At 31.2% G+C, this 57,671-nt stretch carries 51 protein-coding genes and 1 pseudogene (1 of these 52 only partly in view); 12 read left to right on the top strand and 40 right to left on the bottom strand.

Annotated features, from left to right (window positions below):
* Positions 1-176: 176 nt before the first annotated feature.
* The 17 genes and pseudogenes from COL3_RS02600 to COL3_RS02520 form a co-directional block, all read right to left on the bottom strand.
* Positions 177-1,694 (bottom strand): nitrogenase component 1, encoded by a 1,518-nt coding sequence (locus COL3_RS02600; RefSeq protein WP_008423443.1) that lies wholly within the window; start codon positions 1,692-1,694, stop codon positions 177-179.
* 16 nt (positions 1,695-1,710) lie between these two features.
* The gene (locus tag COL3_RS02595; RefSeq protein WP_008423441.1) at positions 1,711-3,045 is read right to left on the bottom strand and encodes a nitrogenase component 1; all 1,335 of its coding nucleotides are present in this window, start codon (positions 3,043-3,045) and stop codon (positions 1,711-1,713) included.
* 25 nt (positions 3,046-3,070) lie between these two features.
* Positions 3,071-4,009 (bottom strand): cysteine synthase A, encoded by a 939-nt coding sequence (cysK, locus tag COL3_RS02590; RefSeq protein WP_008423438.1) that lies wholly within the window; start codon positions 4,007-4,009, stop codon positions 3,071-3,073.
* A gap of 68 nt (positions 4,010-4,077) precedes the next feature.
* Positions 4,078-5,271, bottom strand: a complete 1,194-nt coding sequence (locus tag COL3_RS02585; protein WP_035283338.1) for a MalY/PatB family protein — start codon at positions 5,269-5,271, stop codon at positions 4,078-4,080.
* 69 nt (positions 5,272-5,340) lie between these two features.
* A complete protein-coding gene (locus tag COL3_RS02580; protein WP_008423436.1) occupies positions 5,341-6,666 on the bottom strand; it encodes a nitrogenase component 1 in 1,326 nt (441 codons plus the stop codon).
* Between the two features lie 3 nt (positions 6,667-6,669).
* Complete coding sequence (locus COL3_RS02575; RefSeq protein WP_008423433.1) at positions 6,670-8,133, bottom strand: nitrogenase component 1; 1,464 nt, start codon at positions 8,131-8,133, stop codon at positions 6,670-6,672.
* A gap of 274 nt (positions 8,134-8,407) precedes the next feature.
* Positions 8,408-9,433 (bottom strand): U32 family peptidase, encoded by a 1,026-nt coding sequence (locus COL3_RS02570; RefSeq protein WP_008423431.1) that lies wholly within the window; start codon positions 9,431-9,433, stop codon positions 8,408-8,410.
* A 55-nt stretch (positions 9,434-9,488) separates the two neighbouring features.
* The gene (locus COL3_RS02565; RefSeq protein WP_008423429.1) at positions 9,489-10,829 is read right to left on the bottom strand and encodes a hypothetical protein; all 1,341 of its coding nucleotides are present in this window, start codon (positions 10,827-10,829) and stop codon (positions 9,489-9,491) included.
* 112 nt (positions 10,830-10,941) lie between these two features.
* Positions 10,942-11,811 (bottom strand): hypothetical protein, encoded by an 870-nt coding sequence (locus COL3_RS02560; RefSeq protein WP_008423427.1) that lies wholly within the window; start codon positions 11,809-11,811, stop codon positions 10,942-10,944.
* Entirely contained in the window at positions 11,804-11,983 is a 180-nt protein-coding gene (locus COL3_RS02555; protein ID WP_008423426.1) for a hypothetical protein, read from the bottom strand. Before COL3_RS02555 ends, COL3_RS02560 begins: the two co-directional genes overlap by 8 nt.
* Entirely contained in the window at positions 11,980-12,585 is a 606-nt protein-coding gene (locus COL3_RS02550; RefSeq protein ID WP_008423424.1) for a TetR/AcrR family transcriptional regulator, read from the bottom strand. Before COL3_RS02550 ends, COL3_RS02555 begins: the two co-directional genes overlap by 4 nt.
* 238 nt (positions 12,586-12,823) lie before the next feature.
* The gene (locus COL3_RS02545; RefSeq protein ID WP_008423422.1) at positions 12,824-13,618 is read right to left on the bottom strand and encodes an ABC transporter permease subunit; all 795 of its coding nucleotides are present in this window, start codon (positions 13,616-13,618) and stop codon (positions 12,824-12,826) included.
* A gap of 18 nt (positions 13,619-13,636) precedes the next feature.
* Positions 13,637-14,554, bottom strand: coding sequence for an ABC transporter ATP-binding protein (locus COL3_RS02540; RefSeq protein WP_008423420.1), 918 nt, complete (start codon positions 14,552-14,554; stop codon positions 13,637-13,639).
* A pseudogene (locus tag COL3_RS02535) lies at positions 14,526-15,670 on the bottom strand (helix-turn-helix transcriptional regulator). Before COL3_RS02535 ends, COL3_RS02540 begins: the two are co-directional and overlap by 29 nt.
* Before the next feature lie 203 nt (positions 15,671-15,873).
* Entirely contained in the window at positions 15,874-16,926 is a 1,053-nt protein-coding gene (locus tag COL3_RS02530; RefSeq protein WP_008423416.1) for an acyltransferase family protein, read from the bottom strand.
* 126 nt (positions 16,927-17,052) lie between these two features.
* Entirely contained in the window at positions 17,053-17,475 is a 423-nt protein-coding gene (locus COL3_RS02525; protein ID WP_008423414.1) for a helix-turn-helix transcriptional regulator, read from the bottom strand.
* Between the two features lie 214 nt (positions 17,476-17,689).
* Entirely contained in the window at positions 17,690-19,141 is a 1,452-nt protein-coding gene (locus tag COL3_RS02520; RefSeq protein ID WP_008423412.1) for an MFS transporter, read from the bottom strand.
* Positions 19,142-19,323: 182 nt separating this feature from the next.
* On the opposite strand from COL3_RS02520, the gene COL3_RS02515 reads away from it, so the two are divergent.
* A complete protein-coding gene (locus COL3_RS02515) occupies positions 19,324-20,196 on the top strand; it encodes a LysR family transcriptional regulator (RefSeq protein WP_008423410.1) in 873 nt (290 codons plus the stop codon).
* Between the two features lie 109 nt (positions 20,197-20,305).
* On the opposite strand, the gene COL3_RS02510 is transcribed toward COL3_RS02515, so the two are convergent.
* The 3 genes from COL3_RS02510 to COL3_RS02500 form a co-directional block, all read right to left on the bottom strand.
* Positions 20,306-20,791 (bottom strand): DUF2087 domain-containing protein, encoded by a 486-nt coding sequence (locus tag COL3_RS02510; RefSeq protein WP_008423407.1) that lies wholly within the window; start codon positions 20,789-20,791, stop codon positions 20,306-20,308.
* Positions 20,792-20,803: 12 nt separating this feature from the next.
* On the bottom strand, positions 20,804-21,565 hold the full coding sequence (locus tag COL3_RS02505) for a DUF2087 domain-containing protein (RefSeq protein ID WP_008423405.1): 762 nt from the start codon (positions 21,563-21,565) through the stop codon (positions 20,804-20,806).
* A gap of 238 nt (positions 21,566-21,803) precedes the next feature.
* A complete protein-coding gene (locus COL3_RS02500; RefSeq protein WP_008423403.1) occupies positions 21,804-22,337 on the bottom strand; it encodes a glutathione peroxidase in 534 nt (177 codons plus the stop codon).
* A 698-nt stretch (positions 22,338-23,035) separates the two neighbouring features.
* On the opposite strand from COL3_RS02500, the gene COL3_RS02490 reads away from it, so the two are divergent.
* Positions 23,036-24,430: a DUF4317 domain-containing protein gene (locus COL3_RS02490; RefSeq protein ID WP_008423399.1), complete on the top strand. Its 1,395-nt coding sequence runs from the start codon at positions 23,036-23,038 to the stop codon at positions 24,428-24,430.
* A 149-nt stretch (positions 24,431-24,579) separates the two neighbouring features.
* Here COL3_RS02490 and ppsA read toward each other — a convergent pair whose 3' ends face one another.
* The gene (gene ppsA, locus COL3_RS02485; RefSeq protein WP_008423396.1) at positions 24,580-27,192 is read right to left on the bottom strand and encodes a phosphoenolpyruvate synthase; all 2,613 of its coding nucleotides are present in this window, start codon (positions 27,190-27,192) and stop codon (positions 24,580-24,582) included.
* Positions 27,193-27,422: 230 nt separating this feature from the next.
* Between ppsA and thpR the strand changes: the two genes are divergently transcribed.
* Entirely contained in the window at positions 27,423-27,965 is a 543-nt protein-coding gene (gene thpR / locus COL3_RS02480) for an RNA 2',3'-cyclic phosphodiesterase (RefSeq protein ID WP_008423394.1), read from the top strand.
* A gap of 223 nt (positions 27,966-28,188) precedes the next feature.
* Here thpR and COL3_RS02475 read toward each other — a convergent pair whose 3' ends face one another.
* The 10 genes from COL3_RS02475 to COL3_RS02430 all read right to left on the bottom strand — a co-directional run bounded on the left by COL3_RS02475 (position 28,189) and on the right by COL3_RS02430 (position 38,186).
* Positions 28,189-28,563, bottom strand: coding sequence for a DUF956 family protein (locus tag COL3_RS02475; protein ID WP_008423391.1), 375 nt, complete (start codon positions 28,561-28,563; stop codon positions 28,189-28,191).
* 199 nt (positions 28,564-28,762) lie between these two features.
* Positions 28,763-29,674: a PTS system mannose/fructose/sorbose family transporter subunit IID gene (locus COL3_RS02470; RefSeq protein ID WP_008423389.1), complete on the bottom strand. Its 912-nt coding sequence runs from the start codon at positions 29,672-29,674 to the stop codon at positions 28,763-28,765.
* Positions 29,675-29,693: 19 nt separating this feature from the next.
* Entirely contained in the window at positions 29,694-30,500 is an 807-nt protein-coding gene (locus COL3_RS02465) for a PTS mannose/fructose/sorbose transporter subunit IIC (RefSeq protein WP_008423388.1), read from the bottom strand.
* 35 nt (positions 30,501-30,535) lie between these two features.
* Positions 30,536-31,510 carry a mannose/fructose/sorbose PTS transporter subunit IIA gene (locus tag COL3_RS02460; protein ID WP_008423386.1) on the bottom strand — a complete coding sequence of 325 codons (975 nt, stop codon included), beginning with the start codon at positions 31,508-31,510 and terminating at the stop codon, positions 30,536-30,538.
* A gap of 651 nt (positions 31,511-32,161) precedes the next feature.
* Complete coding sequence (locus COL3_RS02455) at positions 32,162-33,442, bottom strand: M20 family metallo-hydrolase (protein WP_008423385.1); 1,281 nt, start codon at positions 33,440-33,442, stop codon at positions 32,162-32,164.
* Between the two features lie 15 nt (positions 33,443-33,457).
* Complete coding sequence (locus tag COL3_RS02450) at positions 33,458-34,399, bottom strand: 2-hydroxyacid dehydrogenase (RefSeq protein ID WP_008423383.1); 942 nt, start codon at positions 34,397-34,399, stop codon at positions 33,458-33,460.
* A gap of 91 nt (positions 34,400-34,490) precedes the next feature.
* Positions 34,491-35,255 (bottom strand): (S)-ureidoglycine aminohydrolase, encoded by a 765-nt coding sequence (allE, locus tag COL3_RS02445; RefSeq protein ID WP_008423380.1) that lies wholly within the window; start codon positions 35,253-35,255, stop codon positions 34,491-34,493.
* 23 nt (positions 35,256-35,278) lie between these two features.
* Positions 35,279-36,499, bottom strand: coding sequence for a M20 family metallo-hydrolase (locus tag COL3_RS02440; protein WP_242982088.1), 1,221 nt, complete (start codon positions 36,497-36,499; stop codon positions 35,279-35,281).
* A gap of 15 nt (positions 36,500-36,514) precedes the next feature.
* A complete protein-coding gene (locus COL3_RS02435) occupies positions 36,515-37,411 on the bottom strand; it encodes an ABC transporter permease (protein ID WP_008423377.1) in 897 nt (298 codons plus the stop codon).
* A gap of 16 nt (positions 37,412-37,427) precedes the next feature.
* Positions 37,428-38,186: an ABC transporter ATP-binding protein gene (locus COL3_RS02430; protein WP_008423375.1), complete on the bottom strand. Its 759-nt coding sequence runs from the start codon at positions 38,184-38,186 to the stop codon at positions 37,428-37,430.
* Between the two features lie 309 nt (positions 38,187-38,495).
* On the opposite strand from COL3_RS02430, the gene COL3_RS02425 reads away from it, so the two are divergent.
* The 5 genes from COL3_RS02425 (at position 38,496) to allB (COL3_RS02405) (ending at position 45,593) form a co-directional block, all read left to right on the top strand.
* Complete coding sequence (locus COL3_RS02425) at positions 38,496-40,124, top strand: PucR family transcriptional regulator (RefSeq protein ID WP_008423372.1); 1,629 nt, start codon at positions 38,496-38,498, stop codon at positions 40,122-40,124.
* A gap of 248 nt (positions 40,125-40,372) precedes the next feature.
* Positions 40,373-41,425 (top strand): ABC transporter substrate-binding protein, encoded by a 1,053-nt coding sequence (locus COL3_RS02420; RefSeq protein WP_008423370.1) that lies wholly within the window; start codon positions 40,373-40,375, stop codon positions 41,423-41,425.
* Positions 41,426-41,506: 81 nt separating this feature from the next.
* On the top strand, positions 41,507-42,919 hold the full coding sequence (allB, locus tag COL3_RS02415) for an allantoinase AllB (protein WP_008423367.1): 1,413 nt from the start codon (positions 41,507-41,509) through the stop codon (positions 42,917-42,919).
* A 137-nt stretch (positions 42,920-43,056) separates the two neighbouring features.
* A complete protein-coding gene (locus COL3_RS02410) occupies positions 43,057-44,136 on the top strand; it encodes an ABC transporter substrate-binding protein (RefSeq protein WP_008423366.1) in 1,080 nt (359 codons plus the stop codon).
* A gap of 89 nt (positions 44,137-44,225) precedes the next feature.
* Positions 44,226-45,593 carry an allantoinase AllB gene (allB, locus tag COL3_RS02405; RefSeq protein WP_008423363.1) on the top strand — a complete coding sequence of 456 codons (1,368 nt, stop codon included), beginning with the start codon at positions 44,226-44,228 and terminating at the stop codon, positions 45,591-45,593.
* A gap of 80 nt (positions 45,594-45,673) precedes the next feature.
* Here allB (COL3_RS02405) and COL3_RS02400 read toward each other — a convergent pair whose 3' ends face one another.
* The 3 genes from COL3_RS02400 to COL3_RS02390 form a co-directional block, all read right to left on the bottom strand.
* Positions 45,674-46,441 carry a hypothetical protein gene (locus COL3_RS02400; protein ID WP_008423361.1) on the bottom strand — a complete coding sequence of 256 codons (768 nt, stop codon included), beginning with the start codon at positions 46,439-46,441 and terminating at the stop codon, positions 45,674-45,676.
* A 107-nt stretch (positions 46,442-46,548) separates the two neighbouring features.
* Positions 46,549-47,211 (bottom strand): response regulator transcription factor, encoded by a 663-nt coding sequence (locus COL3_RS02395; protein WP_008423359.1) that lies wholly within the window; start codon positions 47,209-47,211, stop codon positions 46,549-46,551.
* Complete coding sequence (locus COL3_RS02390; RefSeq protein ID WP_008423357.1) at positions 47,204-48,484, bottom strand: histidine kinase; 1,281 nt, start codon at positions 48,482-48,484, stop codon at positions 47,204-47,206. Before COL3_RS02390 ends, COL3_RS02395 begins: the two co-directional genes overlap by 8 nt.
* 307 nt (positions 48,485-48,791) lie before the next feature.
* On the opposite strand from COL3_RS02390, the gene COL3_RS02385 reads away from it, so the two are divergent.
* From COL3_RS02385 to COL3_RS02375, 3 genes are all read left to right on the top strand, one after another.
* On the top strand, positions 48,792-49,448 hold the full coding sequence (locus tag COL3_RS02385) for a TetR/AcrR family transcriptional regulator (RefSeq protein WP_008423354.1): 657 nt from the start codon (positions 48,792-48,794) through the stop codon (positions 49,446-49,448).
* A 14-nt stretch (positions 49,449-49,462) separates the two neighbouring features.
* Positions 49,463-49,867, top strand: a complete 405-nt coding sequence (locus tag COL3_RS02380) for an FMN-binding protein (protein WP_008423352.1) — start codon at positions 49,463-49,465, stop codon at positions 49,865-49,867.
* A 93-nt stretch (positions 49,868-49,960) separates the two neighbouring features.
* On the top strand, positions 49,961-50,935 hold the full coding sequence (locus tag COL3_RS02375; RefSeq protein ID WP_008423350.1) for an FAD:protein FMN transferase: 975 nt from the start codon (positions 49,961-49,963) through the stop codon (positions 50,933-50,935).
* Between the two features lie 700 nt (positions 50,936-51,635).
* Here COL3_RS02375 and COL3_RS02365 read toward each other — a convergent pair.
* Complete coding sequence (locus COL3_RS02365; protein ID WP_008423347.1) at positions 51,636-52,562, bottom strand: YafY family protein; 927 nt, start codon at positions 52,560-52,562, stop codon at positions 51,636-51,638.
* Between the two features lie 108 nt (positions 52,563-52,670).
* On the opposite strand from COL3_RS02365, the gene COL3_RS02360 reads away from it, so the two are divergent.
* Positions 52,671-53,153: a GyrI-like domain-containing protein gene (locus COL3_RS02360; protein WP_008423345.1), complete on the top strand. Its 483-nt coding sequence runs from the start codon at positions 52,671-52,673 to the stop codon at positions 53,151-53,153.
* 457 nt (positions 53,154-53,610) lie between these two features.
* Here the strand turns inward: COL3_RS02360 and COL3_RS02355 are convergent, their stop codons facing one another.
* The 5 genes from COL3_RS02355 to ascF all read right to left on the bottom strand — a co-directional run.
* Positions 53,611-54,171: a flavodoxin family protein gene (locus COL3_RS02355; RefSeq protein ID WP_008423343.1), complete on the bottom strand. Its 561-nt coding sequence runs from the start codon at positions 54,169-54,171 to the stop codon at positions 53,611-53,613.
* 183 nt (positions 54,172-54,354) lie between these two features.
* Entirely contained in the window at positions 54,355-54,924 is a 570-nt protein-coding gene (locus COL3_RS02350; protein WP_008423340.1) for a TetR/AcrR family transcriptional regulator, read from the bottom strand.
* Between the two features lie 414 nt (positions 54,925-55,338).
* The gene (locus tag COL3_RS02345; protein WP_008423338.1) at positions 55,339-55,851 is read right to left on the bottom strand and encodes a PTS glucose transporter subunit IIA; all 513 of its coding nucleotides are present in this window, start codon (positions 55,849-55,851) and stop codon (positions 55,339-55,341) included.
* A 223-nt stretch (positions 55,852-56,074) separates the two neighbouring features.
* Positions 56,075-57,499, bottom strand: a complete 1,425-nt coding sequence (gene ascB, locus COL3_RS02340) for a 6-phospho-beta-glucosidase (protein ID WP_008423337.1) — start codon at positions 57,497-57,499, stop codon at positions 56,075-56,077.
* Positions 57,492-57,671, bottom strand: the final stretch of a protein-coding gene (gene ascF, locus COL3_RS02335; RefSeq protein ID WP_008423335.1) for a PTS cellobiose/arbutin/salicin transporter subunit IIBC. 1,248 nt of this gene lie beyond the right edge of the window; the window shows 180 of its 1,428 coding nt (coding positions 1,249-1,428); the start codon falls outside the window, past its right edge — the gene reads right to left on this strand; it ends in the stop codon at positions 57,492-57,494. Before ascF ends, ascB begins: the two co-directional genes overlap by 8 nt.

The raw sequence follows: 57,671 nt of genomic DNA, 5'->3' as shown, positions 1-57,671 counted from the left end.
TATATTATATGAGAATATTCCATTTCGTTCATTAATAAAACCTGCAAATACCTAATTTAAGATTTTTGCAGGTTTAGTTATGACTTTAAAGTATGTCCCTTGAAATATACAGTATCATAATAATTCTAAAATATAAAACGCTTTCTACGCTTAATTCCAAAACAAACTATTTATATTTATTCCTTTATATAGCTAAATGCATCCCTTTCATACCATGAATCCTTATAAGGCAATTTTACCTTTTGGGATAACCGTTTCGAAAAAGATGGATTCTCTAGATTAAAGGCTATATTTTTTACAAATGCAAATTCTCCTGTATATCCCAGAAATGGTCTTGCTGGAGAAAATAGGTTTACAGATGGATATCCTAATTTTGCAATCCATCCATGCTTTCCTACATGATCAATAATGATATCTGGATTATATTTTTTCACTTGATTCGCCAGTTCAAAGATCTGTGTACTTACAGCAATTGGCGTATCTGCTAACTCTTCTGCTACTCTATCATATATAGGCTGTGCACCAGTATCATAGTGATATGCCCTTATTGCAAGTATCTCTAACCCCAAATCTTTGAGTAAAAGGGCTTCCTCTCCAATACGTACAACCCCTCCACCTAGCAGAGTTCTTTTCCCTTTCAATCTTGGAAGAAATGGTTCAATTGCTTCTTTTAATCGTGTTTCCTCCATATCGCATAAGCGATCAGCCTCTTCTTGTTTACCAAAAAAAGCTGCAATAGAAGTTAACCACTTTCTAGTAGATTTTCTTCCTATAGGCATTCCTTGTATAATATACGGAATATTATATTTTTCCTCTAAATATTTTAATATATAGTCATCATGTACGTTACACATACTAACATTTAAGGCCGCCTCTGAAACAAAGCGAAACTCATCCTTTGAACAATATTCTGTAAAGATTTGTACTTTTAAATCTAATGCATTTAATAGACGAACAATCTCTTTTTCATCATCTGCATTAATTGAGGTAGCATTAAATAAATTAACAGTTCTGCTCTTCTGATGCTTTTTCTTCGCAAAGCCTATTTCATAATTAGGATTATCTTTATCAACAGGATAAAAATCTTTATATGGCTCTGGTTCAAACCTTATATGACGAATTAATGAATGATAAAATGAATCATATGCAGATGCAACAACACGAGATTTAAAGCCTGGACAGTGTATCGCAGTAATATCTGAAGCAATCTCTTTCCTTACTCGGTTTACAATATCCTCAACATCATCTCCAATAATACTTGGAGCACAAGTAGAAACTACAAAAATAATTTCTGGCCTAAATTCACGGTCTGCATATTTTATTGTTTCCCTTAAACTATTTTCCCCTCCATATATAACATCCGTTTTTTGCATATTAGTAGATAACCATATAAGGGAATTTGGATTTTTTCCACGTTTTGCACGCCCTGCTTTTATTGCTGATGATATATTAGGCAGCTGTACCCCGCACCCAATTGGTCCATGTAGAATAATTACAGCATTTTCTATAGTGGCGGCCATCATAAGCGATAATGCCATTTGACAAGCATTTGCCTGCCAAAAGCTTCTATTCTTTTTAGAAATACATCCATTTCCTGCACATTCTGATAAATCACACCCATAACCATTAAAGCTATCTCCAATAGTAAGACGTTGATCTCTTACAGGTGGCTCATTTTGTTCATAATATCCCATAATTATAATTCTCCTCCTATCTTCCTGCTACCAGCGAACCTATTATATCCTCAAATAAATGCAATCCTCCACGATACCCTGCATATCCCTTGTCGATTATAACTCTGTCATAGACTGGATAGCTTACACTTAACTTATTTGCTTTTTTCTTATCTGCAAATTCTTTTTCCAGGGTACTTCCTAATATATATAATGGCGTATACGAATCAAAGAAAAATTCACCTTGATGTTGTGGATGATTCCTAGTTATTATTTTTACTATACCGCCTGCATCTGTCTCAAAAATCAATTTTCCTAATATATCTTTGTTTTTAAAGCTAACTCCTAATTCTTCTTTACCATTTTTATCTAAAATATCTGTAATAATAGTCTCGCAAATAATCCAACCAAGTTCTTTTTGGAGGAAAGCCGCATATGGAATTGCACAATTTGCATTTGAAACAACTGATGCATAAAATTTAAATTCTCCATCCGCAATAGTATCTGCTAAACGTTCCAAATATCTATAGTAAATAAGATTTTCGTGTTCAATAACCTGTTCAACTATTTCTTTATTTAAACTTAATTCCTTTGCAATTAATCGTAAAAACTCATCTGTGGCTTCAGCTCCAATCGGAAGCTCAGTTACATAATAGGGTGTTCCATGCTTTTCCTTAAATTTCTCTGCAAATTTTATTCCATGTACTTTAGAAAGAATTATGTTTAATCCAGCTTCTGAAGCCGATATTATATTTTCAAAACTTTGATCTGGAGTAAAAAATGTGTTTACCTTTAAACCTATTGATTCCAATAATCTTTTTATTTCTTCTAACTCCCCTCGAAAAAATGGATCAAAAAGTGGTACAACTCCAAAAACATTTACAACTTTATTATCTTTCTCCTTTTTTATAGGAATATATTGATTGAAAATCCCATCTAATAAAATTTCATATCCTTCATAAGCATCTCCTTCAAAACTTGCTGTATTAATATGAATAATCGGCTTATTCTCATCTTGAAATTCAACAATAACTCTTTGAATATCATCTCCGATTATTTCAGTCATACAACCAGTTGCAACAACAAAAAGCTTTGCTTCAATTAGTTCAAACGCTGATTCGATTTCTTCCTTCAAACGTTTTTCTCCACCAAAAACCACTTCATTTTCACCGATATTGCTAACTGGCACACTTGCACCACTACAATAACTTGAGCCACAATTCCCAGCTGAAAATCCTGTGGCGCCACTTAAATTTCCTGGACAACCAGCAGCAGTATGTGCGATTGGTACAACCTCTGATAAAGCACTAATTGCTGCCAAAGCTCCTCCAAGAGCACAGGTTGTCCTTGGCTTTTCAATATAAAATGACATTTTTCTTCCCCCTCTGCATTTATCTCTATTTATTATATTGATACAAATTAGTAGACAAATAACGTTCACCTGTATCTGGTAGCAATGTTACAATTATTTTCCCTTTATTTTCTGAGCGCTTTGCTACTTGTCTGGCTGCAAAAGCTGCCGCACCTGATGAAATGCCCACTAATAGACCTTCATTTCGTCCAAGTTCTCGGGAGGTATCAATAGCTTCATCGTTACGTACTTTATAAATCTCATCAACTATTTCATCATTATAAACTTTTGGTATAAATCCTGCTCCTATACCCTGTATTTTATGACTTCCTGCAATACCTCCTGATAGCACTGGCGAATCATAGGGTTCCACTGCAATGATCTGAATACCGGGTTTCTTTTCTTTTAAGGCAGAACCAACTCCTGTCACTGTGCCACCAGTTCCAACTCCTGCAATAAAAATATCTACATTTCCATTTGTGTCTTCCCAAATTTCATTAGCCGTTGTTTCTTTATGTATTGCTGGATTTGCTTCATTTTCAAACTGCTGCAATATAACACTATTGGGAATAAGCGCATGTAGTTCTTCAGCCTTACGAATAGAGCCTTTCATCCCATCTGCTCCAGGCGTCAAAATTATCTGTGCTCCAAGAGCAGATACAAGGGTACGTCTTTCTAAGCTCATTGTATCTGGCATTACAATTATTACTTTATATCCTCGTGTTGCAGCAACAAATGCAATACCAACACCAGTATTTCCACTACTAGGTTCAATAATAGTTGTGCCTGGCTTTAAATTTCCTTTTTCTTCGGCATTCAAAATCATAGCATATGCAATTCTGTCTTTTACACTCCCTGCTGGATTAAAATATTCTAATTTAAAATAAATATCTGCAAGAATTTCTTCTGCATTAATAAACTTATTGGGTTTCAAAAGTGGCGTTTTGCCTATTAATTCTGTAAGACTTTGAGCTGCTTTAATCATTTAGATTCCTCACTTCTATAAATTATTATTTAAATGTATAAGTCCTTTATTTACTATTTATCTACTTTTTATATTTTTATTTCATCTTCATGCCTTAATTTTCTGATTGCCTGTTCAATCTGCGAGAACGCTTTTTCAAGTGTTGCACGTGGACAGGCAATATTTATTCTGAGGAAACCTTCGGCACTAGATGCTCCATTTAATAATACATGTGCCTCATTGGCAAGATATTCTTCTAATTCTTTCCCACTAAATCCTAACTTACGACAATCCAACCATAAAAGATAAGTACCCTCTGGCTTAATAACCTCTATTTCTGGCAGCCTTTCACGAAAGAAGTTTATAGAATACTCAATGTTTTCAGAAAGATATTTCAGCAAAGCATGAAGCCATTCTTCACCACTTAAATACGCTGCCTGACAGGCAAGTACTTCAATAATCCCCACACCATGATGCCCACACTTAGAAATCGCCTCTTTAACTTTATCGCGCAGTTTTATGTTTGTAATAAATATATTTGAAATCGGTAACCCCGCAATATTAAAGGTTTTTGTTGGCGCTGTACAAGTAACCGTAATATTCTTAAATTCAGGTTTCAGATTTGCGAAAACAAGATGCTTGTGAGGCGCATAAACAAAGTCTTGATGAATTTCATCTGAGATTACAAATACACCATGTTTTAAGCAAATATCCCCAATTCTTATTAACTCCTCTTCAGTCCAAACCCTTCCTACTGGATTATATGGATTGCAAAGAATAAACAGCTTTACATTATTCCGCACAATCTGATCTTCAAAATCATCAAAATCAATCCTATATTTGCCGTCCTCTAAAACTAAAATATTTTTAATTACGTTTCTATTTGTCTCTTCAATTACTTTTTTAAACATATTATAAGACGGGTATTGAATCAGTATAGCATCATCTTTATTTGTAAGCGCAGTTAATGTGATAGAAATCGCGCTGAGAACTCCCTGCATTATCACAAGCCATTCAGGTTCTACTTTCCAGCCATGCTGATTATCCATCCAATTACTTACTGCTCTAAAGTAATCGTCACCCGTATAGGAATAACCAAAAATACCGTGGTTTACTCTTTTTATAATTGCTTCTTGAACACAAGGAGGAGAGCGAAAATCCATGTCAGCAATCCACAGAGGAATCATGTTATTATGATCTAATTTTCCAAAACGATTAGGGAAATCGTATTTAATCGATTTGGTGTTTTTCCGATCAATAATCTCATCAAAATTATATTTCATACACATATGCACCTCCATTTTTCATATTCCTTTGTCATTATTTTGTTTTAAACTTCATCTGTAGTTTAGTTATACACGAAAGCCACAATTGGAGAGTTCCGTATAATAATCTGCAAACAATTTAAGTGCTCCTTCATAACCAAAATAGTTTTTTGTTCCTATTAATACATCTCCATATGGCGCAGAAATGGGCAAAAATGCAAATTTATTTCTCTTTGCAAATGCAATATCCCATTCAGATCCAAAAACAACGGCACGATATACCTCTTTTCCATTTTCTATTTCATCAGCAGCAAGTCCACCATCATCAGTAAAGGTTATATCAAAATCTCTTTTTTCCAGTTCCAATTCATCAAAAAAATTTCTTACTAACTCTTGATGTTCTTTTGGCACATCATCTACTATATAAATCTTTTTTGGTATTAATCCCAAATCATTAACAAAATATTTAGTAATAGCCAGTGCAGCTGATGCGCTTGATATAACAAAAAATTCCTTCGGTAAAAACTTACATCCATATATCCAAGCTATATGTCGTGAAATATAATAGTAATATCTGTCTTCTTCTTCTTTAATGTATTTTTCTACTACATCTCTACTTAGATTCGCATAATCTGCAACAGTTCGTATAAATTTACTAATCTCGCTTGGCCCAATTGGAACATTAGGGTAATGTAAAAATGGCGTGTTAAATCTCTTTTCTAATTCTTGTACAATATCTAAATCCACCCAAGGAGATAATAATAAATTAAATTCAGCTTCTGGAATCCGATTAACTTCTTTCAAGCCCTTATTCCTTCCATAAATTATATTGGGTTCTAACCCTATAATTTTTAATAATTTTTCGATTTCCTCTAAGGTCCCCTGCCACATTGGATCATAATATGGTACGATTCCCCATACATTTACCTGTTTAGAATTAATTTTACTAGCTGGTTTTAAATATTGTGTTATTATTGCATTCAATATCTGACTATGACCGTACAGGTTATTTCCTTTAAATCCTGGAAGTTTTGCATAAAGTATTGGCATATCCTGCTCATAGAAACTCTTTGCAACTTCTTCGATATCATCCCCAACTATTTCTGACGTACACCCATCAACTACAATAAGCATTTCTGAATTTATATAATCAATTGATTTTTCTATTAATTTTCTTAATTTTTTACTTCCTCCGAAAATAACCTCTGATTCACAAAAATCTGTGCATGGAAGGATTGTTTCTTGAAATGGGTAAGTATTTTGCCCTCCATTAGTCCTTCCGAGTACTGCTCCTGCCTGCTGTTGGCACCCAGGACCACAATGAAGCACTGGCAATACCTTGTTTATTGCTAATGCAGTATATATTCCACCTAATGCGCAAGCCACTCTTTGCTGTTCTGAACAATCACTCATAATCTATACCTCCTCATAAAATGAAAATGGCTTAAGTTTTTCGTATTTTTCTGTAAAAGGTGATTTATATTTAGCACCAAGTTTTCGTACAAAATTAGTATTTTTTAATTCATTTACAATTCTTTCACCAAAAATAACTAATCCTCTATACCCCATTGCTGGTATTCCTATACTTACTTCAAGCGCCGGCACGCCTGTCCTCACTGCCCATGGACTGGCACCATGTGCTCTTGAAACTATAAAATCCGGCTTAAGTTGTTTTAATATTAGGTAGGTTTCCATTTCTTGAGCATCATTTATACTTGTTGGTATATCATCCCATCCAAATTCTTTAGTATCAGCTACAGCTGCAATATCCTCATCTGTCTCATTATCTAACTTAGGATCATAATGATATGCAACTGCATGTAATATTTCTACACCAAGCTCTTGTAGTATTCTCACATATTCATATGAAAAACTTGCACCAAGAGCTATAAATGCTTTTTTACCTTTTAATTGATTACGTATAGCTTCCAATCTTTCTCTATACTTTTCACGTTCTTCTGCGATTACCTCTTCTGCAATCTCTTCTTTTCCAATGTATTTAGCTAAATCTCTATAAAATCGTTCAAATCCAATTCCTCCATAAGGAAGATGTGATTGAAAATACTTTACTCCGAATCTCTGTTCTAGCGCACCTGCAAGATAACTTGATTGAGAGCCACATTGTCCCCAAGTTGCAATGGATTTTGAAGCTTTTTTAAAATCCTCAATGGTAGATGCACCTGTTAAATAAACTACTTCTAACCCTAAGCGTTCAAAAAAGGGATTAATCTCTTCTTTCCCTATTTGCATGAACCCTATATAATTTATGGTATTAGCTTTTTCTTCTGGTTCAACTAATAATGTTCTAGCAACTGCATGACAATACGCATCAAATCCTGATGCCCAAATTTTAGACTTTATTCCCTCCGCTGCTGCAAATCCTACTGGAATATCAAGTTCGTTTTTCATCTCCTGTACTACGCTGTAAACATCTTCTCCTATAATTGCTGAAGTACAACTAGTTACTACAAAAATTTCCTCTGGATGATGCCTTTTATATGCTGAACGAATAGTATTTCTCAGTTTATCTAGAGCCCCAAATATTGTATCCGATTCTTTTAAATTAGTTGAAACAACTGTGAGGTTTTTTCCATTTAGATCTTTTTTAGCTTTTTCTCTTGATACACTAAAATTAATCATTCCAGCCGAGCATCCTGCCGGAGCATGATCTACTACCACAGCTCCAGCAATTCCTCCTAATTGATTTAATGCATGGGTATGGCTGCAACTGCTTACTGTTGAGAAACAACGTTTTTTATTTTTTAAGCATCCTTCACATCCTTTAGATATTAGATCATTAATTTTTCCATTATAACCTGTAATAGATCCCAATCGACTTTCTCTACTTTGTGATTCTGAAGTTTCCAAATTAACCGCCATATTATCTTCTTCCTATCTTGATTAATTTTTATTAAAATTTTATTTTATGTTTCATAATCTGCACTTTAATGCATTCTTAGTTGGTTACCAAAAAATCAAAATAAAAAGGCTATAAGAAATACCCGCAATTTAGGTATCATCCTATAACCTTTAGTTATCTAATCAGCTATTACATATTTTAAAATTATATAATCAACAGTTTCTAATTCCACGTATAATTATATGAATACTATACTTTATTTTGTATTATTTATATCACTATTAGTATCATTTGTCAATAATTTTTGTTTTTCTTTAGATAATAGCATTGTCCGCTGCATCTTCCATTAAACAGCTTATTCTTTACTTCTTTTTCATAAGTCTCACTATCTCCAAAATCATCTAACATACATATGGCTTTTTTTAAGTTTTGTACATCCTTTTCCATATTCTCAATGGAATTCCCTCTTCCAACTACTTTTAAATGCGTTACACCAGCTTTTTTTAGTTCCTTTAAAGAACATAATCCGCAGCCTGTCCTCCCAAGGACATATGCACCCTCCTCAGAATTTTCTATATCATATTGATTTTCCATACAAAATTCCTCGATAATATCTGTATCCTTATAGTAAAACTCAAGTCTCCTATCAACTTCTTCAAAGCTATTTGTATCTTCACTCACTTTTGATAAACTATACGGCATTTTACATAAATGTATCATTTCATCGCAATGTAAAGAAGAACAAAAAGCCCCTGTATAATGGCATTTCTCATTCAATATAAATGCTTCATACTCTAAGTTCTTAACTTTATTATTATTTATACAAGATTCAATATCTCTAATTGTATTTTTTCTATGAAATATGTAACGGGATATATCTAGTTTATTGAAAAAATCAATGGAAAGACGATTTAATTCAGCACACTCTCCACTTAAATGTATAGAACATTTTATATTCTTTTCTTTTAAATATAATATAAGTGCAATGTCTGCTATAATAAAATCATTAAAGCCAATATTTATCAAATCTATTATTATCTTAGCTATTATTTCATATTGTTCTTCAAGGTAATATAAATAATTGAAGGTTATACTTACTGGCACTTTATATACTTCAACCATTTTTTTAAGTATCTTCATATCCTCAAAAGATCCTATCTGGATGTTGTAGTAAAGTACTTCTCTTCTGTTTAAAGGAAATAAACTGCCATATTTTTTATTCCATTCATAAGGAACATATCCGCAAAATACTTCATCTGCTCCTGCTTTAACTAGTGCTATATAATCATCAATACATCCAAGTCCAGCCACTATCTTCATTATATTTTCCTCCTAGGTGCATAAAATAATAAATAGGTATGCTTATCTATATCCTTCAAATAAAATTTAAAACTATTCTATCTATTCCGCTATTTATGTAATTCTCTAGTTCTTTTGAATTTTTAAGCAGAGTATCATCAAAAGAAAATAAAGAGTTATATCTTCCAACCATTTTTAAATGCTTTGGATAAGAAAACACATAATCCACGCAATACTTTGGGCAGTTTACAACAAGCTTCTGATTTCCTCTATCCATGGTTGTACACATTGCATGTAATGGACAATATTGTGATGTATTTGTTTGATAAAAGGGAATATGCATACTATGGCACCCCTCTGCAATTGAAATCTTATATCCACAATTTTCATACTCATATCTTTCTATTTTACATTCTTTCAGAAACCTATTGAAAATTGAACTATTAAGAATGTTTTCCGCTGCAAGTTTCTTATTTTCCATAAATCCTTTTTTATAAATGTATCTTGAATCCTTTTTTCTCTTATTTAATAATAATCCTAGCGAGAGCTTAAAATAATCTGCTTCATCCTCAACCAATTTTAGCATTCCAAAATCATTTACTACGATTTCTATTGATCTATTATTTTTACGACACCAACTATATACTTTATGAAGAACATCTTTTGTTTTTTCTATATAATCATCTCTCATATACGTAAAACATAATGTTATTCCAAGTTCCTCTTCTTTAGCCTTTTGCATCATGTTCATTAATAGTTCCACTTCAGGAAATAAATTATGACAAAATTCATTTCCTATATAAATGCGTTTAATATCTTTTTGAAACAACTTATGATTATCTACAAAATTCTCTTTTAAATAGTTCTTCTTAAAAACTTTAATATGATTGTGGATATATTTTTTATATAGTTCACCATTATCTAAAACAATAGCTAATTCTATAGAGTCCATAATCTTCTCATTCCAGCCTGAATAATTTAATCCTGACATCCAATCCTTCTTTTGCTCCAAATAATATTTATAAAATTCATAATCTAATTCTGCTGGGTATCCAACCATTTCCTTTGAAAACTCGTTCTCATCACCAAAAGCTTTCAATGTAATATAATTTGAATAGTTTTTAAAAATAGTTCTTACATTATATAAATACTCTTGATTTTTAATATAAAAAACGTATGTTAAACTAAAATCATCTTTTATCTTTTCTATGATGCTATAATCTTCTATTATTACTTCTTCGTATCTAAATTCATCAAATATATAAAATACTACTTTTATACAATGTATCTTTTCTATTTCTTCAGCCATGCGCACAGTTAACTTTTCAGGAGATATTTTTAAAATACGCACTTCTCTACCATCTAATAAACAACTTACGAGTCCAGCTGGCAGCAATTCAACTTCTTCTTTTTCCAAAATAATACCTCCTTAACATGGACTTTCATAATAAACATCTGTTTCTTTCCACATCAATTATACTTCTTAATCATATCAACTGGCACTACTCCTATTTCAAGAAAATTTAGTATTAATCTACAATTTCACTTGATATAGTACTTCTAGTTTCATTTTTCCTCGCTAATAAATTTTCTAAACTTGCTGAAAAATAATAACTTAAAATAACCCATACTATATCACCTATAATTTTCATGATAGTATCCATTAGAGACATATTAAATGCTAGTCGCATATTAAAAACAAATGGCATAAAAATAAGATACATGCCCCAGTTAAGACCAAATATTATAATTCCAAATTTTATTGCACCTTTTAATATTGATGATGACTTAGTTACTTTTCTTAAAAGCAAGTAGCTAATACCAATACATGTGCCCATTAATAATGTCCAAAAAAATGTATACAAAGGCATTTTGTTGTATCCAGATGTGATAATGTTAGTACAATAAAGCAAATACCTTCCAATTAGAAAAACAATAGGAAATATTAGAAGCGGCATAAACAAATTCCCTCTACTATCATCTTTTTTCGAATCAGTTCTAGCTATAAATCTTCCTAAAAGCAATCCAATTACTAATATTGGTATAAAATCACAAATGCCCATAAATAATTCAAACTTCGGGGTCGTTCCCCAGAGAGTAGGGCCCTCTAACATTCCCCATAACCAAAGCATCCCTATTGCTGTGCCATATTTTAAACCTTTTGTTACCCTTGTTCCTGAAATCTTATCTTTATATCTATGAAAAACATATACAAGTACGCCAAATGTAATTAAGAAATATATTACAGCTGTTAACTCAAATCCTAAAGTTTTTGTTAAAAAGCTTCCTGTTATCTTATTAGGTGTATTCCCGTCACTCGGGTTCATCATATGAACAAATATATCAAATATACTCCCCAAAATAACTATAAGAATATATCTTACTTTTTGATTACCCATTAATCAAACCTCCACTCCTCATATAAGAAATTAGTTTTATACAAGTATACACTCCAAATGAAGTATCTACACCTTGTATTGCTCCGAATACTCCATGCAATGTCAAATCAATAGCAGCACATAGGGTAACAATAATAGCTATCTTCCACCAATCCTTTACCAAAGCTTTCATAGATTATCCACTTCCTGTATTAATAATTTATATAAGCGTTTAAGATTTAAAAGTATTTTCGTTTTTACTTTCTCTGCACTATCTTCAAATCCCCGATGGCTGATCCACTTGCATATTTCACCATTTAAATATCCAAATAATATATCACTAATCTCTTCTGCTCTTTTCTTATTAATTCTATTACTACACGCCTTCAAAATTTTTTCATTAAATTTTTCACCAGCATTCTTTATCACCTCAAATACTTCACTAGAAGGTTCTCCTTTTATATTATCTAACCATATAAGCCTATACCAACTTGCATGTTGAAATGAAAAGTCAATCATATTTGCTAATAATAAATATAGTTTTTCTTCTAAATCGTCTGTTTTATCTAAATTAGAATCTGAATATTCAACCATATTACTTATAGCTTGTCCTAGAGACTCCCAAAAAATTTCATCTAAGCTATTAAAATAGTTATACAAGTTTGTATGATTGCATCCAATTCTTTTAGCAATTCCTCGTAAATTTACATCTCTCATGCCATCATTTTCTTCAATTAATACTAATGTTGTTTCAATTATAAGTTCCTTACTTATATTCTTTTTGTTTGTTTGCATTTTATCACCTCATTATATAACCAATGGTTATAACCACTGGTTATATATTACCATCACAATAATTAATTGTCAATATTATCCTAAAACTCATTATTACTACATATTTTCCTTATATATCACTTGGCTCTTTATGAAAAAATTCCTCTCCTAAATTATTAAAACCATAACTGAGTTATGGTTTTACCTTATCTATATTCAAATTTTGTATACTTAGTTGCGTTTTATTTAGTAGAGATATTTAAATGAGTTTCTCTGGAATAAAGTTGGAGGAAATCCTCTTTATCAAAATATAATCCAGTATCAAAAGAATGCCGCCTGCTATAAACATTACAAAATTACTGAGCAAAAGCACACCTGTCATTTGACCTATTAATACAAGAATCACCGGAAGTACAAGAAGACCACTTACCTGCTGTGCTTCTTGAAAAGTTTCTGACTTTGCTGATACCATTACAGTAAATATTAACGATAATAAATTTATAGCAGGTGAAATCCAAAGTATAATTATAAGCCATTCTATATTTGGTAAAATAAATTCTCCAAAATGCATAAAGCCGCCTATATTACATATGATTCCAAAAACTATAAATGAAATCAAAGTTATCATGTAAGATGGTAGAAAAACGCCTAGAATCTTGGCTCTGAGTAATTGCTCCATAGATATTGGTGTATAAAGGAGAGATTCTAGGGTTTTATGTTCCTTCTCTCCCACAAAACTGCTGGCCCCAATAACTCCTGAACACATTATAGGAATTATAAGAAAATATGATGGAAACATATAATTTATCATAACTTTTATTAAAAGCTGAGGTGGCGTATATAATGCATATTCAGATGGTAATTTTTTAATAAGGGGAGCAATCTTTGTCATCATACTAGAATCATTTCCAACAAAGTTAGCACCTATAAAAAGTGCAAGCGGCATGATTACAATCAAAATAATTGGTACTATAGTCATAGGTAAAATAACACGTTTGGAACTTGTTATTTCATTTATATCTTTATATATCAATGCTTTTTCGCTTCTATTCATATTCTAACCACTCCAGACTTATAATATTATATCATTAGATGTACCTTTTATATATTTAAAGTACAATTGTTCCAAAGACCATTTCTCCTGCATTGCCTCATAAATTTCCCCGCCACTTTTCAGTATATTTTGTATTAGATAATTTACCTCTTTATCTCCTAAAATAGATTTAATATATATATCATTACCTTCATGGATAAATCCAAATTTCTCTGAAATATTCTTTCCTCTAATTTTCAAGTAAAGAGTGGCATTTTTCCTTGAAGCCAACTCATCAAAGGTACCTAAACCAAGAATACTTCCATTATTTATAAAGCCGTATTGAGTACAGATATCCTCAGCATATTTTAATTGATGAGTACAAAGAAAGATTGTAACCTCGTTTTCTTCTGCAAGTTCTTTTATAAGTCTTGTAACATTAAGTGCATTCTCTGGATCTAAACCTGAAGTTGGTTCATCAAGGAATAATACTTTAGGATTGTGAACCAATGCCAATCCTAGGGATACTCTCTTCCTCATTCCTGTACTGAAAGATTTCACCTTCTTATTCTTTACCTCTAATAAATCCAATCTTTTTAAGATAAAGTCAGCACGTTCATTAAGCAAATTTTCTTCAATTCCATGCATTTTCCCAAAGAATATTAGATTCTGCTTTGCAGTAAGATTCTCATAACAAGAGGAACTTTCAGTCATAACTCCACATAGCCTATGGATCTCAAGATTATTTTTCCCCACAGGTATCCCTAAAATTTCAGCATAACCTGATGTTGCTGAAAGAACCCCATTAAGAATCCTAACTGTAGTGGTCTTCCCTGAACCATTAGGGCCAAGAAACCCAAATATCTCACCTTTTGGAATACTAAGACTTATATTGTTTAAAGCATTAATCTGACCATCATAAGATTTTTTAAGATTTTCTACATTTATTGCATTCATTTTCTTCGCCTAACTTTCCTTTCAATTTTTTAACAAGCAAGATATATCTTTCGTCATCTTCTAATGATTTAAATGCATGATTTTCAGCAATAGCACTGACAAGGTTTTTCTTAATTGTTATCTCATCTACTGGAGTATTTCCTCCAATACAATTGTTTTCCTCAAGCCATTTATCCACTTTAGTAAAATATTCATTTCCTTTAAATCTCAATGGAAATTTTATATTACAAACTGTGTTTACATATTTCTTTAATGCATCTATTGCTTTTTCTTTCTTTTCGTGAATCAAATATCCTTGTGCAGCAACAATATGAATTCCAAAAACATCATTGGTACAAATCTCACTAAGCTGAAAACAATCAATTATCTGAATTCCCTGGGAATAAATCTTTTCAAACGAAGCTGGCTCCATCATATTTAAATAAAGATAATTGTTTAGCAGGGTTAATATGTTTATTACCTTATTGTAAAGTAGTATTTGATTCACTTCATTTGCCTTGGCATTCTCCCCTTGCATCTGATATGCATCAATCAATATAACATCCTCACCACTATATGGTGATAATTTATTATCTAATAATCGAATAACTTCCTCGCTATTTCCAAGTGCCATCTCTGCCAATGCTTCCATAGTATTTGCATTTTTGATGTCAGAAATGCTGTCTGATTCCTCTTTTATTCTTTTACTCAGTAATATACATTGCTGAAGAATTTCTTTTCTCATTGCATTATCTTTTTCCAAGATTGAGTAGTTTAATAACAATTGAATCATAGAAAGCAAAAAAGGAAAGCAGGAATAATATTTTTTTATTAATTCTTTACACTGATTAACTACTTCATCAAATGGCTTTACGGCAAATTCATGTGAAAGTGTATTATAAACTTTTTTAATATCTTCCTTTGTAAGCTGTGGGGAATACCCCAATAATTCATCCACCGAAATATTAAAAAAGTTGCAAGCTCAGGAAGAAGTAAAATATCAGGAAAACTTACTCCTGACTCCCATTTTGAAACAGATGCTTTAGAAACTCCAATGTAATCTGCGAGCTGTTCTTGGGTTATTCCTTTCTCTTTTCTCTTCTTAATAATGCATTTACCTATATTTAATTCTTTCATACCTATCACCTACCTCTAATAATAGTTTATGCGTTGATCTACTCCACGTAAATGGATTCCTAGTTGATATTAGTAGAAAAAGTTAACCATCAAGAAACTTAATTTTAAAATTAAAGCCCTGCTTCTTTTAATTAAGCAAGGCTATTATTATAAATCCCATATATATGCTGAACAATTAATTACTTATACTTAAGCTTTTTATATTATTTTCTTCTTATGCCAAATAAAAATCTGATTCCAGGAATTCTATAAACTACTTCAGATATAATAGTTGTTACCGCAAACGACAATATTAATACAAGTATATAATTAAGAATTATCGGAAGTTTTAAATAAGTGACTATATAGTAAGCAATAATATTCATAGGCAGATAGTGAAATATATAGATCAAGAAACTTCTGCTACTTATATATTTTGTAAATCTATTAGAGTAGTTAAAATAGGCTTTAAAGTTCCCAATAACTGCAAGCATCATGATCCATCCATAAAGAAATACAAGATAATTATTTATTACTGTTAAATCAGAAAAATTCTTTCCCCAAAATCTCTGAATTTCAATAATAAATAATATAGCGGCAGCTACTAATAAGATAACATTATGCTTTTCTAATTCTTCTTGCACTTTATCATGAGAAAACACAAAATACCCTAATAAAAATAGAATTATAAATAATCCATTACGAAATGTATACATAAAATTAAAAATCTGTGCAAATCCAAGACATGGTATATATAAGAAAAGTAAAATCCATATATTGGCTTTGCCGCCTAGTATCAATAATTTATCTCTTCTATCTAAAGATTTTACAAGGAGAAAAATCATTGATATTATAAACATTTCTATTAAAAACCATAGCGGGCCCATTCCGCTTGCCATTAAAATTAATCCTATAATTACTTTAGGCAGTGAAGCGATTCCTGACCATCCATTTACATTAAAAGTAAATATTCCTACAAAAGGTGCAATTATCAGCATGCTGATTAAGAATGGTATAAGAAGCTTATTAACACGTTCTATTAGAAACTGTTTATTGGTACGCTTATTTAAAGAATATCTTGCACTCATTCCTCCAATTAAAAACATACATGGCATAAACCATGGATACACAAAGTAAGCAAAAACATCTAATACTGGAATTCCTGGTGCATTAAAGTTTACCAAAACTCCTGTACTATTAAAAATGCAAACTACATGATGTATTACTACTAGAATAATAATTACCCATCTTATATTATCAATGTAATGTTCTCTCATTTTTATCCTCCATTATCTAATAAATTTGATTGTCTATCAGTGCCTACGATAATTAACCAAGTTATAAAGTAATGGATAATAACAAATTCATAATTATAATGTTCAATATTAAATGTAACTTTAAATTTAGTCACTTAATTTTGAGCATTCTGAAAGAAATTTCATAAACTCATTTTCACACATGAGAGCGAGTCCACCTTCCAATTCATCTCCCAACATAAGCAGACTGTCTCCAGCCTTAATGCTAAATATCTGTCGTGCTTTTTCTGGAATAACAACACACCCGTTTTCATCAACTTTTACAATTCCAAAGATGTGCTTTCCCCTTGGAGGGATGCCCGTGCTATTTTTTTCATCAGAATAATTCACTAGATTATCTAAAGTTACATCATATAATTCTGCCAAAGCTGCACAACTATTAATATCTGGTGTACTTTCTCCATTTTCCCATTTTGCTACAGTTTGACGTGATACATTTATTTCTTCGGCTACCTGCTCCTGAGAAAGCTTAAATCTTTTTCTCAATACTTTTAAATTTGTTTTAAGCATTCCTTTATATCTCCTCTCAATTTTATCTCTTTAATATTTATAATACCACCAATCATAATTAACATAAATTGTTATAGTTTCTTAACATTTTGATATCATTATAAAAAAACGCAAAATCCAATGTACGGATTTTGCTAGTTCCATGTTGAGGCGATAGCAGCCTTTAAAATTTATTAACCATTGAAAAAGATAGTTAGTAATGTATGATTGTAAGTTATACAATGTCCACCCTTTCCCCAACATTATTTTTCTTTTTTGAATATAAAAGAATTAAACTTAGTATTAGTGCAACTGCAAAGAAAATAGTAAAAAATCTAAAACTAGAATCTATTGAACTAACTAAATTACCATTTATACTTAAATTATTTAAACTTCCTATTCCTACAATTGCCTTAGAAACTATATCTGAAGGTATAATTACTTCTATTGTTAATATTGCTAATGTCTGACTTAAAGCTTTACCAATATTCATAATTGTATAATGCATTCCCGATGCTGCTCCGGTTTGCTCCCTAGGCACTGCTGATAATACAGTTTTCGCCAACGATGGCCAGGCTATGCTATTAGCTGTTGATAATAATATTAATGGTATAATTACAGATGAAATTGATAATTCTTCACCAAGATTTCCAAGCATGAATATCCCTACAATGAGAAATATAATTCCAAATGAAAGAGTTTTTAAAGCTCCAATATAATCTACAAGTTTCCCTGCAAACGGACCAAGCACAAGCTGTGGCACAGATAATGAAATCATTAATAGACCTGATATAGTAGGAGTTAAATGAAGTACACTTTGCAAATATATGCTTAATAATAAAGGTAATGAAAAATATGCAATACAGTAACATAAAGTAATTCCAAGTCCAATTGAATAATTTCTATATGAAAGCAAATTGAAGTTGAACAATGGATTATCTACATGTAATTCTGTAATTATAAATGCAACCCATAGTATAACTGCGATTATTGATAATCCTAAAGTTTTATACGATAACCATCCAAATGATTGTCCTTCTGAAAGTACTATCATTGTTGATATCAATCCTAAGCTAAATGTTAATATACCAATCCAGTCATTTTTTTGTTTACTATTAAGATTTGTCTCCTCCATTACTAAAGCAGCTCCAATTATACAAATAAGCACAAAAGGTATTGTTATGAGAAATATTGAACGCCATCCAAACTGGGTAATTAAAGCACCGCCAACTACAGGTCCTACTATTGCTCCAATAACCCATGAAGTAGCATTAATGCTTAAAGCTAGCCCAAGCTGGCTGCTAGGAAATGTCTTAACTATAGTTGGAGTTGCAGTTGCCATAGCTAAAGCAGCACCTGCTCCTTGAACTAGCCTATATATATTTAAAGTTAATCCTGAACCTGCAATTCCACAAAGTATTGTACCAAATGCAAAAATTATAAGTCCTAACATGAAAATACGCTTTACTCCCACTGTATCCGCCCACTTTCCAGCAGGTAATATCAACACTGTACTCGCAATAATATAGCCTGTAATTATCCATAATCCAGATGTTACCGAAATATTTAATCCTTCCATTATCTTAGGCAAACCTATTATCACTATAGTTGAATCCAAATTAGTAATAAATGAAACTAATGTAACAACAAATAAGATGCTCCATTTGTGTGATTTAAAATTTTTCATATATTCTCCTTCTATATAAATGGAATAAATTTTCGATTACAAATAAAACTTTATATAGTTTATCCCATCGAAGCCACTTAATTTTATTTTCTACGTATAGTTTACACGAGGTTATATATCATGTAAAATGATTATATTAGATATAAACATTCGTTTTTATTGATATATATTGAGGTGCATAAATGGAAAGTAATGAATTAAGAATTTTCAGAGCTGTTGCTCAAACAGGCAGTATAACAAAGGCGGCTCAAACCTTAGGCTATGTTCAGTCCAATGTCTCGGCTAGAATTCAGCAATTGGAATATGATCTAAAGACACAATTATTTTATAGGCAGCGTGGTATGATATTAACTCCTGCAGGTGAAAAATTATTAGCTTATGCTGAGAAAATCATTTATTTACTAGATGAAGCCGATAAGGCGATAAATGATTCCAGTGATCCTTCTGGAAGCTTATCAATTGGCGCTGTTCATACAGTATCAGCTATCCGTCTGCCTGAAATCTTAGCACAATACCATAGAGCTTATCCAAAGGTTGATTTATCTCTAATAACAAGTCAATCCGATGAACTTATTTATAAGATAAAGCACTTCCAGCTAGATGGTGCTTTTGTCAAAACGCCTTCTCTTAGTGATGAAAATATTGTTAGTGAACTTGTATTTGAAGAAACTTTAGTACTCATTTCAAATCCTAAATACGCTAAAACGGAAGATTTATATTCCAAGCCCTTCTTAATGAGTACCATAGGATGCCCTAATAGAACACAACTTGAAAACTGGCTTAAATCTAAAGGAATTTATAATATTCGATATATGGAATTTAATAATTTGAATTCTATTATTGAAGGTGTTATTGCTGATCTCGGTGCATCTTTTGTTCCTAAATCCACTATTAAAGACTATGAGGATAAGGGACTTCTTAAATCATTTCCAGTACCTGAGAAATATAATACTACAAGAACATTTTTTATAAGGCGAAAGGCTTCTTTAATGACTAGCTCTCTTTCAAAGTTTATAGAAATGATTGAGCTAAACACATCATATAAGAGGGTTTAAAATCCCAGTTAGTAAAAAATAACCCACGAAATTAGATTTTCGTGGGCATTATTGTGTAGGCAAAACAAACTTTTAAAACCTACTATTATGCGTTTCTTTTATATGCTTATTAAATAGGTATGTTTTCATTTTCAAGTATTTGATGAATTTTATACTCATTCTCTGGATTATTCATACCGTTATCTTCAATGTTTTTTAAAATAAATTCCCCTTTATCAGTTAAGATATGATAGCGGATTGAACTCATGCCATTTTTGATTTTAATAATATTCAATATTGCACCAATATTATTGTTTTCTACTATCAATTTAGAAATCATAAGTTCTTCTTCTAAGCTATCATATTTTCTCCAGTATTTAGATCCATTCCTTGTACGTGATAACAACTTACTATCTACTAACCCTCTTCTTATTAAAAAATAATCCCCAAATGTGTGATAATTGTCAATTATATTGTTAACTTCTTTTTCAGTATAAAAACGATCGTATTCAAATTTACTTGCAATATATTCCAAAGCCTTAAATTTCAATTCGCGCTTTGAAGGCCAACTTTTTAATTTACCTGTACTATCGATAAAATTATTGATATTGCTCATATTTACACCTCCTTACCCTTTTAACCAATATTCTTTACAATCTTTTGTTCTTTCCATAAAGCCATATTGAATTAAATACCTTCTTATGGTTGCAATATCATCGTAAACTTGTTTTAATATTTCATTTACTTCTTTTTCAGAATATCTCTTATCTAACTCAAATAAAGTTGATATCTTCCTAAGCACGACTATTTTTCTTTTCTCTTTTGTAGGGAAAGATTTTAAATGTAATTCCCCTGATGAAACAAAGTATGTTTTGATTATTTGATCTTGTTCTAAATTTGTAACTTCATACCTTTCATCAACCATTGTTGCACCGTTGTGTAATTTAACAAACTCTTCTTTTGTGTCCCTCTCTAAGGATTTCTCAACTAATTCAAAAATAGCTAGATAAGCCTTTGCTTGTTTAGCTTTTTCTCTAAACATAAATCTTTGATGACGTATTGTAGCAGATGATAATCCATTTTTTTTAGCAATTTCATTATCAGTTAATCCGATGCAAAGATCGTTTAACAAACTCTTTTGATTATCTGTAATTCCTATATACTTTTTATCAAATCCTAATAGAATTTCAAGCATAGAACCATGTTTTTCTTTAACATGAAAAATCACTGCTTTTTGGGCTTCAAAAAATCTTCCATTAAACGGATAGACTTCACCTACTTCAAATATCTCCCCACAAATTAGACATTTATATATTCCTTTATCTAAGCTAAACGTATATCCATTTTTCATATCCTCAAAGTCAGCTTCTAAAATCAGTTTTTCATTCACACCAACAACACCCTTTATTTGTTTATCTATTATATAAACATATTAGCAAAACGTTTATAAAAAGTCAACAATCTAATCCATACATGGTTTAATTCTCCATTATAAAACGACAAGCGATGCTATACGTAACAATAAAAAATACGACCACCTGTAATTTCAATTTAAGCTGTATACAGATGATCGTAGTTTTTATGTTATATTAGATACTTAATTATTAAAATCTATATTATATGCTGGTTTACTTAAGTAATTCTTCAATCTTTTCTGAAATTTTCTCTGGTTCATATGTTGGAGCAAATCTCTCAACAACGTTACCTTCTTTATCTATAAGAAATTTAGTAAAATTCCATTTAATCTCGTCACCAGCAGTAGTAAATCCTTTTTCTTTAAGAAAGTTATATAGACCTTCCGATGCTTCATCTTCTACAGCCTTTGGTTCCTGTTCTCTTAAATATTTATATAGCTCGCTTGCATTTTCTCCATTTACATCAATTTTTGAGAATGTCTTAAAAGTTGTATTATATTTTAGTTGACAAAAGTTTACTATTTCTTCATCACTTCCTGGTGCTTGTTCAAAAAACTGATTACATGGAAAATCTAGTATTTCAAATCCTTTGTCTTTATATTTTTCATATATCTTTTGTAAGCCTTCATATTGTGGTGTATATCCACATCCAGTTGCAGTATTAACTATTAATAATACTTTCCCTTTATAATTTTCCAATGAAACTTCATTTCCGTTTACCTCTTTAACTTTAAAATCATAAATCATTTTAATCGCTCCTTTTATTTAATAATTCTTTTATATCATTTTTTATCTTTTCTGGCTTTTTTTATAGGCGTATATCGTTTTATAACCTTTCCCTCTTGATCTATAAGAAATTTAGTTAAATTCCATTTAATTGTCTTACTTTATATTCTTCCATCTTAATTTCTTTTCCATTCATCTTTATTGCACCATAATCATACAATTTCATACTTATATATCCTATTCAATTTAAATTAAGCAATCTATAATTTTTACAAATTTAATTTTACTCAATTAATATCCTTAAAAAACTTGCTTAAACAATATTTTATTAACCAAATAGTCTAAGCACTTCAATTACTAATTCTTATACGTTATATTTATTCATAGTCGTCATTTTAAATTTTGCAAAATTAAATTTTATAAAACCATTTTCTATACTAAGTATATTTTTATTTTTCTATTTTGTCAATAGCATATAAAATACTTTTTTCTTCAAAGGATTACTTTAATTATTATTACTGTCATTGAGATTTCTTTCTCCTTCCAATTAAATACATTTACTACTTGCAGAACTATAAGTTGAACACTATACTATATTAGGTAGCATATCCTTTATTATGTACTGTAGCACATTCAAAAACGAAAAAATTCATGGTAAATTTGGACATGTTATTTTTCTAATGTGCTTAACTAAAATCCATTAAATGAGAGGGCTGTTTATGAACAAGAAAGAGATATTAGAATTAAAAAGACGATTAAAAAAGGACGAGTGTACATTTACCAGAATGTGTGGCTGCTATGTAGATGGCCAGAAAAATATTGTTTTAAAAATTAAAGAAACTTTTTTGAACCTAGAAGAAGATGTCTTCTTTAAATATCTAGAGATTGCTAATAAAACATTATCAGGAACAGTTGGAAATAACCTTCTAGAACTTAACTTTCCTCTTGATGAAGAAAATGTAGGCGGCAGACAACTTTCTCTATTGGAACTAAAGAAAAGCAGATTAAAAGATGATGCTTTACTTGATGATTTCTATAAATTAATTATTGACAGTTACGACTATACGGGTAATTTTCTGATACTTATTTTTCACGATGCTTATGATGTAATGACAAAAACTACAGATAATCTGAAATTAGACGAATCGGAAGAAGTATATGAATATCTATTATGTGCAATATGTCCAGTATCACTTTCAAAACCAGGCCTTGGATACATTGAAGATGAAAATAGAATTGGAGCACGTATTAGAGATTGGGTAGTTGGCCCCCCTGATCTAGGATTTGTATTTCCAGCTTTTACAGACCGTAGTACTGATATTCATTCTATTATGTACTATACAAAGGATGCAAAAGATCCTCATCCAGAATTTATGGAAGAAGCTTTAGGCTGTAGTTCAAAGCAAACAGCTACTGAGCAGAAAGAAGCCTTCCATACTATTATTCATAAAGCCGTTGGCGGTGATGATGAAAAATCTGAGCACTTCTTCATGGAAATTCAAGAAACACTTAATAATATAGTAGATGACCATAAAACTGTTAATGGAAAAAACGCTGAACCTATAGTTTTGACTAACGATAATATTCAAGATATTCTAATTGAAAGCGGCATTCCTGAAGAAATACTCACAAAAATCGAGAAATCTTATACAAGAGAATTTGGTGATACACCTCCAGTAGTAGAGAATTTAATAGATAAAAAAGCCCTGGCAGCAAATGAACAAAGAAAAAAGGAAGAACGCCTTGAAAAGAAAGTAAAAATATTAGAAGAGAGACTTGAAAAAACTAAACAAGAAGCTGCATTAGATTTAGAAAAGGAAACAGCTTTGAACTCAGATGTTGATATTACGTTAGAAGTAGATTCTGAAGCTATATTAGAAACTGAGACTAATATCATGTTAGAAGCAGATATTAATGCTAGTTTAGAACAAGTTTCTGACCATGAAATAGAAGCTAGTGATGATACTACTCCAAGCTATGATATTGTGCTTCAAGTAAAACCTCAGAAAGTAGCTCAAATAAAATCTCAAATAATTGACGGGAAAAAGTGCATTATTATTCCTGTGGATGATGATGAACAAGCTAAAGTAAATGGTGTTAATGCCTTGCTTTAATTTATTATGAAACATATCCTTCCATTATTTTCACTAAGAATTTGATTACAAAAAGCTAATATCTATAATTATTATGGATATTAGCTTTTTATTAATCTAATAAATTCTCAATACTTTATTTCTCCTGTTCCATAAATATTTACTAAAATTTATACGATTTCTACATATCCTTCTGTTCCATTCACACGAATTAGCTGCCCATCTTTTATCAGTTTGGTAGCATTTTCTACTCCGACAACTGCTGGTAATCCATATTCACGTGCGATAACTGCTCCATGAGTCATGAGTCCTCCAACTTCGGTGACTAAGCCTTTTGCGGATACAAACAATGGTGTCCAGCTAGGGTCAGTAAAAGAGGTTACTAATATATCACCATCCTCTAGATCAGCATCTTCCATATTTAAAATGACACGTGCTCTTCCTTCTATAACTCCAGAAGAAACAGGTAAACCTGCAATAGCACCAGCCGGAAGATTTTCTCGTTTGTATTTACCTGTAATTATTTCACCATCGGAGGTCATAACACGTGGTGGTGTTAATTTTTCATTTAATATGTGCTCGTCTTTTCGCTTCCCTATAATATCATAATCAAGTTTATTGGTGCGTACTACTTCGCGAAGTTCTTCTAACGTAAGGTAGTAAATATCTTCTTTTTCATGAATAACGCCATCTTGTACGAGTCGTTCCGCTTCTTTCATTAAAGCTTTCTTATAAACAAAATAGCGGCAAATCATGCCGTATTTTGGGTATTCACGGTAACCTATAAAATTCCTGATCAAGTCGATATTTCGCTTTGTTTCTTTGGCTTTTTGTTCACCATCCGGTAACTCTCTCAAGCGACTTAATAATTCTTGTTCTTTATTCAAAGCTTCCTGTCGTCCCTGCTCAAATTTCCTTTTACCAGCATTAGGCTCAAAGTTCTTGATATTGCTTAAAATCATAGGGACAAGTGTAATTGGTTTTTCGCTGAAGCGAGTTCTAGTAATATCGATTTCTCCGCTGCATCGCATTCCAAATTTCCTAAGATAAGACAATATTGCATCCCGAGTTTCCTTTCCACCATGAAACTTAATCACTTCATCTAAAAAGTTATCATCCTTTACATGTTGCAAAAAATCAACTATTTCCGGATAAGGACGTATCACATCTGCCACATCCATTAGTTCTAGGCCCATTTCCGAAGTAATATTGTTAGGTACAGATTGAGAAATTATATCAGCTGCATTTTTTTCCCCTAGCCAATCGTTCATCTTTTCGTTGATCCAAAGTGAAGCATTTATTGCAGCCATAAATGCAGATGTACTTTGCGGATCAAATAAAATCCTCTTTAACTCATTTGTATCTTCTAGAATAAAATCAATTAAAGCTACTCCTGATGACCTTTGGATTTTTTGTTTTAACTCCTCTATGGATGATTGACTCTTCTTAATCAGCTCTGAAACGATTTTCGGATCCAATTCCTTTTGTGGCTCTGAAATTGCAGCGGATATACTTTTATTGCTTTTAAGGTCACTGTGTTCCTCTTTATCATTTGGTAAACATTTTATGAAATCTCGATCTATTATTGTCATAATTGCATCTTCTGTAAGCGGTTCGAGTTGTCTCATATTATTTAATAAGGTTTTTCTGCCATCTGACGAAGCCAGCATTGGTGCCACATCAACAAATAACCTTCCACCAGCTTTAAACCATCGGCCAAAAGATATTAACTCCTTTAAAGACATTCCGAGTGGCTTCAAAGGATCGGTCATCATTTGTTGATGCCCTACAGATAAATAGACATGTTTTTCTCCATCATTCGCTTCGGGGACTGGATATAAAGTAGTGATTGGTCGGCTCTGAACAATATAAAATGCATCATCAACCAAACACCATTCTATGTCTTGTGGACATCCAAAATGCTCTTCAATCTTTCTGCCCATATGCGTAAGTCTCAAAATCTGTTCATCCGTCAATACTTGCCTATTTTGCATTTCATTCTCAATCTCCAACTCTTTGGTACCACCATCTTTTAAAGCATAGATCCCTAGCTTCTTAGTGGATATTTTCTTATCTACAATTTTATCATTGCGTACTCTATAATTATCAGCATTCACTAATCCAGAAACCAAGGCCTCTCCTAGCCCGAAACTTGCATCAATGGATACCACTTTTCTATTACAAGTAACAGGATCAGCAGTGAACAAAATTCCTGCCGCCTTAGGGAATACCATCTTCTGAACAACCACGGAAAGGTGAACTTTATTGTGGTCAAATCCGTTTTGAATACGATAAATTACTGCTCTCTCTGTAAACAGTGATGCCAAGCACTTTCTGATATGATTTAAGATTGATTCCTTTCCAATAATATTTAAATACGTATCCTGCTGACCTGCAAAAGAAGCTGTCGGCAAGTCCTCTGCAGTTGCACTAGAACGTACAGCATAGGAATCTTTTTCACCAAGTTTGGATATGAATCCAGTAATCTCTTCGCTAATTGCTTCAGGTATAGTTATCCCTTCAATGACCTTGCGAATCTTACTGCTAAGTTCTCTGATTTTTTCTATGTCTTCTACCCTAAAATGCGATAATTCATCTAATAAACCTTTAAGTTCTTCATTATTTCCAGTTATCTTTTTATATGCTTCTGTGGTAACGCAAAAACCTTCTGGTACTAGAATTTCAGTAAGAATAGATAATTCCCCCAAATTAGCACCCTTTCCTCCAACCATGGAAATCCTTGTTTTATTAATTTCCTGAAAGCTAAGCACATATGAATTCATAAATATTCCCCTTCCTCTTTTTTAGATACGAATGACGCAATTCTCTACGAAGTGATTCTGTTCCTATGATACACACAATGAGCACAAATTATAAGCCTGTTATTTAAAAATTTCATATGATATAATAAAGTTGAGGGAAGTAATATACCCCTCTAATAATCCGTTCTAACACTAACGGCAAAGAGGTTAAAATTAATACAAAATGATTCCACAGATAAGGAAGAGAGAACTTGCGAGTATATATTGCTATAGATTTTGAAGATGACATTAAGGATTATTTTGATAAAATAACATCATATATAAAAAATTATTGTATTGAAGGCAGTTTTACAGAAAAAAATAACTTTCATTTAACAATTCGGTTCATAGGAGAAGCTGATGATCTTCAGATCTCCAAATTAAAGGAAGTGCTAGATAGAGCAGTTTTAAAGATAAGTCCTTTTGAATTATTAGTAAATAACTTAGGTATTTTTAAAAGAAAAAAGACAAATATTTTATGGATTGGAATAGAAGAAAATGCTATTCTTTATGAACTTTATAATGAACTTTCCTCGCTATTAAAAGAATGGAAGATACCATTTTATGATAAACTTTTTATGCCCCATATTACTTTAGGGCGAAGGGTGTTATTTTATGAGCATGTTAAAGATTTAAATAACTCAATTCAATTTAAAAGAATTACTATTCCAGTAAAAGCAATTACCTTAATGGCTAGTAAAGAAGTGAATGGAAAACTAAGCGGTGTACCGATTTATCAAGTTAACCTAAAATAATTATGCTAATGAGCCTGTGAAAAAATCAATAAATAAATATTTTTCTTCATTACTATCTCCTTTGTATCAAAAAATTACAAGTACAAAAAGGAACTTACTACAGAAAAGAGCAAGTTCCTTAGTTTTTTGTTTAATAAAAAATTAGATTAATTGTGCTGAATTGCAATCTAGAAGCTCCACCTGAAAAGTTTCACTTTATACACATTATAACATTTTTTGTTGATTAACTCTTCTTAAATATCGACTTCACTGCTCGTTTCACCACATCAAAAAAACTTAACGAATAGACCATACGATTTGGATCAACATAATTTCTAACTGTACGAAGTACTTTTTTTGCTTCTTTAGAAGAAAAAGTATATGTACCATTTTTCTTCGTCCTGATTGCATATCGTGGAATCCACTTTCCTTTAAACAATACGGATGCAATGACATAGTCAACTTCTTCCCAAGGAATTTGAATAAATTTACGATAATCACGAGAATTATAGAACTCAAAACCTTTGTCGCCAATCATAATCTTACCATAATCTGCAACCCCCGTAAAAGCTGTTGCATCAATTGCTAGATCCACCTTTGTATTGAGTGATTCAACCATCTAATCTACCTCTTTTCTAATTATACACATATTTATTTTTATTATATATTTTACATATAATTATATCAATTATTCAAAAGTCCATTAAAAATAATACATATTTTATTAGTATCATAAAAATTGTTTTTTTCACTTTACTTTAACTACTTTACATGTTAACAAAAGCCCAGGCTAAAAGCCTAGGCTAAGTAAGAAAATGTTACATTAAACCGATTAAGTGGAAAACAATACCGATTGCGAATAACCCAAGAATTATGATAATTGGAGATACTTTCTTCTTAAGCAACCACATGCAAAGAAGTGTAATTAATAATCCCATAAATCCAGGAATTAATGAATCTAAGTTGTTTTGTAATGTTGTAACCTTAGTATCAGTTAATGACATACCAGATGCTTGTTGTAATAGAGCTTGCTTAATACCTTCTGCTCCTTGAGGAAGTTTGCTCCAATCTATGAAGGCACCATCACTTAACTTAACAGATGATACTACTGGTGCAAATTTAACAGATACCCATCTGTTAACCAATGATCCTAAGATGAACATACCAAGGATTGATGCTCCTTTTGTAATATCTTGTAACATACTACCTGATAAATCATCACTAATACGAGATCCTGCTTTGTAACCAAATTCTTGTGTATACCACATGAATCCCATACGGATGATATTCCAAGCCAAGAAGAAGATAATTGGTCCTAGGATGTTACCAGCTAGAGCAAGTGAAGCAGCTAATGCTCCTAAAATTGGTCTTACAGTAAACCAGAAAACTGGATCTCCAATACCAGCTAAAGGACCCATCATACCAATTTTAACACCTTGAATAGTTACATCATCGATTGGTGCACCATTTGCACGTTCTTCTTCTAAAGCTAATGTTACACCGATAACTGGTGAAGCAACATATGGATGAGTGTTAAAGAACTCTAAGTGACGTTCTAGAGCTGCTGCTCTATCTTCTTTAGTCTTATATAATTTTTTGATTGCTGGAATCATTGCATATGCCCAACCACCATTTTGCATTCTTTCATAGTTCCAAGAACCTTGAAGGAAAAATGAACGGAACCAAACAGAAATACGGTCTCTTTTTGATAATTTTAATTCTTTTGACATTTTCGTTTCCTCTCCCTTCTTAGTATCTATCAATTAGATCCCCTAAAGGATCACCAGTATTTGAACTTCCACCATTGCCTGAACCACCTTGTTTGCTAAGTGCTAAGTAAGCAAGGGCTATAGCTACACCTATTGCACCAAGTCCGATAAGTGTGATTTGTGAAACAGTTGCTAATACAAAACCAATTGCAAAGAATGGCCATACTTCTTTTGTAGCCATCATGTTGATTACCATTGCGTAACCAACAGCTACTACCATTCCACCACCAATTGCTAAACCACCTGTTAACCAAGCAGGCATAGCAGCAAGTAATGCACCAATTGGACCAGCACCGATTGCTAATACTAAACCTGCTGGGATCGCAATACGTACACCTTGTAAACAAATAGCAGCGATTTGCCACATTTCAATAGCTCTGATATTTCCTTCTTTAGCAGCAGCGTCCATAAAATGTACAAACGCTGTAGCAATAGTACGGCAGATAATTGTTAATAATAATCCTGCAACAGCTAGAGGAACAGCAATAGCGATTGCTGAAGCAACTCCTGCTTCACCTTGACCTCCAAGAACTAAAATGATTGCAGATGCAACAGCTGCAAGCGCTGCATCAGGTGCTACAGCAGCACCGATATTTGCCCAACCTAAGGCAATCATTTGAAGAGTACCACCTAAGATTAAGCATGGTAATAAATTACCTGTAACTAAGCCGATTAACGTACAAGCAATTATCGGTTGATGAAATTGGAATTCATCTAAGATACCTTCTACACCAGCTAGAAATGCTATTAAAATGACTAATATAACTTGAACTATATTTAAAGTCATGGTTATTAATCCTCCTTTTTCTCTAAATAATTAGATTATTTTAATTTCTTTAATTCCTCTTGTGCCTTTTTAAGTATTTCGTCCATATTTGCTTTTGAATCATTTGGTACTTTACGCACATCAAAAGTAAGTCCAGCTTGTTTAAGCTTATTGAATATATTAATATCTTCTTGATTGAAAGCAAGCACTTTGCTTGGTTGAACCTTACCTAAAGAGTGAGCCATTGAACCAACATTGATTGTCTTTAGTGGTATTCCGCCTTCTACAGCTCTAAGTACATCTTTTGGATTTTCAAAAAGAAGCATTGCACGTTGCCCTCCAAAATGCTTGTCATCTTTTGCAAGTTTAATCATATGATCAACTGGAACAACATGAGCCTTAACCCCCGGAGGAGCAGCTTGTGTGATCAAATTCTTACGAAGTTTATCTCTAGCTACATCATCTGACACTACAATAATTCTTGTAGGATTTACAGTTTTTGTCCAAGCAGTTGCTACTTGACCATGAAGTAAACGAGAGTCAATACGAGCTAAAACGTATTCGAATGATCCAGGTGCACCAGCATTAGATTGCCCTGCTCCCGCTCCTGAAGTTTTACCAGTTGCTGGTTCTAATGCTTCGGGCTTAACTTTAACTCCTTCTTTACCTGCATTTAAGATATAAGTTGCAATTTCATGTGCAGATTCCATTGAAAGACGTGCACCATAAGCTTCAATCAGCATTGGCAAATTCAAACCAGCTACGATTGCCCATTTATCTTTGTGTTCCTCAAATAGCATATTCGCTTGGTTGAATGGTGTACCGCCCCAAAGATCAACTAAGAATAAAACCTCATCTTGGTTGTCAAAGGATGCGATTGCTTCTTTCATTTTTGCTCTAAGATCATCAGGTCCTTCGCTAGGCATCAACGTAACAGCTTTTACATTTTCTTGTTCTCCGAAAATCATTTTACCAGATTGCATGATACCTGTAGCAAATTCTCCGTGACTAGCAAGAATAATTCCTACCATTTTTATACCTCCTATTTTTTATTTGTTACAAAAACAAAAGGCATAAGCATTCGGAAATAAAACAAAATAATATATGTTCAGATTTCATCACACTACTTGTACACTAAATTAAATCATAAAAAATATGATAATACCTTATAAAACGGTACAATACACGTGACATAACAAACAAATATTAAATTATTCTATTTACCTATGCTTATGCCTGATCGAATCAGTAACATGCTAGATATTATTATTTTATTGTAATCTACTTAAGGACTCTCACTTGATGCCCTCACTTGACTACGTTTTCATGATAACACTTTTTTTTTCATTATGCAATACTTTTTTTAAATTATTTTAACAAAATAATTTATATGCTAAAATTATGCCTACTTTGTAGGAAACTGTAAGTATAAATAATATTTCATCTTTATCGGCTACAAAGATATTAGATATATTTAATCCTACAATAAACTACTTGACAGAATATTCAAATTAAAAGCATTACATAAATAACAGCTTATAGTATGTAATCAATTATATAATTGTAATATTTCAAATCTATAAAATGAAAAAGCCCACGACTTATTCCTATCGTGGGTTTCATGGTGGAGATGAAGCACGACTCTTAAAATCCACCATAAATTTCATAGCATTCAAAATTTATTAAGATATGGAGTTTAAATTATTTACACATAATTCTTCTTTATTTGATAATTCTAGTAAGGATTTTGCTAATACCTCAACACCTAAAGCAATATCATTATAGTCTGTCCACTCATCTGGGCTATGACTAATTCCATTTTTGCTTGGTACAAATATCATAGCTACAGGTGCAAATTCTCCTACAAACATCGAATCGTGATAAGCGCCACTTATCATCATATCATAAGAAATATTTTTTTCTTCACAACTTTCTCTTAATATACTGACAATAGTTTGATCACATTTCATTGGCATATCATTATTCTCTTTGATCAAATTAACTTGAACACCTCTTTTTTCTTTAATTTTCTTAATTTCTTTCTTTAAATCCTCTATTAGCTCCATTTTTGTTTCAAATTCACAATCACGAATATCAATAGAAAATTTAACTTTGCCTGGAATTACATTTACTGCATTCGGTATTACTTCTACTCGTCCAACAGTTGCTGTATTATATTCACTATTACATTTAAGTGCAAGTTTTTCCAAAATCAAAGCAATTTCACAGCTTGCTGCATATGCATCTCTTCTATCTTCCATTGAAGTTCCGCCAGCATGTGATTGACAGCCTATTACTTCTACAGAATAATTTGTAGGTGCGCAGATTGTCTTAACTATGCCAACTGGCAGTCCCTTTTTTTCAAGTTTATTATTTTGTTCAATGTGCAATTCTATTGCACCAAAGACTTGCCCTTTTTTTACGTGTATATCTTTGAATCTATCAAGATCATAACCTAAGTCTTTCAAAATCGACTCTAAAGTTTTTCCATTTTCATCTTTTAACTTCTTTGTATCTTCTAATGTTAGATGTCCAGCCATTGCACGGCTGCCCAAACAACATAATCCAAATCTTGTAGGCTCTTCTGAAGTATATACAACAACTTCGATATTTCTATTAAATTTAATACCTGAATCCTTAATAAGTCTAAGGGCTTCCATACCACCTACAACACCAGCCATTCCATCAAACATACCTGCATTAAGTACAGTATCTATATGTGATCCAGTCCAAACTGGTGGAAGATTTGGTTTACTTCCTACTAATGTTCCAAATATATTTCCTATACTATCTTCTCTTACAATAAGTCCCAATTTCTTCATTTCACTTTTAACGTATTCTCTAGCTGCTATCTCACATTCTGTGAAAAGCACTCTTGTTGTACCAAACTCTGGAGTAGAATTATAGGTATTAATTTTCTCTAACCAATTCTGTATATTTTCTGCATTTGCTTTCTTTAGCATAACTTTCACCTACACTTACATTACATTTTGTGGAGTACCTCTTAACCATTTTTCAATATTGTCAAAAACAATGATAGCTCTCTTTTCAAAAGCTTCTGCTGTAGCAAAAGCAACATGAGGAGTTACTATTAAGTTCTTTGCTCCAAACAATACATGATCTACTGGTATCGGTGGTTCAACCTCAAATACATCTACTCCGGCACCTGCTATTTTTCCACTGTTTAGCGCTTCAGCAAGAGCTGCACTGTCTACAACAGGCCCCCTTGCTGTATTAATTAAAATTGCATTTTCTTTCATTAATGATAGTTTCTCACTATTTATTAATCCTTTAGTACTTTCATTTAGTGGAACGTGAAGTGATACTATATCACAAGTAGCCATTAATGTATCTAATTCTACAAATTTAATTCCTTCAACCTCTTTTTTGGTTCTGCTATAAACATATACTTCGCATCCAAAAGCCTTAGCAATTTCTGCAGTTCTCATGCCTATTGCTCCTGCCCCTACTACTCCGAACTTCTTTCCTGCTAATTCAAAACCAACAAGCCCATTTTTTGTTCCGCCTTTTCTTGTCACAGTATTACAAGGTATGATATTTCTATACAGAGAAATTACCATACCAAATACTAAGTCAGCAACAGCAACAGTTGAATATCCCGCACAATTACATACCATAATATCTCTTTCTTTACAGTAATCCATATCAACATGATCTACTCCCGTAAATGCAACACAAATCATTTTTAAATTTGAGCAGTTTTCTATTACTTCTTTTTTATATGGAAGATTAGAGAGTACTACAGCATCAGCATCCTTGCTTCTATCTATTAATGTTTCAGTATCCTCTACTCTTGTATCATAATATATTATGTCTACTTCATATCCCAAAGTATCCTTAGCCATCCCCAACAATTTGTCCTTATTTACACCTAATGGTTCTAATATTACTAATTTCATTTTTCATTCTCCTTTATTTATATATATATTTATTTATATCAATTTATCTTTGAAGCTTAGCATTATTTTACATTCATATATAGATATCCAATTACAAGGATACATCCCTATTACAGTCCTTTGAATAAATATAAGCAAAATTTTCTGTTCCAACTCCATAAGCGCATTGTGGGACATATGGACCAAACCACATGAAATCTTCTTTCTTTATTCCCATCCATGTATCATCCATTAGATACATTCCTTCTCCACTTAATATATATGCACCATGTTCTTGTACATGAGTTTCTACAAATGGATGACATCCACCTGGTTCAAAGCATAAAATGTGCATATTCATGTCAAATCCAAGATCTGTTGGAAGTAAATCTTTTATGAATACATTTGCCATATCATCATAAATTCTATATTCAATATCATTTACATTTCCCACAACAACTCTAGCTTCTAAGTCTTCATATTTAATATATACTTGCTTATACAAAAGTATTTTTGAAACTTCTGTTCCAATATTTTTAAAGCTCATTCCCATGCCTTCTGGTGAAAAAGCATATCCACCATCATCTAGTACATGTTTTTCATTACATATAGTAACTTCTACGCTTCCATTTACAACATAAATGAAGCTTTCAATTTTTTCTTCCTTTGCAAAAGTTGCTGTTGTGCCTCCTCCCACTTGTGCATCTATAATATATTGTACAAAACTTGCACCCATTTTAGGTGAAGCAACAATGCTCACTTTGCAATCCTTAATATTAGGTATTACGTTATTTACTAGTCCTTCTTTTGGTATTACAGCCCATAAACCTGGTTTAACTACTGCTCTTGTTGATAATAAATCTTTAGGATATCCCATCTCTATCTCTCCTTCATTTCTATTTATATATTAACTATTGCATCTAGTGCTACCAAAGTAGCTTTAGCCAAATGCTCATAGCTAGTAAATTCTTCACTACAATGACTTCTCCCATCTTTACTTGGTACAAATATCATAGCTGTATCTATAAACTCTGCCATAGGTAAGCTATCATGTCCTGCTCCACTGTTTATATGTTCATATAAAAAATTTCTTTTTATGCAGCTTTCTTCGATTTTTTCTTTTAATCCTTCATTCATATCTACAGGATTTACACACAATGTATTTGTAATTGAATATTTTGAATTATACTTACTCGTAATATTTTCAATCTGTTCTTTTATTTTTTCATATATAGAATTAACTGTTTCCTGCTTTGTGCTTCTTATATCTATACTAAATGTCACATTTTCTGCTATTGTATTGATTTCATTTGGGAAAACATTCATACTTCCCACTGTTGCAACTGCATTTTCATATGTTCTTGCAATATCTCCAATATTTGATATAACTTTTGCAGCAACTTCTACTGTATCTATTCTCATATCCATTGGAGTTGTACCTGCATGATCCGCTCTTCCTTGTATAGTCACCATATATCTTTGCATTCCAACAATGGTATCAACTATTCCAATATCTTTTTCATGTTTCTCAAGAACTGGCCCTTGCTCAATATGAATCTCTAAAAAAGCTTTGATATCATCTAAATTTCTTTTTGCTTTATATATTGCTTCTGGATTTAAACCATACTCTTTCATTGCATCATATATGCTTATATTATATGCATCCTTAAATTCTTCTAAATCTGAAACCTTAAGCTGACCAAGCATAGCTTTACTTGAAAAAAAGCCTGATTTAAATCTAGCACCTTCCTCATCATTGGTACCAATTATTTCAATTGAATACTTAGATGAAAAATCTTTTTCTTTAAGCAACCTTGCTACCTCCAATCCACAAACAACTCCAGCAATACCATCAAATTCTCCTCCATATTTTACACTGTCATAATGTGAACCTATAATAATAGTTCTTTTTTCTTTTCCTTCAAATCTTCCAATAATGGCTCCTGATTCATCTATTCTTGTCTTCAAACCAATTTTCTTCATTTCATCTTCTAAATAATGAACTGCCATCTTTGCTTCCTTTGTAAAGGGAAATCGCGTGACCCCATTGCCACATGTAGATGTGAATTCCCTTAAAGTTTTTAAATGTTTTTCTATATTTATTGCAATTTCATTTATCATAATCATCACTTTCCTTTAAGATTCTACAGCACTTGTTATTCCGTCCTTTTTCCACTTAAATAAAATATTCTCTAAAACAGTAAGCACACAAAAGAAGAGGGTGTATAAAATACCGATTAATATCGCTGCTAAAAACATATCGGCCATTTTAAACCAATTTTTTGCATCTACAATTATATATCCTAGCCCTGAAGATGCTCCCATCATTTCTGCTACTACCAATGAAGAAAATCCTAGACCAAGACAAGCTTTCATACCTGTAAAGATATTAGGCATAGCTGAATTTAATATTACTTTTGTAAATACTTGAACTCTTGATGCCCCCAAACTGACAGCTGATCTAATAAGAAGTGGATCTGTATTCTTTATTCCATCAATAACATATGGCAACATTGCTATAAATGTTGTATATGTAATTAATGTTATTTTTGAACCTTCTCCAATTCCAAACCAAATTAAAAACATTGGTAAAAATGCAAGAACTGGTATTGGTCCAAACATATTGACAATAGGCATTACCAAATTATCAATCCATTTAAAATTTGCAATTAAAGAGCCTCCAATAACAGCTATAATAGTTCCAATCATAAATCCGCCAAGCATTCTATATAAACTTATCCCTATATGCTTAAACAAAATTCCTTTTTGAAAATAGTCATATCCTGTCTGAATAATTAAAGTCGGTGATGGTAAGAAAACCGGATTAAACCATCCTTGGTAAACATTAATTCTACTAACCATCTCCCATATAATAAAGAATATAACTAATGAAAGTATCTTATACCATTTATTTCTCTTTTCCCTTATTGCTTGTTCAGTTTTTCTAGATATACGTGGAACATTAACTTCTGCTTCTATTTTCTCATTTATATCTTTTAATATTACTTCAGGCTTCATTTCATATACCTCCATTTTTACCCCTCCATTTCTATTCTGTTATTACGGCTTCATCTAAATTATCTGTAAGCCCTTTTTCAAACATTTCTACATACTTCATAAATTCAATACTTTTAGTATCTCTAGGTCTTGGTATATCTATTTTTTCTAACATTTCTATTTTTCCTTCTTTTAATAGAACAACCTTATCTGCTAAATAAACTGCTTCCGGTACACTATGAGTAATAAAAATAATAGTTTTATTTGTTGCCTTCCATATTTTTATTAACTCTTTTCTCATAGTATCTCTTGTCATAGCATCTAATGCCCCTAAAGGTTCATCCATGAGCAGTACTTCTGGATCATTGGCTAGCGCCCTTGCTATACCAACTCTCTGAGCCATACCTCCTGATAAACTTGATGGATATTTGTTTTCATATCCTTGTAAACCTATTAAATCAATATATTTATTAACTATTTTTTTTGAATCTTTCTTCTTTTTTATCTTTAATCCAAACTCTATATTTTGTGCTACTGTATACCAAGGAAAAAGTGCATGTTGTTGAAATACAACGCCTCTTTCTGCTGATGGTCCCTCTACCTCTTTTCCATTAACAAAAATATTTCCGTTGTCTGATTTTAAATATCCTGCTATTAAGTTTAATAATGTAGATTTTCCACAGCCACTTTTTCCTAAAATACATATAAATTCACCATCTTTTATATCTAGTGAAAAGTCATTTAGTACATATTTTAACTTTCCTTCATATTCATCAAATGCTTTAAATACTCTAACTAAAGATACACTCATAAAATTTCCTCCTTTAAACAAAAAAGGCACAAAACATGAATTTTGTTTTGCGCCTTTGCAAATTTAATTTATTCTTATATTAAAAATAATTTTAATCTTTCAATATCTTGTCCCTCAAATTAATTATAGTTTAATACATCAAGTTAATATCTACAATGACAATATGCACATCATTTAAAGATTTTACTGTGCATGTATCACATTATTTTTGACACAGTTGAAAAAATATGATAATATTTTTTCAAGCAATGGTGCTAAACAAGGCACCATTGCTTTTTATTTTCGAAAATTATGCTAGGAGGTAAATTTATGACTTTAGAGTGGTTAATAAATAGTGTGGAACTAAATAATTTTAAATGTGTTGCAGGCAGAGATAAACTTAATACCCCCTTATCAAGTGTTAATATATTAGATAATCCCGATGTAATTCGCTGGATAAAAAAGGATGAGCTAGTACTTACCACAGGTTATATCTTTAAGGATAATCCAGAAACACAGGTAAATATAATTAGGGAACTAAAAGAGACTGGCTGCTGCGCATTAGGTATCAAAATCAAACGTTTTTTTGAAACAATTCCTGAAATAATGATAGAAGAAGCTGAAAAAGTTGGCCTTCCATTAGTGGAAGTTCCATTTTATTATTCCTTTTCTGAAATAAGTAAATTAATATACAATAAAATATACTCTAACGAACTTAATAATGATTTGCTTCAATATAGTATTATTAATAAACTTTCCTCTGCATTCTTTGAAAATCAAGGTCTTGATGTTATGATTAATGAATTATCCCATTTTATAAATAAATCTATTATAGTTACAGATTGTGATTATAATGTTTTTTCCGCTGTATTTAATTTAGATTACAAACATCTAATAAATGAAATTGATTTACCTAAAATATCACCTACTGAGATTGCATCTCATATTAGTCATACTGAAATTAGCGATACCGCTTATAGAAATTTAAAAATAAATGATGAAGTATTTCGTTTCTTTATAATGACATTACCAAACTTTTCTGGCATGGTATGTATCTTAATTGATGATAATGATATTTCTTCATATAATAAACTCCTGCTTGAGAAAGCTAAAAATATAATTTCTTTAGAAATAACACGTTCTAACAAAACAAAAAGTTTTTCAAACTCTTATCATAATTTTTTCTTTGATTTTTTAATATCTGAAAATACGAAAAGTGAAAAAGATATTTTAGAAATATGTAATTTTTATGATTTTGATTATACAAAAAAACGTGTATGTGTATCCTTTGTTTTGGAGAATTGTGAGAATGATCAGCATAGAAATAAAATAATCTCCACACTGCAGCAAGCAATTTCTAATAATTTCCGTGATCATCAAGGTTTATTTTTATGTGCAAACAATAATATATTAAGCTTATTTCTCTTTTATAAATCAGAACAAAGCAATATTTGGGCTGTAAACAATACTTACAATATTATTTTAGATTTTTACAATAAGCTAGGAGATAGTATAAGCTGCAATATAAACATTGGAATAAGCAGATGCCATTCTGGAATAAATTCTATACGTACAACTTTTAAAGATACTTTAAACTGTATAAATTTGAAAAAGCACCAAAATGGTGCTGAATCTATTTGCTGTTATACTGATAAACTTGAATACCATATTCTCTCTACTCTGCCAGAATCCTATTTGATGAAATTATGTGAAGATACTATCAAACCATTAATTGAATTTGATAAAAATAATAATGGAAATCTTGTAGACACATTAAAAATATATTATCAAAACAGATTTAATTCTACAGAAACAGCAAAGAAGTTGTTTCTACATAGAAATACTCTCATTCATAGATTAGACAAAATTAAAGAATTACTTCATTATGACTTTATTGACAATGATAAAATGTTTTCTATATATCTAGGAATTTGTGCTTATGAAACTCTTAAAGCCTAACTTTGTGCAGATTGTTATGTTTTCATATACTATTTGTGCAACTTGCCCATTATCATACTTGAAATTATTGTTATAATAGAAATATAGTAAAATTTACTACAAAATTTTTTTATTATGAAAAATTAATAATCACGTGATTTTTACAAAGGCGTAAATATAAATAAATATTTATATTTACGTCTTTTTTTACTTAAATCAAATAATACCATTACTTTACAAGTTATTAATAATATTAAGGGGGCTTTAATATGAAAAATATTAGAATAAAAAATTTACTAGCTATATTAACTACTTGTGCAATACTAACTACATCACTTTACGGTTGTGGAAATTCTGCAAATACAGCACAAACTTCTGCATCTAATGATAAAAAATTATTTGAGATAGAGGCCTATGGAGTAGTTGATCCTCAAATATCCGCTCAACAAATCATAGCTGATAAAAAAGGATTTTTTGAGGAAGAAGGCTTAAAAGTAACAAATAAATTATTACAGTCTGGTGGCGACATTTCACCTTTGATATCTGGTGGTACAGCCAAAGTATCTTTTGAAAGCACTTATACAGACATTGCCCTTGCAGCAAATAACGTTGATGTTAAAATGTTGGCAACCATGGCTAATATAGGTGATACACAATGTGTAGTTGCTGGTAAAAATGTAACCATAAATAGTGCTAAAGATATCGAAGGCAAAAAGATAGGCATTGCTTCTGGTGCTGGTGTACTTATAGCTATACGTAATATGTGCAAAGATTTAGGTGTTGATGTAAATAAAATTCAATTTGTCATCTTATCACCTTCTGATCAAATTTCCGCATTAGAACGTGGGGATATAGATATGATGGCTTGTTGGGAGCCATGGGTTTCAAATGCAGTAAATGCAGGTGGAAAATTATTATTCAGCGGATTAAATTCTTATTTACCTGAAAAAACTGGATCTGTTAATTGGCTAAATTTTCACACTACTGTACAAGTTACTGGAGATTTTCTAAAAAATAATCCAAAGCAAGTAGAATCTTTACTTAAAGCACTATCAAAAGCAACTGATTATATAAATAAAAATCCTGAAGAATCTGCTAAAGCAATTGCTTCTGAAATCAATCTCGATGAAAAACAAGTATTAAATATTATGAAAAAAAATGTGTATACTATGAAATTTGATAAATCATTTGTAGATTCTTCAAATGAAATGGCAGCTTTTATGCATGAAATGGGAAATATTAATTCTGTTCCAAAGTTTGAATCCTATGCTGATTTTACACCTTTAAAAAATGCCGTTCCAGAACTTGTTACAGTTAGTTAATTCAGATTAAACAGACTTATACCATTTGCATTACTCGATTTTAATAATGTAACACAAATTTTACAATAAGGGATGTTAATTATGTATGATTTATTAATTAAAAATGCAAACATTGTAACTGATAATAATATCACTTTAGGATGTGTAGCTGTTTTCAACGGAAAAATCAAAGATATTTTTTATAATAATGAAATAGCAGATGCTAAACAAATATTAGATTTAAACGGTAAATATCTATTTTCTGGTTTCATCGATTGCCATGTGCATTTCGATGAACCTGGCTATACAATGCGTGAAGATTTCAATCATGGTACAGCGGCTGCAGCCATAGGCGGAATATCAACAGTTATAGATATGCCTTTAAATAATAAACCGCCTGTCTCTAATAAAGATATTTTTGAGGATAAATATAACTTAATAAAAGAAAAAGCCTTTATTGATTATGGTTTTTGGGGTGCACTTGTTAATTACAATATGGGAGATCTCCATGAATTAAATGAAACAGGTGCTTTGGCTTTTAAAAGCTTTATTTGCGATGCTGGTAAAGATTATACTTCGTTAGATTTACGGGAAGTTGAAAAAGCCCTAACAATATTGAAAAACTTTAACGGTCTAGCTGGCTTTCATTGTGAAGACTATGATATGATTCAAAAATTACAAAAAGAAAAGTTGGCTGAAGGTAAAATTTCTGCAAAGGATTATTTAGATTCCAGACCTCTCGACGCTGAGTTAATTGCGACTAAAAATGTTATAGCTATTGCAGAAAAGACTGACAGTAGAATTCATATATGTCATGTTTCTCACCCTCTTGTTGCAGAGGAAATCAGAAAAGCAAAAGCAAAAGGGATTAAAGTTACTGGAGAGACATGCACCCATTACCTAACATTTACTGGAGACGATTTAATACATAAAGGGATGTTATTTAAATGTTCTCCCCCATTAAGAACTAAGGAAGCTTGCGAAGGCTTGTGGGAATATATCAGTGATGGAACTTTAGATTGTATTTCTTCAGATCATTCACCAGGTACCATGGAAGAAAAAACTGAAAATCATCTTGGTGCATTTGGTGCCTGGGGTGGATTAAGTGGTGTGCAAACTACTGTTCAAATTTTCTTTGATCAATTAGTAAATCATCATAAATTAAGCCCTTCCATAATGGCTAGAGTTTTAAGCAAACGCCCAGCTGAAATATTCGGTATATACGGTATAAAAGGTGATATTTCAATTGGTTTTGATGCAGATTTTACCGTTATTGATCAAAATAAGACGTGGAAGATTTCTGAGAATGATTTAAAATACTTAAATAAAATTTCAGCTTTTGTTGGTTTAGAGGGCAAAGGTGCTCCTGTTTTGACAATAGTTCGTGGAAAAATAATCGCTAAAGATGGCAGCATAGTTATAAGTTCAGGTTATGGAAATTTAGTTAAAGGAGGCTCGACTCACAGAGTAAGCGATCATCATCAAATCGTAGATTCGAGACGCCTACTTAAGTGATTCACACCAAATCATAGATTTGGGTTCTCTACTTAGACGTAATAAATCTAATATTTAGTTTTACAAAGGTGTAAACATAAAAATTCTATGTTTATGCCTTTTCTGTTGTATTCAAAATTTATTTAGGAGTGATTAATATGAAAAAAAGTAAATTATTAAAAAAGTTATTCTGTATATTAACTTTAACTACTATGGTATCAACAAGTCTATTTGGTTGTGGTACTTCTTCAACTTCAAGTACCTCAACTTCATCTAAGGAAACTTCTAGTACTGATAGCTCTTCTGATAAATTATTTGAAGTTGATGCCTACGGTGAACTAGATCCTCAAGTATCTGCTCAACAAATTATTGCAGACAAGCTCGGATATTTTAAAGAAGAAGGATTAAAAGTAAATAATAAATTAATGACCGGTCCTGATCAAAATGCTCCTCTTGTTGCCAGTGGTACTGCTTCAATATGCTTTGGATCTATTTATAACAATATTGCAGTTGCTGCAAATGGTGTTAAGGTAAAGGTGCTTGCCCCACTTGCCAATGCTGCTGGTACTCAAAGTGTAGTTGCACGCCCTGGTTTAAACCTTACTTCTGCTAAAGATTTGGAAGGCAAAAGAATAGGTATGACTTCTGGAGCTGGAGTGCTTATTGCGATCCGAAATATGTGTAATGAACTAGGAGTCGATATTAACAAAATTAACTTTGTTAATCTACAGGCATCAGAACAATTATCTGCTTTAGAAAAAGGTGATATTGATGCCATGGCTGTATGGGAACCATGGGTTGGTAAAGCACAAGCTATTGGAGGTAAATTACTATTTAGCGGCACAACTTCAAATTTACCTGAGAAACAAGGAAATGTTCATTGGATTGACTTCTATATGACGGTCCAAGCTACTGAAAGCTTTTATAATCAGCACCCTAAGGAATTAAAAAATTTCTTATCAGCTTTAAATAAGGCAACTAAGTATATAAATGAAAATCCTGAAGATGCATCAAAAATTATTGCTACTGAAATTAATATTGATCCTAAAGACTGTCTAAGAATTATGAAAAATAACGTTTATTCTATGAAATTTGATGACCAGTTTGTTTCTGGTACAAATACTATGGCTAAATTTATGTTAGATATGAAAAGCATAAACAGCGTGCCTGATTTTTCTCAATATACAGATACTAAAATTCTCTCTTCATTAGACCCTTCATTAGTGACTACTAAATAACTAAAAATTAAGTGTAGATAAAATATTTTAATACAAAATTTTATCTACACTTTCAGTCTTGTAAAATTATATATGATTGGGTGGTAAATATGTTTGATATACTTATTAAAAATACTCATTTAGTAACTTGTGAGAAAGTAAAATTTGGAAGCCTTGCAATAAAAGATGGCAAAATTGCAGATATTTTATTGGGCAATTGTGAAGTAGATTCAAAAATAACTATTGATGGCACTGGTAAATATCTTTTCCCAGGTTTAATTGATGCTCATGCGCATTTAAATGAACCTGGATTTACAACTCGTGAAGATTTTTATCATGGGACAAGAGCTGCAGCAGTCGGTGGTGTTACAACTGTTATTGATATGCCAATGCAAAACGAACCTGCATTATATAGTAAAGATATCTTTGTCTCAAAGGAAGCCTGCGTTTCTTCTAAAGCATATGTTGATTACAGCTTTTATGGCGCCCTTGTCACTTATAATTTAAATAAGCTCGAAGAATTAAATTCTTGTGGAGTTGTAGCTTTCAAAAGCTTTTTTGCACCTGTAAGTCCAGATTACACACCTTTAAATACTGGGCAAATCAGGCATGCATTATCTATAATAAAAAAATTCGATGGTTTAGCCAGCTTTCATTGTGAAGATTACAATATTATTACCTATGAACAAAATAAAGCTATTAACGAAGGTAGATTAGGCCGCAGAGATTTTCTTAATTCGCGCCCTGTAATTGCAGAACTGATGGCTGTAAAGAATATTATAGAATTAGCAAAAGAACAAAATTGTCGTGTTCATATATGTCACGTAAGTCACCCTGCTGTAGCAGAAGAAATAAAAAAAGCAAAGATGAATGATGTAAAAATTACCGCTGAAACTTGTCCTCATTATCTTATTTTTGACGAAAATGATTTTCTAACTAAAGGAGCTATTTTCAAATGTGCCCCACCACTTCGAACTCGTGAAGATAAAAAAAAGTTATTAGATTACGTTTGTGATGGAACTATTGATATAATAGTAAGCGACCATTCTCCTTGTGCTCCTGAAGAAAAATTAGAGGACATGGGAATTTTTAATGCTTGGGGCGGCATTAGTGGAATTCAAACTGGTCTACAAACTATGTATGATTACCTTGTTGCTCAAAAAGGGATTTCTCCCTCACTAGTATCTAAAGTAATGTCTGCTAATCCTGCAAAACATTTTGAAATAAGCAGTAAAAAAGGTTCATTAAGTATAGGGGCTGATGCTGATGTGGTACTTCTTGATCCAAATAAAAATTGGAAAATTACAAGCAATAACCTAGAATATTTAAATAAACAATCTGCGTTTGTTGGCTTAGAAGGGAAAGGACTTCCGATTTTAACCATACTTCGCGGAAAAATTATTTCCGCGAATGGGCATATAACTGAAAAAACTCCATATGGGCATTTGATAAAACGAAACTTACGAAATTTCAGTTAGATTGTCATAGGTTTCATGGTGGAGGCGAAGCGCGATCTTTGAACTCCACCACTTAAAAAGATTCAATTATATTAATTATTTTACTGATAATAACTTCTAATATAATTCACCCATTCATTATATATATCTTCATCAGATTTTCCAAATACCTTTTCATAATCTTCTGTTTTAATTATCTCCATTAATTTTTCCCATCCATATTTTTTATCTATATACTCTATATAGGTATTGGCAAAGGTGTACCCTCCCATCTTTGAAAATTTAACTGGATTGCTAGTCTTAATTTCTGAAAAAGTTGGAATTTGCATATTATAGGTATATTTTTTATAAAAAGGTTCTGCATTAGATAAATATAAAGCCATTCCTTCAGTTAACCATAATCTAATATGTGGATTTATTATACTTACATAGGCATGAACCATTTCATGTAAAGCAGCTTGCTTATTATTATTATAGTCATGAACCTTTCCTGGATTTGCAGGCGATGTCAGTATAACATCCGTTCCTATATTGTCACCAATATACCAGTCGAGGCCTAACATTGGCCCTATTATTCCATATTTTTTCATTTGCATTGTAGATTGATGGTCATAAATATAGATATTAATATTTTGCTTTTCACTAAATCCTAATTTCTTAGCTAACTCACCTGCTCTTGCATTAGCTAACTGAAAAACATCCTTTGCTGCCGTTTCTTCCTCTTCATAATAAACATTTACCCATTCGCCTTCAATAAGATGCATATTTGATGTCTTTAAGCTAAGAGTTGGAATAAAATTAATAAAAATAAGTAATGCAGCTATCACAAAAATAATTCCAAATATTTTAATAGTTTTATTTCTTTTCATGTACTATTCCTCATTTCTTCTTTATTTCCTATAGAATACCTAAAATATCCTCCATAAAAAAGTAACCAGAGTCATTATTTTGATATGACTCTGGTCATGTTTAATTATTAAGGAAATATTTTTGCAAGCTTTAAGGCTAACATAGTCCTATCTTTTATCCCTGTTTTATCATAAATAGTACTTATATAATTTTTTACTGTACCTTCAGAAATATATAAAAATTCTGCTATTTGAGAATTGGTATATCCGTCAGAAAGCAGCTGACAAATTTCAATTTCTCTTTCTGTTAGATCTTTTAATAGATCAATCGTGGAGTATTCTTCCTTACTTGTATTTTCATTTGAGCATTTTGACATTATATTCGCTAATGCAGTCATTACTTTACTATCAAGTATGCTTTGACCATTCATAACATTAAAAATTCCCTGAACAATAACTTTTGTTCCTGCATCTTTTAATAAATATCCGTCTGCTCCGTTCCGTACTGCATTTACAATGTTTTCTTCATCATAAAAAGTGGTTAAAACAAGTATTTTCATTGCAGAATATCTTGCTTTTATTTTTAATATCAATTCCTGTCCTGACATTCCCTCCATATTTAAATCTATCAATGCTATATCTGCTTGTTCTTCCTCTAAAATATCTAAGGCTTCCTTACCATCATGTGCTAGCCCTGCTATTTTAAAGGATTCATTCATGGATAAGATTAGTTCAAGACTTTCTAAAAGAAGATTTTCATCATCTACTATCAATATTCTAATTTTATTCATTCTTATCACCTGTTCTTGTTGGAATTTTCAATGTTACCAGCATTCCTTCTTGATTTTCTATTTTTAAATTTCCGCCTATAGAAACTAAGTAATTCCTGATTTTTTTTATTCCGAATCCAGAGTCCAGTAATTCTTTATAATTTCCCATACTTTCAATTCCTGTTCCATTGTCCTGAACTATTATATTTATATTGTGTCTATCTATATCTATAATGACAATAATAGCTGTTGCATTCCCATGTTTTACACTGTTGGTGACCAGTTCCTGCAATGCTCCTATTAAAAAGTCAATCCTCTCGATACGAACATTCTGCTTTTTCAATTGCTGTTCACTATACTCAATTTTAATTCTTATTTTGATATTGAAATCTTCTTTTAATTTATCAATATTTACATTTATTAATTTCATCATATCTTCTATGGTTTGTCCATTTACCTTTGTGTTTATCCCACGTACTGCTTTTCTAATAGCTTCAAGACTCTCCCTCATTCGTATATTTGCAAATTTTATTTTTTCTATTGCTTTTTTAGAATCCACATTGTAAACCGCTTCTGCTGCATCCAAACTCATAATAGCTGCCATTATTGTGTGTCCAACACTATTATGTATATCTCTGCTTACTTGTTCTCGTTCATCATATTTTATCTTCTGAAGAGCAAGAGATTTTTCAAGTTCAAAAATCTCCTTATCCTTTATAGACTTATGATACTGTAGCATAAGTCCAGAAGTACGATTACATAATATGTAAAACAAACTTCCACAACATAAGTATTGAAGCACTCTTGGCACAGCTCCATATAACATTATATTTTTCAATCCAGTAAAGGGTTCAATCCATGGTTCCATTAAAAAATAAAAACTCAATAAGTGAGCTATTAATATATTACACACTGATTCAATAATTGCTACTATAAGCTGTTTCTTTCTAAGATACATAGATGCTAATATTGTTGGAATAACAAACATTAAAACTGTTTGAAAGGTTAGTAATGCATAACATATTCCTGTAGAAATCACAGCACAAGTAAGTATAAAATACTTTATCCATTCTTTCTTAAGTTCAAATACATCCACTAAAATCGTTGGCAGCAAAAGAGGAATTATAAGTAATACATTCATTTTTATCATTACATTCTGCACAACATCAAATACATGAATTAAATTTAAAAATCCTGCTATAAAGCAAAAATACAAAACGATTCGCATTGCCTTTGATACTGTTTTATTTGTTTCTATTTCATTTTTCCATAATAATTCGTCTACCTGATTCATGTTATCCCTCTTGTCTATAATATTAATTGCATAAAAATATTTTTACCCCAAAATCTTCATTTCCATCCCTTAGGATACCTTCAATTAACTTCATTATATCCTAAAAACTAACTATAATTAGTATAACATAAATGAAATAACCCATGAAAATCTAAATTTATATTTTCGTTAGTTTTTAAGTTCTCTTAGCTTTTCTATTATTTAAAACCCATTATAAGCTTAAATTTCCCTTGACTTCTAAAAATAATATTATATACTAAAAATATACAAAGTATACTATTAGTATACTTAATAAACTAAAAGGCAGGTGTTTACTATAGGTATTACTGAACGAAAGGAAAGAGAGCGATTAGCTCGTAAAATTGAAATAATAAATGCAGCTGAAAAAATTTTTTTTGAGAAAGGTTTTGAAAATTCTACAATGGATGATATTGCAAAGGAGGCTGAGTTTACTAAGAAAACTATATATTCATATTTTAAAAGCAAGGATGAGTTATATTTTGAAATAATGTTATCAGGCTTTAATGTATTAAATGAGTTGTTTGATAAGGTAATTAAGGAAGATATTAAAAGTAACGAATTTGAAAAAATCAGTAAATTCGGTAAGGTTTTTGTTGAATTTAGTAAGAATTACCCTGGATATTTTACAGCTATTGCAGATTATGAAAACAAAGATTTTGACTTTAAAGATGAAGATGATAACTTTTTAATAAAAAAGTGTTATACAGCTGGACAGTATTCTATCGAATTATTAAAGAGTTGCATTATAAATGGAATTAAAAAAGGTGAGTTAATAGATAATGCAGATTCAAATACAATTTGTCTTCTGCTCTGGTCAACTATGATGGGGTATATTGGATTATTAAATAAAAAAGAAAAATACATAAATGCTTATTATGATAAAAATGTTGAAGATTTAATAGAAGATGGAATTAATATTTTATTAAAATCTATTAAAAAGTAAAGGGTGTGTTATATATGTTAAATGTAAAAAGAATATTATTAGGTGCAGCTTCCCTTGTTGTTATAGCTGGTATTATCTTCGGCGGAAGATATTTAATTTCAGTTATAAATTATAAAAAAGCAATTAAGGAATTAACAATTAATAGAGTAGATTTATCAAAGATTTCTGATGGAAAATACACTGGTTCATACGATATTAGTTTAATTAGTGCAAAAGTTTCAGTTACAGTTAAAGACCACAAAATTGAAAATATAGATTTATTAGAACATAAAAACGAAAGAGGAAAGCCTGCAGAAGTTATTCCAAGCATGGTAGTTAAAGCCCAAAGTTTGCAAGTTGATACTATTTCAGGAGCAACAAATAGCAGTAAAACAATTTTAAAAGCTATTGAAAACGCATTAGAATCTGGTCAAGCATAAAAATATTGCAATAAAGTTTTTTAAACCATTCCATAAGCTATGCCAGAAAATATAATGAATCCTGAAGAAGTTAGAATAAAGTGAGGAATATGTATGGTTGAATTTGAAGATTTTGAATTCTTTTGTATGGGAACTAATGTCATTCAAAGAATTTATAGTGTTAATGCAAAGAAAATTGCTATACTCGTTGAAAATGAGTTGAAAAGACTTGAGAATCTAATGAGTTTTTACATTAGTTACAGTGATGTCGGTAGACTTAACTCAGAAGCTGGACAAGCTGAGGTTCCATTAAGCAAGGAAACTTTTGAAGTTATAAAAAAAGCTAAGGATTACTCAGAACTTTGTAATGGAGCATTTGATATAACTATAGCTCCCTTAGTTAAGCTATGGGGCATATTTAGCAAAGACCAAAGAGTACCTTCAAAGAATGAAATTAATAATATATTAAGCTTAACAAATTATAAAGATATCATTTTAAATATAGAGAAAAACTCTGCCAAACTATCAAGGGTAGGACAAAAGATTGATTTAGGTGCAATAGCAAAGGGCTATGCAGCAGATAGAATTATAGATATTTATAAGAAAAATTCTGTTGAATCTGGCTTTATAAACATCGGAGGAAATGTACTGACCCTTGGAAATAAACCTGATAGTTCACCTTGGTCAATCGGAATTCAAAATCCTTTTCAAATAAGGGGCGAATTCATAGGAATTGTAAAAATTTCTGATGAAACAGTTGTAACCTCTGGAGATTATGTAAGATATTTTGAAAAAGATAAAATTAGATATCATCATATCTTAGATCCAAGGACAGGCTATCCTGCTAAATCAGATCTAATAAGTGCCACTATAATTGGAAAAAGTTCTATAGAAGCAGATTCTTTATCAACAGCTATATTTATTCTTGGGCTAAGAGAAGGAATGGAGTTAGTCAATAAAATTGATGATATAGAAGCTATATTTATCACTTCTGGAAAAAAGGTTTTTGCAACGAAAGGAGCAAAAGAAAAATTTTCTTTTATTGATGCATCGAATGAATTTGAATATATAGAGGATACTTTTCTTTAAATTTACAAGAAAAAAGGAAGTGATTCTTTAGTGAATTACCTATTATTAGGTTGGTTATCATGTATGTTTTTAATCTTTGGTTATAGCTATAGTTTATTTAAAAGGTTTAAAAATATACGTTATAAAATAAACTTACCTGTTAAGAAATTATTAGATTATCATTGTATTTTATCTATTATAGCAACAATTTTAGCTTTCCTTCATGCTGGAAATAATCTAACTAATATTAAATTTTCTACTGGATATATTAGTTTGATATTGATGATCTTGACAACACTTATTGGAGTAATTATGAAATACTTCAAAAAAACATATATAAATCATAGGGCATTTTGGCTGTATACACATATATTGCTGTCCGTTATGCTAATTGGATCAATTTTATTGCATATATTCTATTATCTACTTTTGCAATAATAATTAATATTATTTCCTTTTATAATCAAGAATCACCAATATATATGAATTAAAATGCATAATCCACAAAAATCCAAAATCTTAGATTCTTGTGGATTTAAAGCATATCCTTAAAAATCCACTACTTTATATAATTATTAGGTTGTTGAGTAAACAAAATTTGTAAAAATTATTTATTCAACAACCTAAATAAATATATCCTTTTCTCCAAGCCGCAATAAAATCCAATCATTCATCGGTCATATTTTCGAATCTTAATATAGTTAATGCATATATTGAAAACTTATTTGTATATATCCATAACCTCCATTAAGTATTTTTTAAAATTTTCTCTAACACTTGTGGGTTCAATAATTTCACATTTATTACCAAACTTAAGTAGTACATTATATCCTTCTTCATTATCTACAATAGGATATTTAGCAATGTAGTTATCTTCATCTCGTGCAATGATGTTATCCTCTCCAAATCGCTCTATAATTCTATCTTTTAAAGATTTATCTATTCTAATAATTACCGGTACTACTTCTTTTGTTATCCAATCTGTACCATCCATAGGCAATGGTACAAAATCTCTTGGCTCAAAATTAGCTTCTGATACACGTACCTCATTCATTCTAGCTAACTTAAATATCCTATAATCATTTCGTTCAGTACTAAAGGCTTGTAAATACCATTTGCTTTCTTTAAATACTACCTTATAAGGTTCAACTTTACGGGAAGTCTGATCACCATTTTTATCTATGTAACTGAATAACAAATATCTTTTTTCATTCATTGCTCTCTCTATAGTTTTCAATACACTTCGCAGCGAGCGGTTTCCCTCATTAAGTTCTAAATCTATTAAAAAATTCTGATTATTATTTTGCTTTAATAAATCATTTTCATCCATCATGCTCTGCAATTTGATCAACGTATTAGCGATTTCCTTATTTTCTAATAGCTGATTATAACTTTGTAAGCCAGTTATTAAGCTTTGAACATCTTTGGGAGTAAATAATTTTTTGTCAACTTTGTAAGATTTCATCAAACTTACTCCACCCATAGAACCTCTAGTTACCATAATAGGCATTCCAGCAATATTTAAAGCGTCAATATCTCTGAAAATGGTCCTCCTACTTACTTCCAGCTTTTCAGCCAGTTCACTAGTGGGTACTGTTTCTCTTTCTAAAAGAAGCATAATGATTGCAATTAGACGTTCTATTTTCATAAAAAAGTTCACCTCGGGTTTAATTATGACATACTTGTGTCATAATTGCTATGATAAAGTATAGACATAAACAAGATTCCAAATAATTATTGCAAGGAGAGATTTAAAATGAGTAATTTTAAAATTGAAGAAAAAGAGACTTTTCGTTTGGTAGGTTTTAAAACAAAACTAAAAGGTTCAGAAAAAAATGACTCAAAACAATTTTCTGAACAAAAAACTGAATTTTTTAAGGATATAGTTCAAAGTGGAAAGATGTCTTTACTTAGAACAATTTCTGAAAGTAACTATGGTTATGCAGCAGTGACAACTGATGGAAACAATACTTTCTACTATGCAGGTGTTAAATCATCACAACCTGTAGTTGATGAAAGCGAAGAAGTTTTATTTCCTGAAGGAAAATATCTAGTTATTGAAGGAACAGGTGGACTATCTCGTTTAGCTTTTGATAAGCTTGAAGATCAAGCCTTTAAGGAAATTCTTACTGAAAAATATAATTATGAGTATAACGGAAATCCTATTGCAGAAATCCTACTAAATGGAAATCCAGCAGACTGTGAAGTTGAAGTATGGATACCAGTAATACAAAAATAATTATTCATATCGCAAAGAGATAGCATAAGCTATCTTTTTTACTTTTTAGATCATTCATATCAAAGTATGAGTGCGATTTTCTTTCTCTCAGCCCGCTTTACTCCAATTAAGAAAAAAATACGACTATCTGTAAGCAGCTATTTAAGCCGCATACAAATAGTCGTGGGTTTCATGATGGAGGCGAAGCATGACCTTTAAAATCCACTAATTATTATTTAGCAAGATTTCTATTTTCTTATTGATTAATACTAGATATTTTTAGATAAGGTATGTACCAAAGGGACGAACACGTAGCTGGTCTTCTTCTACTGTGGTTAGATAAAAGCATACGCATTTTTTAGAAAATCGTAAACTTCTTTCATAATAATTCCTTTCTAGCCATAGATTGCCCATAAGTCCTTATACATCATTGTTATGTTTTTAATCACCTTGAAAAGCTTAATGGTTATGGTCAGCATCAACTTAATTTTACTACCAATTTTCTGCCATCAGTAAAAGCCCTGTCTAGGAGTTCTTGAGATATGCTATATCCCTGGGTCTCCGTACCACAAGCAAGTATATTATCAATTAGATCCCATCCAAAAAATTCAGAACGCATCTTTAGCGATTCAAACAGATTACTACAGAAGTCTTCATTATCTGCAGCCTGTGCAAATACAGCTATAATCTTTTTTCCTGGGTAACGTGGCTTGAAATCATGTCCAAACATCGGACGTAAACGGTCAAACCAAATCTTCGCCTGGCCACTAAAGTCAGACATATAAATTGGTGAACTAATTATAATCCCATCAGCAGATTCAATATCACTATACATAGAATGCAGTTTATCTTTTATAATACATACCTTATCTTTTCTGCAATAATCACATGCCTGACATCCTCTAATTCCAGTTTCATTAAGATCATATATTACAATTTCGGCTCCTTCAGATTTTGCCCCTTCTATTGCCTTATAAAGGAGCTGTGTAGAAACTCCTTTTTTTCTAGGGCTTCCAATAAACGCTACAACTTTACTCATTTAATTACCTCCATAATCTTGTTTTATAATAATTGAATATTCAATCAATTTTATTTTTTTAAAATAACTCTTTTTTATTTAATTCATTTTATGTACCCTTTTTGACTTTAATAAATGCAAAGTAATTTAATTAAAATTTTATATAATATTGCCTGAACATTCATTCAATATTATATAAAATTTTTATTTTTTTATTGAAGCCCAGCTCATTCCAATTATTTCTTCAACATTTTGTTGAGTAAATTCAAACTCTCCATTAAAGTATTTTTTTGCAATTTGTATTAATGGACTAAAAGAATAAATAAATAAAAGGTCTGAATCAACTTCTTTAAAAACGCCCTGTTTTTTACCATTTTCCATAAATTCTAGTAATGGCCTACCTGTAATATCAAATTCTTTATGCAACTCCAAGATATATGGCGAATTTGTAAACTGCTCCATAAAGAGAAAATTATCCTTATTGTTAATAAAGAAATTAATGTAATTGCTCAATAAAATTTTAAATTCAGCTTCTACTGGGCAGGAAATATTAACTCCATATGATACCTTTTCCTGCATATCTTTTTTAGCTTCCAAAAAAAGTTTTTTAAGCATATCATCTTTATTATCAAAATAAGTGTAAATAGTTCCTGCTGCAACACCTGCTTCTTTTGCAATCTTGGACATTGAAATCTCCGCTAACCCTACTTTATTTATAAGCTGTATTGCCGCCTTAATAATACTTTCTTTCTTATCATCATCTTTATATCTCATACTAAGCTGCCTCTCTTAAGGATAACAATTCCTCTAATAATTTTTACTTTACATCTTATATTTTATATTAAATGATCATTCAATTAAAGTCAATACTTTTTTGAATGATCATTCAATATTAATTTTTATACAATTTAATCTTAAGAAGAAACATAAGAAATATGTAACCCCTAATTCCAAAACATCAGGAGTGTGCATATCCAATATAAAACTCTGTAACTCTAAGCTAAAAGCTCAAAATTTTCTACGACAGTTTGTCCCAAGAAACACTGAAAGCCACTGAAATCAGTAGCTTTGAATTGTATCAAAATTCTAGTTCTAATTTGGTGGAGGTGAAGCGTGACCTTTGAAATCCACCAAAAAAATCTTATCTTAATTTTAATCCAAAAATATATTACACATTAACAACTTTACTTATAAAATTTTTATAATCTTTTTTGATTTTTTTATATGACCTTGTGCAAGTACTTCTATATTTCTATATTGATCGGAGTTTGTTACAACTATTGCTGTAGTAGTCACATATCCTGCCTTTTCAATATCAGATATAGAAAATGTCATCAGTGATTGTCCACATTTTATTTTTTCTCCAGCTTTCACTAATGGATTAAAGCCTTTTCCATTCATTTTAACTGTATCCATTCCTATATGAATTAGTAGTTCTATTCCATCACAGCTTTTCAATGCAATTGCATGTTTTGTTTCTGTAATCAAAAGAATTTCTCCATCAAAAGGTGCATATAATTTTCCATCGGTCGGCTTCATTCCACATCCTTTTCCAAGCATTTCTTCTGAAAATACACCATCATTAATTTCTTTCAAAGAAATTACTTCGCCTTCCATTGGTGCATAAATAAAGCCATTTTCCGTTTTTTCTATAATTGTTTCTTCTTGCTTTTTATTTATAAATTTTTGAAATATATTCATTATATCACTCCTTGTATTTTACTCTTATTTTTTAATCAACTAATTCCTCCACTTAAATTTCTTATCTAAAAAGGGAATCTAAAATAATATATTAATTTTCAGATTCCCCTTTGTAAAAATACTTACATAACGTATAACTTAATTATTTCATATACCCACCTAGCATTGGATAGCTACATTTTTCTAATTTCTTGACTACTCATACATAACAATCATTACTTTTTTATATTAAACATTCACCGTTTGTTTCTATTACTTTTTTATACCAATAAAAAGATTTTTTTCTTTTTCTCTCTAAAGTTCCAGTTCCATCATCTTGTTTATCTACATATACAAATCCATATCTTTTACTCATCTCTCCAGTGGATGCTGAAACTAAATCGATACATCCCCAAGATGTATATCCTAATAGTTCAACTCCATCTTCCATAGCTTCTTTCATTTCTATGATGTGCTGTCTAAGATAATCAATTCTATAATCATCATTTATTGAGCCATCCTCTTCTATTGTATCTTTAGCACCCAGTCCATTTTCTACTATAAATAAAGGTTTTTCGTATCTATCATATAAAGTATTCATAGTTATTCTAAGTCCTAACGGATCAATGGCCCATCCCCATTCACTAACTTCTAAATAAGGATTTTTTATGGATTTAACAACATTAGCTTCAGTTTGATTTTCCATATTCTTAGATGCACATCTAGAAGAATAATAACTAAAAGATATAAAATCTACTGTATTTTTTAATATATCCAAATCATTTTCTTCCATTGCAATACTAACTTCTTTTTCCGCAAATACCCTCTTTGAATATGATGGATACTTACCTCTAGCCTGTACGTCTATGAAAAATAAATTTTCTCTATCCTTTGCATGAGCCATCCATACATCTTTTGGATCACATGAATACGGATAAAAATCTCCTCCTGCAAGCATACATCCAACTTTATTTTCTGGATTTTGTTCATGAGCTATTTTAGTTATTAAGGCACTTGCCACTAACATATGATGCGCTGCCTGATACTTAACCTGATCTTTGTTTTCACCTTCCTTAAAATATATACCCGCTCCTGAAAAAGGACTATGTATCAATATATTTATTTCATTAAATGTCAGCCAGTATTTAACTAAACCATCAAATTCTTCAAAACAGCATCTTGCATACTTTTCAAAAAATCCTATCATTTCTCTGCTCTTCCATGATCCATATTTATTAACCAGTTCCATTGGAACATCAAAGTGACATAATGTTACTAATGGCTCTATATTATATTTTTTACATTCTAAAAATAAATCTTTATAAAATTTAATTCCTGCTGCATTAGGTTTGCTATCATCTCCATTAGGGAAGATTCTTGTCCATGCGATTGAAGTTCTAAAAACTTTGAATCCCATTTCAGCCATCAGAGCAATATCTTCTTTATAATGATGATAGAAATCAATTGCCTCATGACTTGGATAAAATTCATTATCTTTCAAAGTCAAATCTTCTTCTAACCCTAATTTTACTTTCATTCTGTTTATTCCATGTGGTATAACATCTACAGTGCTTAAACCTTTTCCATCTTCTCTATAAGCACCTTCAGCCTGATTTGCTGCAATAGCTCCCCCCCACAGAAATTCTTCTGGGAAACTGTATTTACTCATTATCTGCCCCCATTATTTCAATATTATCTTCTGCTGGAATATCTTCAAATCCAAATACTAGAGTTAATATGAAAGATAATACAACTGCCAGTATCATTATTCCAATTATCCAAATAATGCTCGATGGATTTTGTGGATCAAAAAACTGAACACTTGTGAACAAACCTGGTGC

Origin of the sequence: Clostridium sp. LS (assembly GCF_002760435.1) — a bacterium.
Classification (GTDB): domain Bacteria; phylum Bacillota; class Clostridia; order Clostridiales; family Clostridiaceae; genus Clostridium.
The sequence above is the reverse complement of the archived record's forward strand: the minus strand, read 5'-3'. Positions and strand labels throughout refer to the sequence as shown.

Excerpts from the sequence above, each read along its gene's own strand:
- COL3_RS02600 (WP_008423443.1), bottom strand. The coding sequence starts at position 1,694 with ATGGGATATTATGAACAAAATGAGCCACCTGTAAGAGATCAACGTCTT.
- COL3_RS02595 (WP_008423441.1), bottom strand. The coding sequence starts at position 3,045 with ATGTCATTTTATATTGAAAAGCCAAGGACAACCTGTGCTCTTGGAGGA.
- cysK (WP_008423438.1), bottom strand. The coding sequence starts at position 4,009 with ATGATTAAAGCAGCTCAAAGTCTTACAGAATTAATAGGCAAAACGCCA.
- COL3_RS02585 (WP_035283338.1), bottom strand. The coding sequence starts at position 5,271 with ATGAAATATAATTTTGATGAGATTATTGATCGGAAAAACACCAAATCG.
- COL3_RS02580 (WP_008423436.1), bottom strand. The coding sequence starts at position 6,666 with ATGAGTGATTGTTCAGAACAGCAAAGAGTGGCTTGCGCATTAGGTGGA.
- COL3_RS02575 (WP_008423433.1), bottom strand. The coding sequence starts at position 8,133 with ATGGCGGTTAATTTGGAAACTTCAGAATCACAAAGTAGAGAAAGTCGA.
- COL3_RS02570 (WP_008423431.1), bottom strand. The coding sequence starts at position 9,433 with ATGAAGATAGTGGCTGGACTTGGATGTATTGATGATTATATAGCACTA.
- COL3_RS02560 (WP_008423427.1), bottom strand. The coding sequence starts at position 11,811 with ATGGGTAATCAAAAAGTAAGATATATTCTTATAGTTATTTTGGGGAGT.
- COL3_RS02555 (WP_008423426.1), bottom strand. The coding sequence starts at position 11,983 with ATGAAAGCTTTGGTAAAGGATTGGTGGAAGATAGCTATTATTGTTACC.
- COL3_RS02550 (WP_008423424.1), bottom strand. The coding sequence starts at position 12,585 with ATGCAAACAAACAAAAAGAATATAAGTAAGGAACTTATAATTGAAACA.
- COL3_RS02545 (WP_008423422.1), bottom strand. The coding sequence starts at position 13,618 with ATGAATAGAAGCGAAAAAGCATTGATATATAAAGATATAAATGAAATA.
- COL3_RS02540 (WP_008423420.1), bottom strand. The coding sequence starts at position 14,554 with ATGAATGCAATAAATGTAGAAAATCTTAAAAAATCTTATGATGGTCAG.
- COL3_RS02530 (WP_008423416.1), bottom strand. The coding sequence starts at position 16,926 with ATGAGAGAACATTACATTGATAATATAAGATGGGTAATTATTATTCTA.
- COL3_RS02525 (WP_008423414.1), bottom strand. The coding sequence starts at position 17,475 with ATGCTTAAAACAAATTTAAAAGTATTGAGAAAAAGATTTAAGCTTTCT.
- COL3_RS02520 (WP_008423412.1), bottom strand. The coding sequence starts at position 19,141 with ATGAAAAATTTTAAATCACACAAATGGAGCATCTTATTTGTTGTTACA.
- COL3_RS02515 (WP_008423410.1), top strand. The coding sequence starts at position 19,324 with ATGGAAAGTAATGAATTAAGAATTTTCAGAGCTGTTGCTCAAACAGGC.
- COL3_RS02510 (WP_008423407.1), bottom strand. The coding sequence starts at position 20,791 with ATGAGCAATATCAATAATTTTATCGATAGTACAGGTAAATTAAAAAGT.
- COL3_RS02500 (WP_008423403.1), bottom strand. The coding sequence starts at position 22,337 with ATGATTTATGATTTTAAAGTTAAAGAGGTAAACGGAAATGAAGTTTCA.
- COL3_RS02490 (WP_008423399.1), top strand. The coding sequence starts at position 23,036 with ATGAACAAGAAAGAGATATTAGAATTAAAAAGACGATTAAAAAAGGAC.
- ppsA (WP_008423396.1), bottom strand. The coding sequence starts at position 27,192 with ATGAATTCATATGTGCTTAGCTTTCAGGAAATTAATAAAACAAGGATT.
- COL3_RS02475 (WP_008423391.1), bottom strand. The coding sequence starts at position 28,563 with ATGGTTGAATCACTCAATACAAAGGTGGATCTAGCAATTGATGCAACA.
- COL3_RS02470 (WP_008423389.1), bottom strand. The coding sequence starts at position 29,674 with ATGTCAAAAGAATTAAAATTATCAAAAAGAGACCGTATTTCTGTTTGG.
- COL3_RS02465 (WP_008423388.1), bottom strand. The coding sequence starts at position 30,500 with ATGACTTTAAATATAGTTCAAGTTATATTAGTCATTTTAATAGCATTT.
- COL3_RS02460 (WP_008423386.1), bottom strand. The coding sequence starts at position 31,510 with ATGGTAGGAATTATTCTTGCTAGTCACGGAGAATTTGCTACAGGTATC.
- COL3_RS02455 (WP_008423385.1), bottom strand. The coding sequence starts at position 33,442 with ATGCTAAAGAAAGCAAATGCAGAAAATATACAGAATTGGTTAGAGAAA.
- COL3_RS02450 (WP_008423383.1), bottom strand. The coding sequence starts at position 34,399 with ATGAAATTAGTAATATTAGAACCATTAGGTGTAAATAAGGACAAATTG.
- allE (WP_008423380.1), bottom strand. The coding sequence starts at position 35,255 with ATGGGATATCCTAAAGATTTATTATCAACAAGAGCAGTAGTTAAACCA.
- COL3_RS02440 (WP_242982088.1), bottom strand. The coding sequence starts at position 36,499 with ATGATAAATGAAATTGCAATAAATATAGAAAAACATTTAAAAACTTTA.
- COL3_RS02435 (WP_008423377.1), bottom strand. The coding sequence starts at position 37,411 with ATGGAGGTATATGAAATGAAGCCTGAAGTAATATTAAAAGATATAAAT.
- COL3_RS02430 (WP_008423375.1), bottom strand. The coding sequence starts at position 38,186 with ATGAGTGTATCTTTAGTTAGAGTATTTAAAGCATTTGATGAATATGAA.
- COL3_RS02425 (WP_008423372.1), top strand. The coding sequence starts at position 38,496 with ATGACTTTAGAGTGGTTAATAAATAGTGTGGAACTAAATAATTTTAAA.
- COL3_RS02420 (WP_008423370.1), top strand. The coding sequence starts at position 40,373 with ATGAAAAATATTAGAATAAAAAATTTACTAGCTATATTAACTACTTGT.
- allB (WP_008423367.1), top strand. The coding sequence starts at position 41,507 with ATGTATGATTTATTAATTAAAAATGCAAACATTGTAACTGATAATAAT.
- COL3_RS02410 (WP_008423366.1), top strand. The coding sequence starts at position 43,057 with ATGAAAAAAAGTAAATTATTAAAAAAGTTATTCTGTATATTAACTTTA.
- allB (WP_008423363.1), top strand. The coding sequence starts at position 44,226 with ATGTTTGATATACTTATTAAAAATACTCATTTAGTAACTTGTGAGAAA.
- COL3_RS02400 (WP_008423361.1), bottom strand. The coding sequence starts at position 46,441 with ATGAAAAGAAATAAAACTATTAAAATATTTGGAATTATTTTTGTGATA.
- COL3_RS02395 (WP_008423359.1), bottom strand. The coding sequence starts at position 47,211 with ATGAATAAAATTAGAATATTGATAGTAGATGATGAAAATCTTCTTTTA.
- COL3_RS02390 (WP_008423357.1), bottom strand. The coding sequence starts at position 48,484 with ATGAATCAGGTAGACGAATTATTATGGAAAAATGAAATAGAAACAAAT.
- COL3_RS02380 (WP_008423352.1), top strand. The coding sequence starts at position 49,463 with ATGTTAAATGTAAAAAGAATATTATTAGGTGCAGCTTCCCTTGTTGTT.
- COL3_RS02375 (WP_008423350.1), top strand. The coding sequence starts at position 49,961 with ATGGTTGAATTTGAAGATTTTGAATTCTTTTGTATGGGAACTAATGTC.
- COL3_RS02365 (WP_008423347.1), bottom strand. The coding sequence starts at position 52,562 with ATGAAAATAGAACGTCTAATTGCAATCATTATGCTTCTTTTAGAAAGA.
- COL3_RS02360 (WP_008423345.1), top strand. The coding sequence starts at position 52,671 with ATGAGTAATTTTAAAATTGAAGAAAAAGAGACTTTTCGTTTGGTAGGT.
- COL3_RS02355 (WP_008423343.1), bottom strand. The coding sequence starts at position 54,171 with ATGAGTAAAGTTGTAGCGTTTATTGGAAGCCCTAGAAAAAAAGGAGTT.
- COL3_RS02350 (WP_008423340.1), bottom strand. The coding sequence starts at position 54,924 with ATGAGATATAAAGATGATGATAAGAAAGAAAGTATTATTAAGGCGGCA.
- COL3_RS02345 (WP_008423338.1), bottom strand. The coding sequence starts at position 55,851 with ATGAATATATTTCAAAAATTTATAAATAAAAAGCAAGAAGAAACAATT.
- ascB (WP_008423337.1), bottom strand. The coding sequence starts at position 57,499 with ATGAGTAAATACAGTTTCCCAGAAGAATTTCTGTGGGGGGGAGCTATT.